The sequence below is a fragment of the Nocardia brasiliensis ATCC 700358 genome (assembly GCF_000250675.2).
GTDB lineage: Bacteria > Actinomycetota > Actinomycetes > Mycobacteriales > Mycobacteriaceae > Nocardia > Nocardia brasiliensis_B.
In genome coordinates this window covers 8782027-8839697 of the sequence record NC_018681.1, presented here as the reverse complement: position 1 = coordinate 8839697, position 57671 = coordinate 8782027, and the positions used below count along the sequence as shown (strand labels likewise).

Annotated in this window: 51 protein-coding genes (2 of these 51 only partly in view); 35 read left to right on the top strand and 16 right to left on the bottom strand. The window is 69.1% G+C overall.

The window, feature by feature from the left end; translation table 11 throughout:
- On the top strand, positions 1-708 hold the 3' end of the coding sequence (locus O3I_RS39570; protein WP_014988683.1) for an acyl-CoA dehydrogenase. 1119 nt of this gene lie to the left of the window's left edge; the window shows 708 of its 1827 coding nt (coding positions 1120-1827); its start codon lies beyond the left edge, outside the window; it ends in the stop codon at positions 706-708.
- A gap of 70 nt (positions 709-778) precedes the next feature.
- Here the strand turns inward: O3I_RS39570 and O3I_RS39565 are convergent, their stop codons facing one another.
- Positions 779-1648: a TetR/AcrR family transcriptional regulator gene (locus tag O3I_RS39565; RefSeq protein ID WP_202804908.1), complete on the bottom strand. Its 870-nt coding sequence runs from the start codon at positions 1646-1648 to the stop codon at positions 779-781.
- 75 nt (positions 1649-1723) lie between these two features.
- On the opposite strand from O3I_RS39565, the gene O3I_RS39560 reads away from it, so the two are divergent.
- The gene (locus tag O3I_RS39560; protein ID WP_014988681.1) at positions 1724-2968 is read left to right on the top strand and encodes an MFS transporter; all 1245 of its coding nucleotides are present in this window, start codon (positions 1724-1726) and stop codon (positions 2966-2968) included.
- 56 nt (positions 2969-3024) lie between these two features.
- Here O3I_RS39560 and ramB read toward each other — a convergent pair whose 3' ends face one another.
- Positions 3025-4431 (bottom strand): acetate metabolism transcriptional regulator RamB, encoded by a 1407-nt coding sequence (ramB, locus tag O3I_RS39555; RefSeq protein WP_014988680.1) that lies wholly within the window; start codon positions 4429-4431, stop codon positions 3025-3027.
- 93 nt (positions 4432-4524) lie between these two features.
- Between ramB and O3I_RS39550 the strand changes: the two genes are divergently transcribed.
- The 6 genes from O3I_RS39550 to O3I_RS39525 all read left to right on the top strand — a co-directional run bounded on the left by O3I_RS39550 (position 4525) and on the right by O3I_RS39525 (position 9820).
- Positions 4525-6036: an ATP-dependent DNA ligase gene (locus O3I_RS39550; protein ID WP_014988679.1), complete on the top strand. Its 1512-nt coding sequence runs from the start codon at positions 4525-4527 to the stop codon at positions 6034-6036.
- Between the two features lie 163 nt (positions 6037-6199).
- Positions 6200-7435 (top strand): lipase family protein, encoded by a 1236-nt coding sequence (locus tag O3I_RS39545; protein WP_014988678.1) that lies wholly within the window; start codon positions 6200-6202, stop codon positions 7433-7435.
- Positions 7436-7548: 113 nt separating this feature from the next.
- On the top strand, positions 7549-8859 hold the full coding sequence (locus O3I_RS39540; RefSeq protein ID WP_014988677.1) for an inorganic phosphate transporter: 1311 nt from the start codon (positions 7549-7551) through the stop codon (positions 8857-8859).
- 53 nt (positions 8860-8912) lie between these two features.
- Positions 8913-9155 (top strand): hypothetical protein, encoded by a 243-nt coding sequence (locus tag O3I_RS39535; RefSeq protein WP_228836497.1) that lies wholly within the window; start codon positions 8913-8915, stop codon positions 9153-9155.
- A 10-nt stretch (positions 9156-9165) separates the two neighbouring features.
- Positions 9166-9501: a DUF3349 domain-containing protein gene (locus O3I_RS39530; RefSeq protein WP_014988675.1), complete on the top strand. Its 336-nt coding sequence runs from the start codon at positions 9166-9168 to the stop codon at positions 9499-9501.
- A 13-nt stretch (positions 9502-9514) separates the two neighbouring features.
- Positions 9515-9820 carry a DUF3349 domain-containing protein gene (locus tag O3I_RS39525; RefSeq protein WP_014988674.1) on the top strand — a complete coding sequence of 102 codons (306 nt, stop codon included), beginning with the start codon at positions 9515-9517 and terminating at the stop codon, positions 9818-9820.
- 257 nt (positions 9821-10077) lie between these two features.
- Here the strand turns inward: O3I_RS39525 and O3I_RS39520 are convergent, their stop codons facing one another.
- Positions 10078-11106 carry an AraC family transcriptional regulator gene (locus tag O3I_RS39520; RefSeq protein WP_014988673.1) on the bottom strand — a complete coding sequence of 343 codons (1029 nt, stop codon included), beginning with the start codon at positions 11104-11106 and terminating at the stop codon, positions 10078-10080.
- A gap of 280 nt (positions 11107-11386) precedes the next feature.
- Between O3I_RS39520 and O3I_RS39515 the strand changes: the two genes are divergently transcribed.
- Entirely contained in the window at positions 11387-13435 is a 2049-nt protein-coding gene (locus O3I_RS39515) for a CocE/NonD family hydrolase (RefSeq protein ID WP_014988672.1), read from the top strand.
- A gap of 254 nt (positions 13436-13689) precedes the next feature.
- Here O3I_RS39515 and O3I_RS39510 read toward each other — a convergent pair whose 3' ends face one another.
- The 5 genes from O3I_RS39510 to O3I_RS39490 form a co-directional block, all read right to left on the bottom strand.
- Positions 13690-14514: a class II fructose-bisphosphate aldolase gene (locus O3I_RS39510; RefSeq protein ID WP_014988671.1), complete on the bottom strand. Its 825-nt coding sequence runs from the start codon at positions 14512-14514 to the stop codon at positions 13690-13692.
- Between the two features lie 37 nt (positions 14515-14551).
- Positions 14552-15505: a hexose kinase gene (locus O3I_RS39505; RefSeq protein ID WP_014988670.1), complete on the bottom strand. Its 954-nt coding sequence runs from the start codon at positions 15503-15505 to the stop codon at positions 14552-14554.
- A complete protein-coding gene (locus O3I_RS39500; RefSeq protein ID WP_014988669.1) occupies positions 15502-16662 on the bottom strand; it encodes an N-acetylglucosamine-6-phosphate deacetylase in 1161 nt (386 codons plus the stop codon). The genes O3I_RS39505 and O3I_RS39500 overlap by 4 nt, the downstream gene beginning before the upstream one ends.
- A 355-nt stretch (positions 16663-17017) precedes the next feature.
- On the bottom strand, positions 17018-18163 hold the full coding sequence (locus O3I_RS39495) for an ROK family protein (RefSeq protein ID WP_014988668.1): 1146 nt from the start codon (positions 18161-18163) through the stop codon (positions 17018-17020).
- Between the two features lie 82 nt (positions 18164-18245).
- Positions 18246-19160 (bottom strand): SIS domain-containing protein, encoded by a 915-nt coding sequence (locus O3I_RS39490; RefSeq protein ID WP_014988667.1) that lies wholly within the window; start codon positions 19158-19160, stop codon positions 18246-18248.
- A gap of 159 nt (positions 19161-19319) precedes the next feature.
- Here O3I_RS39490 and O3I_RS39485 point away from each other — a divergent pair, with 159 nt between their 5' ends.
- The 10 genes from O3I_RS39485 (at position 19320) to O3I_RS39440 (ending at position 31944) form a co-directional block, all read left to right on the top strand.
- Positions 19320-20570, top strand: a complete 1251-nt coding sequence (locus O3I_RS39485) for an extracellular solute-binding protein (RefSeq protein ID WP_041563164.1) — start codon at positions 19320-19322, stop codon at positions 20568-20570.
- Position 20571: 1 nt separating this feature from the next.
- Entirely contained in the window at positions 20572-21453 is an 882-nt protein-coding gene (locus tag O3I_RS39480) for a carbohydrate ABC transporter permease (protein ID WP_014988665.1), read from the top strand.
- Positions 21450-22361 carry a carbohydrate ABC transporter permease gene (locus O3I_RS39475; RefSeq protein WP_014988664.1) on the top strand — a complete coding sequence of 304 codons (912 nt, stop codon included), beginning with the start codon at positions 21450-21452 and terminating at the stop codon, positions 22359-22361. The genes O3I_RS39480 and O3I_RS39475 overlap by 4 nt, the downstream gene beginning before the upstream one ends.
- A 143-nt stretch (positions 22362-22504) precedes the next feature.
- On the top strand, positions 22505-23896 hold the full coding sequence (locus O3I_RS39470) for a lipase family protein (RefSeq protein WP_014988663.1): 1392 nt from the start codon (positions 22505-22507) through the stop codon (positions 23894-23896).
- Positions 23897-23961: 65 nt separating this feature from the next.
- On the top strand, positions 23962-24615 hold the full coding sequence (locus O3I_RS39465; protein ID WP_014988662.1) for a TetR/AcrR family transcriptional regulator: 654 nt from the start codon (positions 23962-23964) through the stop codon (positions 24613-24615).
- Positions 24616-24753: 138 nt separating this feature from the next.
- A complete protein-coding gene (locus O3I_RS39460) occupies positions 24754-26394 on the top strand; it encodes an AMP-binding protein (RefSeq protein ID WP_051067092.1) in 1641 nt (546 codons plus the stop codon).
- Between the two features lie 43 nt (positions 26395-26437).
- On the top strand, positions 26438-28522 hold the full coding sequence (locus O3I_RS39455; protein WP_167829204.1) for a CocE/NonD family hydrolase: 2085 nt from the start codon (positions 26438-26440) through the stop codon (positions 28520-28522).
- 179 nt (positions 28523-28701) lie between these two features.
- Complete coding sequence (locus O3I_RS39450; protein WP_014988659.1) at positions 28702-29493, top strand: DeoR/GlpR family DNA-binding transcription regulator; 792 nt, start codon at positions 28702-28704, stop codon at positions 29491-29493.
- Positions 29494-29659: 166 nt separating this feature from the next.
- Positions 29660-31201 (top strand): cytochrome P450, encoded by a 1542-nt coding sequence (locus tag O3I_RS39445; RefSeq protein ID WP_014988658.1) that lies wholly within the window; start codon positions 29660-29662, stop codon positions 31199-31201.
- 8 nt (positions 31202-31209) lie between these two features.
- Entirely contained in the window at positions 31210-31944 is a 735-nt protein-coding gene (locus tag O3I_RS39440; RefSeq protein ID WP_141691718.1) for a TetR/AcrR family transcriptional regulator, read from the top strand.
- Positions 31945-32028: 84 nt separating this feature from the next.
- Here the strand turns inward: O3I_RS39440 and arsM are convergent, their stop codons facing one another.
- The gene (gene arsM, locus O3I_RS39435; protein ID WP_014988656.1) at positions 32029-32829 is read right to left on the bottom strand and encodes an arsenite methyltransferase; all 801 of its coding nucleotides are present in this window, start codon (positions 32827-32829) and stop codon (positions 32029-32031) included.
- A 115-nt stretch (positions 32830-32944) separates the two neighbouring features.
- Between arsM and O3I_RS39430 the strand changes: the two genes are divergently transcribed.
- Positions 32945-33322 (top strand): ArsR/SmtB family transcription factor, encoded by a 378-nt coding sequence (locus tag O3I_RS39430; protein ID WP_014988655.1) that lies wholly within the window; start codon positions 32945-32947, stop codon positions 33320-33322.
- A gap of 215 nt (positions 33323-33537) precedes the next feature.
- Here the strand turns inward: O3I_RS39430 and pnuC are convergent, their stop codons facing one another.
- Positions 33538-34224: a nicotinamide riboside transporter PnuC gene (gene pnuC, locus O3I_RS39425; RefSeq protein WP_041564913.1), complete on the bottom strand. Its 687-nt coding sequence runs from the start codon at positions 34222-34224 to the stop codon at positions 33538-33540.
- 67 nt (positions 34225-34291) lie between these two features.
- Positions 34292-35644 carry a cytochrome P450 gene (locus O3I_RS39420; protein ID WP_014988653.1) on the bottom strand — a complete coding sequence of 451 codons (1353 nt, stop codon included), beginning with the start codon at positions 35642-35644 and terminating at the stop codon, positions 34292-34294.
- A 140-nt stretch (positions 35645-35784) separates the two neighbouring features.
- Between O3I_RS39420 and O3I_RS39415 the strand changes: the two genes are divergently transcribed.
- The 7 genes from O3I_RS39415 (at position 35785) to O3I_RS39385 (ending at position 42210) form a co-directional block, all read left to right on the top strand.
- On the top strand, positions 35785-37062 hold the full coding sequence (locus O3I_RS39415) for a glycosyltransferase (RefSeq protein WP_014988652.1): 1278 nt from the start codon (positions 35785-35787) through the stop codon (positions 37060-37062).
- Positions 37059-37820, top strand: coding sequence for an ABC transporter permease (locus O3I_RS39410; RefSeq protein WP_014988651.1), 762 nt, complete (start codon positions 37059-37061; stop codon positions 37818-37820). Before O3I_RS39415 ends, O3I_RS39410 begins: the two co-directional genes overlap by 4 nt.
- A gap of 73 nt (positions 37821-37893) precedes the next feature.
- The gene (locus tag O3I_RS39405; RefSeq protein WP_014988650.1) at positions 37894-38448 is read left to right on the top strand and encodes a cysteine hydrolase family protein; all 555 of its coding nucleotides are present in this window, start codon (positions 37894-37896) and stop codon (positions 38446-38448) included.
- A 160-nt stretch (positions 38449-38608) separates the two neighbouring features.
- On the top strand, positions 38609-39451 hold the full coding sequence (locus tag O3I_RS39400; protein WP_014988649.1) for an ABC transporter ATP-binding protein: 843 nt from the start codon (positions 38609-38611) through the stop codon (positions 39449-39451).
- 28 nt (positions 39452-39479) lie between these two features.
- Positions 39480-40226, top strand: a complete 747-nt coding sequence (locus O3I_RS39395; RefSeq protein ID WP_014988648.1) for an ABC transporter permease — start codon at positions 39480-39482, stop codon at positions 40224-40226.
- Entirely contained in the window at positions 40223-41020 is a 798-nt protein-coding gene (locus O3I_RS39390; protein ID WP_014988647.1) for an ABC transporter permease, read from the top strand. Before O3I_RS39395 ends, O3I_RS39390 begins: the two co-directional genes overlap by 4 nt.
- Positions 41021-41115: 95 nt before the next feature.
- Positions 41116-42210, top strand: coding sequence for an ABC transporter substrate-binding protein (locus tag O3I_RS39385; protein WP_014988646.1), 1095 nt, complete (start codon positions 41116-41118; stop codon positions 42208-42210).
- 10 nt (positions 42211-42220) lie between these two features.
- On the opposite strand, the gene O3I_RS39380 is transcribed toward O3I_RS39385, so the two are convergent.
- The gene (locus O3I_RS39380; RefSeq protein ID WP_014988645.1) at positions 42221-43255 is read right to left on the bottom strand and encodes an XdhC family protein; all 1035 of its coding nucleotides are present in this window, start codon (positions 43253-43255) and stop codon (positions 42221-42223) included.
- Between the two features lie 13 nt (positions 43256-43268).
- Positions 43269-43868 (bottom strand): nucleotidyltransferase family protein, encoded by a 600-nt coding sequence (locus tag O3I_RS39375; RefSeq protein ID WP_014988644.1) that lies wholly within the window; start codon positions 43866-43868, stop codon positions 43269-43271.
- 149 nt (positions 43869-44017) lie between these two features.
- Between O3I_RS39375 and uraD the strand changes: the two genes are divergently transcribed.
- From uraD to O3I_RS39355, 4 genes are read left to right on the top strand one after another with little or no spacing between them, the layout of a single operon-like run.
- Positions 44018-44521 carry a 2-oxo-4-hydroxy-4-carboxy-5-ureidoimidazoline decarboxylase gene (gene uraD, locus O3I_RS39370; RefSeq protein WP_014988643.1) on the top strand — a complete coding sequence of 168 codons (504 nt, stop codon included), beginning with the start codon at positions 44018-44020 and terminating at the stop codon, positions 44519-44521.
- Positions 44518-44835 (top strand): hydroxyisourate hydrolase, encoded by a 318-nt coding sequence (uraH, locus tag O3I_RS39365; RefSeq protein WP_014988642.1) that lies wholly within the window; start codon positions 44518-44520, stop codon positions 44833-44835. The genes uraD and uraH overlap by 4 nt, the downstream gene beginning before the upstream one ends.
- Before the next feature lie 7 nt (positions 44836-44842).
- A complete protein-coding gene (gene pucL / locus O3I_RS39360; RefSeq protein WP_014988641.1) occupies positions 44843-45745 on the top strand; it encodes a factor-independent urate hydroxylase in 903 nt (300 codons plus the stop codon).
- Positions 45733-47094: an 8-oxoguanine deaminase gene (locus tag O3I_RS39355; protein ID WP_014988640.1), complete on the top strand. Its 1362-nt coding sequence runs from the start codon at positions 45733-45735 to the stop codon at positions 47092-47094. Before pucL ends, O3I_RS39355 begins: the two co-directional genes overlap by 13 nt.
- Positions 47095-47102: 8 nt before the next feature.
- On the opposite strand, the gene O3I_RS39350 is transcribed toward O3I_RS39355, so the two are convergent.
- Positions 47103-47477 carry a hypothetical protein gene (locus tag O3I_RS39350; RefSeq protein WP_141691717.1) on the bottom strand — a complete coding sequence of 125 codons (375 nt, stop codon included), beginning with the start codon at positions 47475-47477 and terminating at the stop codon, positions 47103-47105.
- Positions 47478-47716: 239 nt separating this feature from the next.
- Here O3I_RS39350 and O3I_RS39345 point away from each other — a divergent pair, with 239 nt between their 5' ends.
- Positions 47717-50602 carry a tetratricopeptide repeat protein gene (locus O3I_RS39345; protein ID WP_014988638.1) on the top strand — a complete coding sequence of 962 codons (2886 nt, stop codon included), beginning with the start codon at positions 47717-47719 and terminating at the stop codon, positions 50600-50602.
- Positions 50603-50605: 3 nt separating this feature from the next.
- On the opposite strand, the gene O3I_RS43235 is transcribed toward O3I_RS39345, so the two are convergent.
- Complete coding sequence (locus tag O3I_RS43235) at positions 50606-51838, bottom strand: M20 family metallopeptidase (RefSeq protein WP_014988637.1); 1233 nt, start codon at positions 51836-51838, stop codon at positions 50606-50608.
- A complete protein-coding gene (locus tag O3I_RS39335) occupies positions 51831-52514 on the bottom strand; it encodes a 2OG-Fe dioxygenase family protein (protein ID WP_014988636.1) in 684 nt (227 codons plus the stop codon). The genes O3I_RS43235 and O3I_RS39335 overlap by 8 nt, the downstream gene beginning before the upstream one ends.
- 505 nt (positions 52515-53019) lie before the next feature.
- Here O3I_RS39335 and O3I_RS39330 point away from each other — a divergent pair.
- The 3 genes from O3I_RS39330 to O3I_RS39320 form a co-directional block, all read left to right on the top strand.
- The gene (locus O3I_RS39330; protein ID WP_014988635.1) at positions 53020-53874 is read left to right on the top strand and encodes an FAD binding domain-containing protein; all 855 of its coding nucleotides are present in this window, start codon (positions 53020-53022) and stop codon (positions 53872-53874) included.
- On the top strand, positions 53871-56882 hold the full coding sequence (locus O3I_RS39325; RefSeq protein ID WP_014988634.1) for a molybdopterin-dependent oxidoreductase: 3012 nt from the start codon (positions 53871-53873) through the stop codon (positions 56880-56882). Before O3I_RS39330 ends, O3I_RS39325 begins: the two co-directional genes overlap by 4 nt.
- Positions 56883-56995: 113 nt before the next feature.
- Positions 56996-57671, top strand: the 5' portion of a protein-coding gene (locus tag O3I_RS39320; RefSeq protein WP_014988633.1) for a DUF6986 family protein. 512 nt of this gene lie beyond the right edge of the window; only the first 676 of its 1188 coding nucleotides appear in the window; it begins with the start codon at positions 56996-56998; its stop codon lies beyond the right edge, outside the window.

Below are 57671 nucleotides of genomic sequence, written 5' to 3'. Positions count from 1 at the left end.
CATCAGAACGCCGATGTGGCCCAGCTGGTTTCGGGTGCGGACGCCGAATTGGCGCACCGGGTCGATGATCTGCTGCTGCCGATCGTCAAGGGTGTCGGTTCCGAGCGCGCCTACCAGTATCTGACCGAATCGCTGCAGACCTTCGGTGGCTCGGGTTTTCTCCAGGACTATCCGATCGAGCAGTACATCCGGGACGCGAAGATCGACTCGCTGTACGAGGGCACCACCGCCATCCAGGCGCAGGACTTCTTCTTCCGCAAGATCATTCGGGACAAGGGTGTGGCGATCGGTCACGTCACCGGTCAGATCGCGGCCTTCCTCGACACCAAGAGCGGGCGCTTCGACACCGAACGTGAGCTGCTGCGTACGGCTTTGGCGGACGTGCAGGCGATGGCGGCCACGCTCACCGGCTATCTGATGGCGGGACAGCAGGATCCGGCCGAGCTCTACAAGGTCGGCCTCGGCTCGGTGCGCTTCCTGCTCTCGGTCGGCGACCTGCTCATCGGCTGGCGGCTGCTGGTGCAGGCCGAGATCGCGGCGGCCGCGCTGGCCGCCGAGGCGTCGGCGAAGGATCGGCCGTTCTATACCGGAAAGGTCGGTGCGGCAAGCTTCTTCGCCAAGAACGTGCTTCCGCAGCTCACGGCGAACAAGGCGATCATCGCCGCGATCGACAACGACATCATGAAGCTGGACGAAGCGGCCTTCTAGGCCATCGTCGACCGGATCGGCCGCATGCCCGAAAGGGTATGCGGCCGATCGCTTTCGCCGGCGTTCGTGCTCAGTCGGCGAGCAACTTCAGCACGACGGGCCGCGACAGCGTGCCCGATACCCGGCGGGCGAGTTGGTTGGCGCTCGCACCCGTCGCGTGGGCGTCGCGGAGCGCGGCGGCCAGCTCGTCGCGCGCGGCTTCCGCGGCGGCTTGGGCGGCGCGCAGGCGTTGTGCGGCGCGGTCGACCGCGGCGTCGGGATCGAGGGTGGTGTCGGGATCGGGTTCGGGGGCATCGCCCCTTTCCTCGGTGGTCAACGCATTGACTGGTTCGGCGGCGGGCTCGCGCCGCTGATAGGCGCGCGGGAAGTTCTGCATCGCCGCGCGGGCGAACTCCTGCATGAACTCGCGGGTCGCGTCCCGGTCCTCGGCCGCGTCGCCGAGCAGCAGCCGGGTGGTCTGCGGCACCGCGAGACTCCAGTTGGACATGCCGCAGAGCGCGAGCAGCAGGTGCCCGGCGAAGCGGGCGTCGACGCCGAATTGGTCGATGGCCCTGTCGAATTTCTGCTCGTAGTGCTGGGCCCGCCACCCGTCGATGTCGTGCGCGTCCACCCCGCGGTGCAGGCCCTCCCAGAGCAGCAGGCGCAGCAGTTGCGGGTTGTGGTTGTGGTAGTCGAACAGCTTCGCGACGTAGCGGCCGGGGTCGGTCTCGGTCAACGGCTGGACCACGTCCAGGAATTCCCGCATCGTGTCGATCAGGATGACGTCGAACAGCTTGTCCTTGCTGCCGAACAGGCCGTAGATGCGTTCCTTGTTCACCCCGGCCGCCTCCGCGATGCGGTCGACCCGCGCCCCGGCCAGGCCGTATTCGGCGAATTCGTCGCGGGCGGCGCGCAGCAATGCCTGCTTGGTCGCGTCGCTGCGCTTCATCGTTGCCGTCATGGTACCGACTTTACCAGCCCATTAAACCAACTATTTGGTTGACATCGTGGCGGCCGCGGTCCTAATGTCGTCCGCATGGCAACGCAGACACTTCTCGCGGCCGGTGCCCCGGCCACCGCGCCCACCCGCAGCGCCCCATCGCGCGCTCACACGGCGCGCACCCTGCCTGTTTTCGTGCTGTCCGCCTTGCTCGCGACCGGACAGATGTATGTCCCGATTCCCCTGTTCACCGCTATGAAAGCGGACTGGAACGTCGGCTCGGGCGTGATGACCTGGATCATCAGCGCGTTCGCCTTCGGTTACGCGGGCGGGTTCGTGCTGTTCGGCCCGCTCTCGGATCGCTACGGCCACCGCAAGGTGCTGATGACCGGCATGCTCGTCGCCGCGGTGGTCACACTGTTGACCGGTTTGGCGTTCAGTGCGCCGGTGGCGGTCGCGCTGCGCGTCGTCCAGGGCCTGGTGGTCGGCTCGATTCCGCCCGCGATCATGGCCTATGTCGCCACCCGCATCACGCCCGCGCACCGCGCGGTGGTGACCATGTCCATCGCCACCTCGTTCCTGGCGGCGACCGTGATCGCGCAGATCGTCTCGCAGGCGGTGGTCGCCTCCTTCCCGTGGCGCTCCGTATTCATCGCCTCCGCAGTCGTTTTCGCGGTGCTCGCGGTCGCGTTGCGCAAGGTGATGCTCGAGGACGCCCCCACCGGGCGCGACCTGCCGCTGCGGCACAGCTACGCCGCGATCCCCGCGGTGTTCCGGCTGCTGCCCCTGGTCCCGATGCTGGTCGCGGGGGCGATGAGCATGGCGGTGATGGTCGGCATCTACACCGGACTCGAACTCACCGGCGTGGTCGAGAGTTCCGGTGAACTGCTCACGTTGCGGGCGGGCGCACTGCCGGTGATGCTGTTGCTGCCGTTGCTCGCGGTGCCGCTGGCGCGCCTGTCCAAGCACAGCCAGATCGTGCTCGGCGTGCTGGTCGCCGCCGCCGCGATGGTCGCGGCCACCTTCGAGGGCAGCCACCTCGCCGTGCTGACCGTGTTGCTCGCCGTGATGGTCGGCGGCCTCGGCGTGATCGCGCCGGCCGTCCTGCAGAGCGCGGGCGAACTCGGCGGCGAATCCCGGGCCGCCGCGATGTCGGTCGCCATGTTCAGCTTCTATGTCGGCGCCACGGTGGGGCCGCTGGTGGCCGCGGCCGCCGCGCCGCACGGGTTCGCCGCGCTGGCCTGGACGCTGGCCGCCCTGCTGGTCGCGGCGCTGGGCATGACGGTGATCGGCCTGCTGCTGCAGCGCCGCGTGCAGGCGAAGGCGGCGTTCCTCGCCTGATCGTCGAAAACACAAGGCCGGCATCGCGATCCAGCGGTGCCGGCCTTGTCGTGCGCCTACTTGAGCACGTAGGGCGAGACCGAGCTGCGGTGCTCGCTGATGTCGAGGACCTTGCCCAGCGGCGGGAACGCGCGCTGCGGGCAGTTGGTGCGATCGCAGACGCGACAGCCCGCGCCGATGGGGGTGGGCTGGACCTCGTCGAGATCGATGCCGTCGGCGTAGATCACCCGGCCCGCGTGGCGCAGTTCGCAGCCGAGACCGATGGCGAAGGTCTTGCTCGGCTGGCCGTAGCGGGTGGCGCGGCGCTCCACCGTGCGGGCCACCCACAGGTACTTGCGGCCGTCGGGCATCTGCGCGATCTGGGTCATGATCTTGCCGGGGTAGGCGAAGGTCTCGTAGACGTTCCAGAGCGGACAGGTGCCACCGCTGGCGGAAAAGTGGAAACCGGTGGCGGACTGGCGTTTCGACATGTTGCCCGCCCGATCGACCCGGACGAAGGAGAACGGCACCCCGCGCAGTTTCGGTCGTTGCAGGGTCGAGAGCCGGTGGCAGATGGTTTCGTAGCTCTGGGTGAAGAACGCGGACAGCCGCTCGATGTCGTACCGGAAATCCTCCGCGACCTCGTGAAAATGCGTGTACGGCAACACGGTTGCCGCGGCGAAATAGTTCGCCAGCCCGAGCATCGCCAGCTTCTTGGTGTCCTCGGAGGCGAAATTGCCTTCCTCGACCAGCTTTTCGAGCAGTCCACCGCATTCGAAATAGGCGAGCTCGGCGGCCAGTTTGAAGGTGCGCTGCCCGCCGGACAGGTGCGGCGCGATCTCCAGTCGCTGCGTCTGCTCGTCGTAGCGGTGCAGCACGCCCTCGCCGAGGTCGATCCGCTCGACGATCCGCACGTCGTGCGCGCGCAGGATCCGGGCCACCTCGCTGTGCACGTCGCCGCCGTGGAAGCGGATGCGCGCGGTGAGTTCCTCTGCGGCGGTATCCAATTCGTGGATGTAGTTCTGCCGCTGATAGAAGTAGTCGCGCACCTCCTCGTGCGGCTTGCTGATCGTCGCGCTGCCCGAGCCGTCGGCGAACCGGTCCTCGGTGGCGGCGGCCAGCTGGGCGGAGGTGTTGCGGTAGCGGTTGTGCATGTTGACCAGGGCGCGCGCCATGCTGGGATGCGCGGACACCATATCGGCGATCTCCTGGGTGTCGGCCTCGATGCCCAGCTCCTGGTCCATCACGACCTCCTGGAGTTCGGCGATGAGCCGGGTGTCGTCCTGGGAGGAGAAGAAGGTCGCGTCGACGCCGAACACCTCGCTGATCCGCAGCAGCACCGGCACGGTGAGCGGACGCACGTCGTGTTCGATCTGATTGAGGTAGCTGGCCGAGATCTCCAGCTTCTGGGCAAGCGAGACCTGGCTCAGTCCCCGTTCGGTGCGCAGCTGGCGTAGCCGCGCCCCGACGTAAGTCTTGGCCATTCGTCCAGTTTATGGCCGATTTCGCAACCCTGCCAATGGGGAATTAACAGCAGAGCTGAGCGATTTGTCACAGCGAGGCGCTACCGTCGTCGGGTGTTGTTCTCGCATGTCGTCCAGGCTTCGGAGACGGTTCGCGCGACCAGGTCACGGAAAACGAAGATCGCCGCCTTCGCCGAGTTGCTGACCGCCGCCGCGCCGGACGAACTCGCGCCCGTCGTCGCGTGGGTCTCCGGTGAGCTACGCCAGGGCCGTATCGGCACCGGCTGGCGCACCCTGGCCGGGCTGGACACGCCCCCGGCTCCCGTTGCGACGCTGACGGTTTCGGCCGTCGACACGGCGCTGAGCGAGGTGGCCGAGACCTCGGGCACCGGTTCCACCGCGCGCCGTAAGGAACTGCTGGTGGCGCTGTGGACCGCAGCGACGGCGGAGGAGCAGGCCTTTCTGCTGCGGCTGCTGACCGGTGAGCTGCGCCAGGGCGCGCTCGCCGCGATCGTCAGCGAGGCCGTCGCGGTGGCCGCGGCGGTGCCGGTGGAGCTGGTGCGGCGGGCCTACATGCTGTCGGGCCGGCTGCCGGTCACCGCGCTCGCCGCATTGACCGGCGGGGTGGCGGCGCTCCGCGAATTCCGCCTGGAGGTGGGCCGCCCGATCCAGCCGATGCTGGCCGCACCGGGGGCCTCGCTCGACGAGGCCCTGACCGAATTCGACGGCAAGGTGAGCGCCGAGATCAAGATGGACGGCGCGCGCATCCAGGTGCATCGCACTGGGCCGCGGGTGTGGGTGTTCACCAGGACGCTGCGGGATATCACGGCCGGGGTGCCGGAATTGGTGGACCTGGTCCGCGGACTCGACTGCGACAGCGTCGTGCTGGACGGCGAGACGCTGGCGCTCGACGATTCGGGCCGGCCCCGCCCGTTCCAGGAGACGATGAGCCGCTTCGCCGAAGTGAGTTCGACCCGGGAACTGCTGCTGCATCCGTATTTCTTCGACTGCCTGCACCTGGACGGTCAGGATCTGCTCGACGCGCCGCTGTCCGAGCGCCGCGCCGCGCTCACGAAAGTGGCCGGGGAACACAGCATTCCCGCGCTGCTCGAGCCGGACGCGGAGGCGGCCGCCGAGTACTTCGACGGCGCGCTCGCCGCGGGCCACGAGGGCGTGATGATCAAATCCCTGGCCGCGCCGTACGCGGCGGGGCGGCGGGGCCGCGCCTGGCAGAAGATCAAGCCGACGCACACCCTGGACCTGCTCGTGCTCGGCGCCGAATGGGGCTACGGCCGCCGCACCGGGTATCTGTCGAACCTGCACCTGGGCGCCCGCGATCCGCTCACCGGCGAACCGGTGATGGTCGGCAAGACCTTCAAGGGACTCACCGACGCGCTCTTGCAGTGGCAGACAGCGGAATTCCCGCGGCACGAGCGCACCCGCGACGAACACACCGTCTACCTGTATCCGGAACTGGTCGTGGAGATCGCCCTGGACGGGGTCCAGGTCAGTCCGCGCTACCCCGGCGGCGTGGCGCTGCGTTTCGCGCGGGTCGTCCGTTATCGGCCCGACAAAGAGGCCCGCGACGCCGACACCATCGACACCGTGCGCGCGCTGCTGCCCTGAACGGCAGTGCGCCTTCGGCGATTCGGCGCACAGCCGCGCCGACGCGATGCGAAGATGGCGCTGCCACTGCAAATAAGGGCTCCTCAGGGGCGTGGGGTGCGAGCCAGAATGCAGTGGGTTCGGCGGGATGCTGCTTCGGGATCGGGGATGACGGTTGGGTTCGATGGTGTGGCGGCTGCGCGCGCTGGCGCTGGCCGCGGTCGTGGCGGTGAGCGCGGTGCTCGGCACCCTCGCGCACGCGAATCCGATCGATGATCTGCTCTTTCCCTCCAAAGACATCGCCGAGGTCATGCCGACACCGCTGGGCGATCCGTTCTACGTCCCGCCGGCCGGCTTCGAATCCCGGGCTCCGGGCACGGTTCTCGCGTCCCGTCCCGGCGGCACCGGCGTCACGGGTGTCCCGTTGACCTCCACCGAGCTGCTGCTCCGGTCGAACGACGCGAAGGATCAGCCGGTGCCCGTGGTCGCCACCCTGCTGATGCCGACGACGCCGTGGACCGGTCCGGGCCCGCGGCCACTGGTCACGCTGAATCCGGCGATCGATTCGCTCGGGCACCAGTGCGCGCCGTCGTACGAGCTGCGGATGGTGTCGAGCAAGTTGTGGATGGCGCAGATCCCGCTGTCCAAAGGTTTCGCGGTGCTGGTGCCCGATCATCAGGGGCCGCGGCAGGCGTACGCGGCGGGTCTGATGGCCGGGCACGCGGTGCTCGACGCGATCCGCGCCGCGGTGCGCACCCCCGAACTCGGCCTGGAACCCGCCGCGCCGACCGCGATCACCGGCTACTCCGGCGGCGCCATCGCCTCCGCCTGGGCCGCTCAGCTGGCGCCGCGCTACGCGCCGGAGCTGAATCTCGTCGGTGTCGCGTTCGGCGGGGTGCCCGCCGATTTCGAGATGCTGATCCACACCATGAACGGGCGCGACGCCGCCTCCGGGGTCTTCCTCGCCGCGACGCTGGGCCTGGCGCGCGAGTATCCGGAGATGCTCGACCTGATGAACGACAACGGCTGGCGCCTGGCGCGGGTGGGCCGGGACTTCTGCATGGCCGCCGAAGAGTTCGTCGGCCTGGTCGCGCCGATTCCGGTGCAGGCGCTCACCGATGTGCCCGCGCCGACCGAGGTCCCCTTCATCCGCGAGATCTTGGCGCAGAACCGGCTCGGCGCGCTGCCACCGACCATTCCGGTGTTCATGTATCACGGCGGAAACGAATGGTGGGTGCCGCTGGCCGGTGCCGAGAACCTGTATCGGGACTGGTGCCGCGGCGGCACGCAGGTGGATTTCCAGGTATATCTCGGTGAACATTTCATCGTCAGCACCAGCGGTATTCCTGGTGCATATGCCTGGATCGAGGACCGCGTCGCGGGCAAGCCGATGGCGCCGGGGTGCACCCGATTCGGCTGATGGACGGGAGAATCCGAGCCGATAGAGGACAGGATCCAACTTAACGCACAGCCGACGCGCGGTTAACCGCAACCACCTGGCAATCCTATTGACCCGTACCGCACACTAGAGGCGTGACCGTCGAATTACTGGTTCTTCTGATCGTCATCGTCACAGCACTCGCATTCGATTTCACCAACGGGTTCCACGACACCGCGAATGCCATGGCGACCTCGATCGCCACCGGCGCATTGCGGCCACGCGTCGCGGTCGCCCTGTCGGCGGTGCTCAACCTGGTCGGGGCCTTCCTGTCCGTGGCGGTCGCCGCCACCGTGGCCAAGGGGATCGTCCGGCTCGATGCGGTGCAAGGCCACGACCTGCTCATCATCGTGTTCGCCGGCCTGGTCGGCGGCATCCTCTGGAACTTGATCACCTGGCTGTTCGGACTGCCGTCGAGTTCCTCGCACGCCTTGTTCGGCGGCCTGATCGGCGCCACCCTGGCCGCACTCGGCTGGAGCGGGGTGATCTGGGCGGCCGGCTCGGACGGCGTGCTGACCAAGATCATCCTGCCCGCCGTGCTCGCCCCGATCGTGGCGGCGCTGGTCTCGGCCCTGGGCACCTGGCTGGTGTACCGGATCACCAGGGGGTCCGATCCCGGCAAGGTGGAATCGGGCTTCCGCTGGGGCCAGATCGGCTCCGCCTCGCTGGTCTCGCTGGCGCACGGCACCAACGACGCGCAGAAGACGATGGGCGTGATCTTCCTCGCGCTGGTGGCGCACGGCACGCTCACCAAGAACGACGAGATGCCGCTGTGGGTGATGGCCGCGTGCGCGATCGCCATCGCGCTGGGCACCTACCTCGGTGGCTGGCGGATCATCCGGACGCTCGGCAAGGGCCTGGTGGAGATCGAATCCCCGCAGGGGCTGGCGGCCGAAACGGCCTCGGCGGCCATCATTCTCAGTTCGGCCCACTTCGGGCTGCCGCTGTCGACCACGCAGACCGCGACCGGCTCGATCCTGGGCACCGGCCTCGGCAAGGGCGCCGAGGTGCGCTGGGGCGTGATGGGTCGCATGGTGGTCGCCTGGCTGCTCACGCTGCCGCTCGCCGGGGTCGCCGGCGCGCTGTGCTGGGCCATCGCGCATGTCATCGGTGGGCTGCCGGGCGTGCTGGTGGTGTTCGCGATCCTGCTCGGGCTGTCGACCCTGATCTACCTGCGGTCGCGCCGGGACCCGGTGGACACCACCAACGTCAACGAGTGGCCGGGCGACACGCCGGGCGGGGCGGGCGATCTCGGGGAGGTTGCGAAACTGGGCGCCGCCGCGCCGCAGGCGCCGGAAACACCGCAGGCGCCGGAGGCAGAGCGTGCGGCGAGCGCGCCGCAGCCGCCCGCCCGGGACGGGCAGCAGGCCGAGCCCGGTACGCCGAACCGGTCGGCTCAGGTCTAGGAGGACGCGACGTGCATACGCTCATCACGAATCTGAACTCGCTGTGGAAGGTCATGCTGGCCGGGCTGGTGCTCGGCGCGGGGCTGCCCCTGGTGTTCGCGATCGGGGTACGGTTCTGGTCGGCGGCCGAGACCGTGACCGCCGATGGTCGTGTGACCCAACGCAATTACCCCGCGCTCGCGGTTGCGTTAGTGTGTTTCGGGCTGATCATCGCGGCGATCGTCACCGGGATCCTCTATACGGCAAAGGCTTTCATCGCCGCCAGGTTCGGTATTCACCTGTTCGGACAGTCCTGAAGGGCGGAACGTGACCGATCAAGCCAAACCCGCGGAACTCCGGCCGAATCTGCTCGGCCGGGTGATCGGCTGGCTGCGCGCCGGCTACCCGCAGGGGATTCCGCACTCCGACTACGTCGCGCTGTTCGCCGTATTGCACCGGCACCTCACCGATTTCGAGGTGGTCGCGATCGCCGAGGAACTGGCCGCCTCGAACCCGGACAGCGAGATCACGCGCGCGGAGATCGAGGACGCCATCGCCCGCGTCGCCAAGGAACAGCCGGCCGACGTCGACGTGGCGCGCGTCGCGTCGCACCTCGCGGCCGGTGGCTGGCCGCTCGCCGACCCGCCGTCCGACTCGGACTGAGCGAGCAGCGTTCATGCCACCCTTCCTGAACGCCATCATCGACTGGCTGCGGGCCGGATATCCGGACGGTGTCCCGGAATCCGACTACATCCCGCTGCTCGCCCTGCTGCGCCGCCGCCTCTCCGAGGACGAGGTGCGCCAGATCGCCGCCGAACTGGCCGGGTCCGGGGACCTGCCCGCGGACAAGACCGATATCCAGGTGATGATCACCAAGGTCACCAACGAGATGCCCTCGGCGGCCGACGTCGCGCGGGTGCAGACGCGGCTGGCGGCGCACGCCTGGCCGCAGGACGGCTCCGCGTCGGTCGACGGCCGCTGAGCTGCCCTGCGGTACAGCGGCTTTCGCCGCCTGCGGGGGCTGCGTGCGTGCGCTGTTCCGGGCAGTCTCGGCCCGCCATATGTGTGCTCCACAGCCGATTCCCAGCTGCGCCGGGGCGACCCTCGAGGTGTGCCGGTCAAGCTGAGTCGGCCGGAACTCCAAGCCTTCCGGCAACACCTGGTGGGCCTACTGCCCTGGCACACCAGCCCGCCGGCCGGCGGCGCTCGTCCCCTCGCCCGCGCCGCCGGCCGCGCACTTCACCGATCGGGTCGTACACGCTCGCGGGCCGCGGTCCGGATGCGCTGGGGCGTGGTGCCGTACCAGCGACGCACGACGCGGGTCAGCGCGGATTGCTCGCGCAGCCCGACCAGCGCGGTGATGCGGCCCATGGGCAGGTCGGTTTCGCACAGCAGCCGGTAGGTCGCGTCGCGCCGGGCGGTGTCGAGCACCGCGGTGAACGTGGTTCCCTCCGCGGCCAACGCGCGTTGCAGGCTGCGCTCGCCGATGGTCAGCATGTCCGCGACCGTGGCGATATCGGCGGTGGCTGCGACGAGGGCGCGGTCGACGGCCAGGCGGACCCGAGCGGTCATGGTCTGATCGAGTTCGGAGTAATTGCGGGCGAGGTAGTCCATCGCGAGCTTGTGCAGCATAGGGTCGCGTCCGACCAGGGGGCGCACGAGCAACTCCGCTGGGAACCGGAACAGCGTCGTCGGCATGTCGAATCGCACCTCGGCGCCGAAGAATTCGAGGTAGCGCGAGAGCGGCGCGCGCTGGGGGTGCGGCAGATGGACCGCCCGCAGCCCGTATTCGCCGCCGACACCGTGCTGTACATACCGGTGCACCAGTCCGGCCCCGTGGTCGATGCCCTGCACGAACGACGTCACCTCGGCCATGTCTCGGTAGTGCAGGGCGAGCATGCCGCGCTGCTGCTCCGGGTCCGGGCACAGCTGGATCGAGAGCCCGGCGTGCTGGATGAACAGGTACCGCTGCAGGCAGGCCAGGGCCGCGCCCACGGTGTCGGCATTGAGCAGTGCGACCGCAAGGGGGCCGAGCACATCGAGGTCCTGATCGGCGGCCAGGCGCAGACCGAAATCGGGACAAGCCAATTCGGTGGCCGCGAGCTCCAGTGCCCAGGCCATGGATTCGGCGGTCAGGATCGCGTCGTCGGAATCGGGGGCCTCCGGCGCGATACCCAGACGACGCAGCAGCGCGGTGCCGTCGCCGCCGAGTTCGTCGACCAGCCGGCGATAGCCGCGTAAGCCGGCCGCCCGCGCCATGATCGCCATCTGCTTCCTCCACCGTCCGGCCGCAAATCTGTCCAGCCGGTTCGCAGAGTAGCGAGCGGCCCCGCCCGGCGACAAGACGCCCGCGCGTTGTCTGGGTTGCCTGACTTGCTCTCCACCAGGGGAAATGCCTGCGTCCTCGATGGACGCCCAAGGTGGCTGTCGCCCTCGGGTAAAACGATGTCGCCTAGGGACGAGTCGTGGTTACCGGCCGGTAGCAACAATCTGGCCCATGGAACGAATGAGAGACGGGACACACCGGAAGCGGTTTGTGATGCGGGGTATGGCGGCGGTGGCGGTGGCCTTAGCGGGCGCACCGTTCCTGACGCCGACCGCCTTCGGTGAGCCGGTCGGGGGCTTCACCGGAATCGACGGTGGTGCGCACGCCGCGCAATGGACCGCGGCGGTGGACGGGCCACAGCCGTACAACGGGATCGTCCCCGACCTCGCGGTGCCGATCACCATGAGCGACGGCAAGGTGCTCAAGGCCGACATCATTCATCCGGCGCGCGACGGCCGCCTCGCCGACGGCCGCCGACCGGTGATTTTGCAGATGCAGGGCTACGGCAAACTACCGCTCCTGATCGGGCAGGCGGTGCTGGCCTCGGCGGACGGGCTGGGCATCAAGAAGCCGCTGGAGGATTGGATCGCCTCGATCAATCTGCCCGGCGTCGGTATCGACGGACTGTTCGATATGACCCGCCAGCTCGACGGCGGCGCACTGGAGACCGCCGCGCAGGATTGGGCGCTGACCGAAGCCGGATACACCCTGGTGCAGGTCGACATGCGCGGTACCGGCACCTCCGAGGGCTCCTGGCAGGTCTTCGGCGAACGGGAAAAGCAGGATTCCGCGGAGGTGATCGACTGGATCACCCGGCAGTCCTGGAGCGACGGCAATGTGGGCACCATGGGGGTCTCGTTCACCGGGATATCCGCGATCGAGGCCACCGATCGGCGTCCGCCCGGGCTGAAGGCGGTGTTCGCCTACGAACCCAGCGCCGACATCTTCACCGATATCGCCGGTCCGGGCGGCGCAGTGGGCGTCGGCTTCCTGGTGCCGTGGCTGGTGGGCGTCAACGCGCTCAAGATGATTCCCGACGTCACCGCGCTCGCCGTCGGAAAGTTCGATCCCGCACAGCAATTGCAGTGGTTGAAGGACCGCATCGCCGACCCGCTGACCCTGGTCGACATGGTGGCCAACGGTTACACGGCGTTGACGCCGGACCAGCTCACCCCGCGGACCCGTGAGCTGGTGGACCCGAATTCGCCGTTCCGGCAGGGGCTGAAGGCCAAGGTCGACAATATCCAGGTGCCGCTGTTCATGGTGGGTGCGTGGTTCGACATCTTCGGCACCACACCGACCGATACGTTCAATAAGATCCCGCTGTCCACGGAGCAGAAGAAGCTGATCATGGGCGACGGCTACCACATCGGTTCCGGGGTGGGCGGATTCGGGCATCCCGGCATGCCGCCGCGGCTGGATGTGTTGCAGCGCGCCTGGTTCGATCACTGGCTGCGCGGCATCGACAACGGCATAGAGGAATACGCGCCGATTGTGGTCAAGCAGCAGGGCGGGGGCTGGACGGACCTGTCGGAATTCCCACGCACCGAGGCGACCTTTCGGCGGGTGTACCTCAACGACCTGCCCTCGGGTACCGCCGCGGCCTCGGTCTACGACGGCGGTCTCGCGGAAAGCCCGCGGCAGGGGGCGATCCGCGACCTGACGGTGGCGCCGGGCCTGTTGAGCCTGTGCGGCCGGGACACCGCCCGGATCACCGCGGGAGCCACCGCGATCCTGGATGTCTGCGGCAACGACTCGCGCGTGTGGGAGCACGACGGTCTGAGTTTCACCAGCAGCCCGGTCGCCGAGACGACCACCATCTCGGGCCCGATCAGCGTGCACCTCAACGTGACCCACGAGGCGGCCGACGGCTACTGGGTGACGACGATCAACGATGTGGCGCCCGACGGCACGTCCCGGGAGATCGCCACCGGGCAGCTGGTCTCCTCGCTGCGCCAGATCGACGAGGCCGCCAGCAAGAAGTCCGCGAACGGTGACTACACCGCGCCGCAGTACTTCCTGGATCTGGACCGGCGGCAGCCGACCGTGCCAGGGGAGCCGGTCGCGCTGGATGTCGCCGTGACGCCGATCGATGCGGTATTGCAGCCCGGACACCGGTTGCGGGTGGACGTGTACGCCAGCAACTTCCCGAAGGGTCTGCCGCCTGCCCCCTTCCTGTTCGATTCGGGCCTCCGTCCGCAGCATCTGCGCCTCGACCCGGAGGCCCCGAGCTGGGTCAATATCGCGCTGACCGCCCCGATACCCGACTAGGGCGGGTCGTATGGGTTCCTAACGGAATCTCAGGTGCGTCAGGGGAAGCGTTCAGGTGGGCAGGGCAGTGTGGATGGTGTTGGTGGATCGGCTGCCCCGATGCACCCCTCCCCAGCGGCCGGCGGCGGTATTCCTGCCGCCGTCGGCCGCCCTCTCCTCGAGGACCGAGCTTCGGTGGACCGCATGGGAACGGTTCACCCTTCCCAGCGGTCGGCGGCGTGGAAGTCGGCGCCGCCGACTGCGCCTTTTCCGGGTCAGGCCAAGAGCTGAAGAAAGCGCGTGACTTCGTGCTGCACCGCCGCGCGTCCCGGGCCCAGGTATTTGCGCGGATCGGACAGGGCGGGGTCGGCCGCCAAAGCGGTGCGGACCGCCTCGGTCATCAGGACATTCAGCCGGGTCGCGATGTTGACCTTGGTGATGCCGTGCTCGACCGCCGCGCGCAGCCCGTCGTCGGAGACGCCGGAGGAGCCGTGCAGGACCAGGGGGACCGGAACCTTGGCGGCGAGGCGGGCGATCAATTCGTTGTCGAGGGTCGCGGTGCGGGTGTGCATGGCGTGTGACGAGCCCACCGCGACGGCCAGCGCGTCGACGCCGGTGGCGGCGACGAACTCGACGGCCTCGTCCGGATCGGTGCGGACACCGGGGGCGTGCGCACCGTCCTTCCCGCCGACCTCGCCGAGTTCGGCCTCGACGTGCACGCCGCGCTCGTGGCACCAGCGGGTGATCTCGGCGGTAGTCGCCACGTTGGCGGCGTAGTCCAGGGTGGAACCGTCGTACATCACCGAGCCGACGCCGAGTTCGACCGCGGCCCGTACCAATGCCGGATCGGTCGCGTGGTCGAGGTGCACCGCGATGGCGGCGCTGCTGTCGGCCGCGACCCGCAGACAGGCGAGGGCCAGCGGTGCGAGGCCGCCGTGATAGCTCGCCGTGTTCTCCGAAAGCTGGAGCACCACAGGTCGTTTCGCCGCTTCCGCGGCCGCCGCGATGGCCTCGGCGTGCTCCAGCACGATCACGTTGAACGCCCCGAGCCCGCCGGGCGCGGCGGTGGTGACCAACTCGGAAACAGGCGTCAGCGGCATCGGTATCTCTTTCTGCGGGCTCAGCCCGCCGCGGCGGTTACGCCGTCGGCTCCTGGGCGGTGGGTAGGTCGAGCCGGGTGACTCGGACGGTCGGGGCGATGCGGGTGCGCAGGCAGCGATCGATCTCGCCGGCCACCGGGATGACCACGGCGGCGGCCGAGGTGGCTACCGCGTCGGTGAGAATGGTCGGCCAGTCGGGGACCTCGTCGGCGGTGAGCGCGGCGATCACCGCGGCGGTGGCGGAATCGCCCGCGCCCGTGGGATTTCCGGCCAGCGGCTCCGGCAGCGCGGCGAACCAGGCGCCCTCGGCGGTGACCGCGACCATGCCGTCGGCGCCGCGGGTGGCGATCACCGCGCGCACCCCGCTCTCGATCAGCGGGTACGCGGCGGTGACGACCTCTTCGGCGGTGGCCGGCTTGACGCCGGTGAGCCGGTGCAGTTCGTCGCCGTTGGGCATCAGCACGACGCCGGGGACCTGGGCGGCCAGGCGCAACGCCTCGCCGTCCACATCGCAGATGGTCGGCACGTCGGCGGCGATGGCGCCGCGGGCGATCTCGGCGGGCAGCGTCGGCGCGATACCGCCGGGCAGCGAGCCGGAGATGACCAGGCCGTCGATATCGGGCAGCATGCCGGTGACCCGGACCGCGAGTTGTTCGGCCGCGTGCGGGTTGGAGACCCGGGCGCCGGGCTCCCACAGGGCGGTGGCGGTGCCGTCCTCGGATTCGCTGATCACCACGGTGCGCCGGACCCAGGGCAGCGCGTGCACGAAATCGACCGGCATCTCCAGCTCGGCGGCGGCCGCGAACGCGTGATCGGCGAAACCGGTTGCCCGCGCGTACTTCCCGAGCTGGTTGAGCACCCGGGTGACGTTGATGCCCTTGCCGCCGATGCGTTGCTCGACGGAGCGGACCCGGTGCGCTTGGCCGCGTTCGAAGTGCTCGACCCGGTAGGTCATGTCGTAAGCGGGGTTCATGGTCACGGTAAGGATCACGACAACCACTGTCCTCGCCTGAGCACCCGATGCAAATGGAGATTGTCACCGACTATCAACAGGTCGGCGAAATATCCCGCGCGCAGGTCACCGACGTCGGCGAGGCCGAGCGCCGCGGCGGGCGTCGCGGTGGCGGCGCGGACCGCGGCGTCGAGCGGCACCCCGGATTCGCGAACCGCCCGCGCGACACAGTCGAGCAGCGTGCTGATGCCGCCCGCCAGCGAACCGTTCGCGATGCGGGCCACGCCCTGGCGCACGGTGACCGACTGCGGGCCGAGCTGGTACTCGCCGTCCGAGAGTCCCGCCGCCTGCATCGCGTCGGTGATCAGCGCGACCCGGGTGGGCGCGGTCGCGAAGACCAGCGCGGCGAACCCGGGATCGACGTGCACACCGTCACCGATCAGCTCGACGATGGCGTGCCCGGCCGCAGCCGCCACGAGACCCGCCCCGACCGGTCCCGGTGTGCGATGGTGCAGCGGCGGCATGCCGTTCGCCAGGTGGGTCACCACGCTGCCGAAGCCGGTGGGCCGCAAGGCCTTCAGGAACGACGAGAAGTCGGCGTTGCTGTGGCCGAGCGCGACCACCACGCCGTGCTCGGTGAGCCGCTGCGCGACCGCGTCGTACCCGGAACGTTCCGGTGCGAGCGTCATCATCCGCAGCGCGCCGCCGCCGGCCCGCAGCAGCTGGTCGGTCAGCTCGAGGTCGGGGTCGCGCAGGAACCGCGGATCCTGCGCCCCGCAGCGGGCCTCGGACAGGAACGGGCCCTCGGCGTGGATGCCGCCGAGCACGCCGTCCTCGGCCAGTCCGCGCAGCATCGCGGTCTGCGCCACCATGTCGGCGGCGGCCGCGGTGACGATGCTCGCGACCACGGTCGTGGACCCGCTCGCGTGGTGGAAGGCCGCGGCGGCCCGCGCCTCGGCGGGGTCGACGGAGTCGAACCGATGCCCGAGCCCGCCGTGATTGTGGATGTCGATCAGTCCGGGCAGCAGCGTGCCCGCGAACTCCGGCTCCGCCGACCCCGGATGTGCCGCAACCCATTCCGCATAGGGCACGACCGCACTGATCCGATCGCCGACGATCGAGACGACACCGTCGTCCCACTGGGCGGACGCGCACACCACGCGCCCGCGAATGGCCAATTCGGTACCCGGACTCATAGGAACACCCTATTGGCGCGCCCGCCACGCCCCGCTCGTCCGCGACAGCCTGCAGTCACCACCCCGGTAACAACCCGATCGCGGGGTGCAACGACGGTCAGCGGTCGATCCCGATGGGTGCGAGCCGCGGGCGTGCGGCGACCTTCGGCAGGTATCGCTCGTGCTGTCGGGCGGTCGTGGGGCGCCAGTGGTCCATTCCATGGTCGGTCCGGCGCTTGGGGCCCGTCAATCTGGGGCGGGTACCCAGTTGGGTGGGTGGTGGCAGCGGACGTACCCGGGACCCGATAGCGCTGCGCCGGGCGGGCGATGCGGCGTGGGCTCGGGGCTGGGCGTGTCGGGGTGGCGACCACTGGCCTCATGCCAGCGAACCTTGCCGGGCGAACAACGCGGCACCCATCAGCCCGGCGCGGGCGCCGTATTCGCCGAGCACGACGTGCGGTGCGGGTACCAGGCGGAGGCGGTCGGCGATGGCTTGGTGCAGCGGGTCGGTGAGGGCCGCGCCCGCACCGGCGAGGCCGCCGCCGAGGATGATCAGCTCCGGGCAGGCCGCGTGCACGATGCCGATCAGTCCGTCGGCCAGCGCGTCCACCGCGTCCACGAGCACGGCCTTGGCATCGGGGTCGGTGTCGACCAGCGCGAAAACCTCTGCCGCGCCCTTGATCTCGCGACCGGTGCGGCGGGTGTAGGCGCGGGCGATCGACGCGCCGGAGGCCACGGTCTCCACGCAGCCGGTGTTGCCGCACGGGCAGGGCAGCCCGTCCGGGCGCACCGGGATATGCCCGTATTCGCCGACCTGGCCGTAGCTGCTGCGCACCAGGTGCCCGCCGACGGACAGCGTGCCGGAGATGCCGGTGCCCAGGATGACGACGCAGACGTTGTCGTGCCCGCGACCCGCGCCGAAGCGCCATTCGGCCCAACCCGCCACGGCGACATCGTGTTCGATGAGCACGGGGATGCCCCAGCGGTCGCGGAACCGGTCGCCGATGTGCACGTCCCGCCAGCCGACATTGCTGCTGAACACCGCGATCGAGCGGACGGAATCGACGATCCCGGGCAGGACCACGGCCGCGCGGCCGACCCGATCCCGGTGGGCCGCGGTCAGTTCGGCCAGCAGTTGATCGCCGAGCGCGCCCATCGCCTCGAACGCCGCCTCGCCCTGCGGCGTGGCCACGGTCGCGACGGCGAGCACTTCGCCTGCGCGGTCGGTGATTTCGCCTTTGATCGTGGTGCCGCCGACGTCCAGCCCGAGGACCAGTGCGTCGTCGGGCAACGGGGCAGGCCGCGCGGGTGCGGCGGTCTGCCCCGTCGACGGGCCACCAGGACGAGCCGTCGCGGTCGGCCCGGCAGCGCCGATCGCGGGCCTGGCGGCACCGGCCGAGGGCGTCGTGCTGTGCGCAGCGGCGCCCGCGCCCACCTCGGCCGCGGTAGCGGCCTGGTCGGGCGATCCGGCCGCGGCGCGGCCGGGCCGGTCTGTGCTCTTCGGGTCGTGCTCGGCTGACATGCTTCGCACAGTAGTTCCCGGTGCCGGTGGTGGCGTCGATACCGACGCCGCGGTCTGCTCGGGGCTCACCGAACCGGATCCCTCACTGGTCCAGGACGACCGAGCGGTTGAGGCCACGCGGGTGGTCGGGGTCGAGCCCGAGGTCGGCCGCGCGCAGGATGCACAGCTGGTGCACGCGAACCAGATCGGCCATCGGATCGATGTCGCGGTGCTCGAAATGCGCACCGGTGCTCGCGATATCGGCGGCGAAGTTCGGCACCAGCGGGCCGAACGCCCAGACCGCGCGACCGGGCGCGGAGATGGCGATCGGGCCGTGCCGGTACTCGGTGGACAGGTAGGACTCGGTCCAGGACTGGCAGGATTCGCGCAGCTTGAGGCCGGATTCCTCGGCGATGGCGGCGGCGAAGCCCATGCCGACGAAGCTGATCTGCTCGGCGTGGCGAACCTGCGCCAGCGACACCGTCGGGTCCTCGGCGAGCACGGCCCTGGCCTGGGCGATTACGGGGGCGAGGTCTTCGCCGAAGTGCCAGCGCAGGATGGCCAGCGTGGTGGTGGCGAAGCGGGTCTGCACCACCGATTCCTCGTCGACCTCGTCGATCAGGATCGGGTCGCCCAGCTCGAGCACCGGGGTGTCCGGGCTGGAGCAGATGACGGTGCGGGGAACGTCCGCGGGCAGCTCGCGCATCGCGTTGACCACTTCGGTGGTGGTGCCGGAGCGGCAGATCACCAGATAGCGGTCGTACTCGCGGCCGGAGCGGACCTCGCTGGCGGGCCAGGCGTCGGTCAGACCGTGGCCGGCGCGCTCGCGCAGGGCCGCGATCGCTTTGGACATGAACAGGGATGTGCCGCAACCGATCACGGCGACTCGCTCGCCCTTTTGGGGGAGGATCTCGCGGTGTTCGGCGGCGATCGTTTCGGCGCGCGCCCAGTCGTCAGGCTGGGTGGCGACCTCTTTGGCCAGGTGGGTGGCGGGCGTGGGTTCGGCTGAGATCGACACAACAACAGAATCCGCCCGGTGATCGTTCATGTCAACTTAACGAGCGAATCGGTCACATATGATCAAGATGGGGTCTAGATTGAGTGTCGGGTCGATCAGGTCGATCCCATCATCGGCTGTCCAGTGGCGCCGGATGTGCAAATTTGAAAGGTTCTACTCGTGAAAAGACCACTCCACGGCGTGCTCGCGGGGGTCGCGATGGTCACCGGCCTGGCGCTGGCGATCTCGTCCTGTGGGTTCGGCTCGAAAGATTCCGCCGACTCCGACACCACGATCAACTTCTTAGCTCCGGCCTACAGCGATGGGGCCAACGGTACGAAGGCGCTGTGGGACGGCATCATCGGGGACTTCCAGAAGCAGAATCCCGATATCAAGGTGAATCTGCAGATGGAGTCCTGGAACTCGATCAACGACGTGGTGCGCACCAAGTTGCAGTCGGAGTCGACCACGCCGGACATCCTGAACATCGACGCGTACTCCAGCTTCGCCAGCGACGGCATGCTCTACCCCGCTTCCGAAGTCGTCTCCCCGCAGGTACTTTCGGATATTCAGCCCGGTTTCGCGAAGAACGCCTCGCTCAACGGGACGCAGTACGCGCTGCCGCTGTTCGCCTCCACCCGCACGCTGTTCTACAACACCGACCTGTTCACCAAGGCGGGCATCGCCACGCCGCCCAAGACCTGGGCCGAACTGACCGACGCGGCCAAGAAGATCCAGGCCCTCGGCGGCGGAGTGTCCGGTTACGGCCTGCCGCTGGGCAGCGAGGAAGCGCAGGGCGAGACCTCCATCTGGACCTTCGGCGCGGGCGGCACCTGGTCCGACGGTGACAAGGTCACCGTCGACACCCCGGCCAACCTCGAGGGTGTGCGCGCCATGCGCGAGATCGCCGATGCCGGTGTCACCCAGCCGAATCCGGGTGCGACCGACCGCAAGGACGTGATCAACGCGTTCATCCAGGGCAAGATCGGCATGATCGAGGGCCTGCCGCCGACCATCGGCCAGATCGCCTCGAAGAACCCGAGCCTGAAGTACGCGACCGCGCCGTCGCCGACCAAGTCCGGCACGCCCGTGACCCTCGGCGTGGCCGACCACCTGATGGCGTTCAAGAAGGACGGCAAGAAGGCGGCGAACATCAAGAAGTTCCTCGACTTCTTCTACGGCGCCGATGTCTACGCGAAGTTCGTCTCGACCGAGGGCTTCATCCCGATCACCAACACCGCGGCCGCCAAGCTCGCCTCGGACCCGGTGACCAAGGCGTTCGGCTCGACCCTCGCGGTGGCCCAGTTCTACCCGAGCAACAACCCGAAATGGGCTGCGGCGCAGGGCGCTATCCGGCAGCAGATGGGCACCATCGCGCAGGGCACCGACCCGGCCCAGGTGTTGCAGCGCATCCAGGAAGCCGCGAAGTAGCGTGCGGCGGAAAGGAACTCTGGCGGCGATACCGTGGATCGGACCCTCGCTGGTCCTGATCGCGGCTATCGTCGCCTTCCCCGCCTGCTACATGGTGTGGACCAGTACCAGGGATCTGAGCGCCTACGGCCAGGATCGCGGCGCGGCCGGCCTGGAGAACTTCCGCACCCTGTTCGGGATCTCCGAGCTCGGCTCGGTACTGCTGCACACGGTGCTCTGGGTCGTCGCCGTCGTCCTGATCACGCTGGTGATCTCGGCGGGGCTGGCCCAGTTCCTGAGCAAGGACTTCCCCGGCCGCACCGCGGTGCGGATGGCGGTGCTGGTGCCGTGGGCCGCGTCCGTGGTGATGACGACGACGATCTTCTACTACATGCTCGATCCCGACGTCGGCATCGCGAACCGGTTCCTGGTCGATATCGGCCTGCTGGATCGCGGCTACGGCTTCACCAAGCAGCCGACGCCCGCGTTCCTGGTCGCGATCGGCGTGGCGGTGTTCGTCTCGATCCCGTTCACCACCTACACGATTCTGGCCGGGCTGCAGTCGATTCCGGCCGAGATCAGTGAGGCGGGCCGGGTCGACGGCGCGGGCGCGTGGCAGCGCTACCGGTATCTCATTCTGCCGCAGCTGCGTCCGGCGATCGCCGTCGCGACCATCATCAACATCATCAACTCGTTCAACTCGTTGCCGATCCTGCAGGTGATCACCGGCAGTATCGCGGGCTTCCAGGCGGACACCACAACCACGTTGATGTTCAAGCTGATTCGGCAGAATCAGCAGGTCGACACGGCAGCGGCGATGAGCGTGCTGAATTTCGTCCTGATCATCGTGATCATCGCGATCTACGTGAAGGTGATCCGGCCTACCCAGGAGGTGGACGGATGACCGCCGACGCCGAGGTGACGCAGATCGAAAAGGTCACGGGCGCAGTCGCGGTGGCCGAACCGGCCGCGCGGCCCAAGGTCCGGGCGAAGCGACGCCGGTGGGAACTGACCGCGGTCGGCGTGGTGATCGCGGCGCTGTTCCTGCTGCCGTTCATCGTGATGGTGCTCGGCTCGTTGAAGAATCGCGCCGAAATCCTGCGCATCCCACCGACCTACCTGCCCGAGTCGTGGCATCCGGACAACTACGCCACCATGTGGGACACGCCGGAGACGCCGCTGCCGTACAACATGATGAGCACCGTCATCATCTCGGTGTTCGCCACGGTGCTGGTGCTGCTGGTGGCCGTCCCGGCCGCGTATTACACGGCGCGGCACAAGTTTCCGGGTCGCGCGGTGTTCCTCGGCCTGGTGCTGGTGACCCAGATGTTGCAGCCGACGGTGCTGGTGACCGGTCTGATCCGGGAATTCTTCGCCGTCGGCATCAACGACACCTTCCTGGCGATGATCCTGGTGAACGCCGCGTTCAACCTCTCGTTCGCGGTCTGGATCCTGCACAGCTTCTTCGCCGCCATCCCGGTGGAGATCGAGGAGGCCGCGCAACTGGACGGGCTGAGCCGCTGGCAGACCCTGGTCCGGGTGAGCCTGCCGCTGGTGTGGCCCGGCATCGTCACCGCGACGATCTTCGTCGTGGTCTCCTGCTGGAACGAATTCGCCGCCAGCCTGGTGGTGCTGACCACGCCGGAGAACCAGCCGCTCTCGGTCGCGCTGACCAAGTTCGTCGGTCAGTACGACACGTCCTGGCAATACGTCTTCGCTATTTCCACCGTGGGTATTATCCCGGTCGTCATCCTGTTCGCGCTGATCGAAAAGCGCCTGGTGGCCGGTCTTACGGCGGGCAGCGTCAAGTAGTCCGACGCGGCGGGTGGTGCGCTGGGCCACCCGCCGTTGTCGTGCCGTGAACCGGACCACTGTCTGAGTCTGGACTTCTTGCCCGTTATCTGAAAATATCTCTGACCAATATGGGTCACGGTTGATAACGGGAAGGCACTTCGATGAGCGTGCGCAATGGTGGGCGCGTTGTCGTCCTCGGCGTCATCGCGCTGATGGCGGTATGGCTGGGGCTGGGTTCGGGGCAGGCGGTGCCGGGGGCGGACGTGCGGGTCGAGCCCGCGCCGGCGCTCACCCTCCCGCCGGAACTGGACGACTTCTATCGACCGCCGGCCGGCGACGTGGCGGCCGCGCAGCCCGGGGAGATCCTGCGCGCGCGGGCGATCTATCCCGCGTTCATGGGCATCCTGCAGCTGAATGTCGATGCGTGGCAGCTGCTTTACCGCACCACGAACAGCCACGGCGCACCGATCGCGACGGTCACCACGATCCTGAAACCGCGGGGCCCCGCCCCGGCCGGTGGCTCGAAGCTGCTGTCCTATCAGATCGCCGAGGACAGCGTCGCGCAGTACTGCGCGCCCTCGTATGTGGCCCAATCCGGCGCCATCCCGGTCGATTACGTGAACGCGGCGGAGACGCTCATCCCGATCGCCGCCGGGCTCGGGCAGGGGTGGACGATCGCGATGCCCGACTATCAGGGTCCGAATTCGGCCTACGGCGCGTCCCGGATGAATGCCCAGGCGACGCTCGACGGTATCCGCGCGGCGGAGAATTTCGCACCCGCGCAGTTGAGCGGGCCGGAAACGCCGGTCGCGCTGTGGGGCTACTCCGGCGGCACGATTCCCTCGGCCTTCGTGCCGGAGATCAAGGAAAGCTATGCACCGGAACTCAATATCGTCGGCATTGCCGCCGGCGGTGTCGCGGCAGGCGACTATGCCGGGGTGGTACGCCACAACAACGGCGGCGTCTACGCTGGGTTGATCTCGGCTGCGATCGTCGGCATATCCACCGAATACCCGGAAATGCAACGGGTGATGCGGGAACGCGTCGATCTGCTCGGGCAATTCGTGATGGCGTCCAAGAAGGTGCTGTGCCATCCGCAGGGTGCCGCGCTGTTCCCCGGGTTCAACTATTTCGGCACATTTCAGGGCGGAGATCCGTTGACGCTGCCCGAGATTCGGGAAGCCATTGCGGACAATTCCCTCGGGCAACAGACGCCGACCGTGCCGATCTACTTCTATCACGCGCAGAACGACGAGCTCATTCCGATCGCGGGTACCGATGCCACCGTGCAGAAATACTGTGCGGACGGCGCGCCAAGCGTGACCTATGTCCGGGAATTCGCGGCCGAGCACATCTCCGGCGTGCTTTCGCATCTGCCCGGCGCGTTCTATTGGCTGAAGGATCGGCTCGACGGCGTGGCCGCGCCGCCGGGCTGCTCGATCACCAGCCCGGTCAGCACCATCCCCGAACCGCAGTTCGGCCAGGCCCTGTCGGAGATTCTGCCGCCCATGGCGCAGGCGCTCGTCGGCCACGCGATCGGCGCGCACAAGTAGGCCGGGACCGGCGCGGACCGTTGTCCGCGCCGGGATCACCGGCGGTGAACGGGTAGCATCGAACGGTGGCACGGCGGGAAGAGGAAGCGAAGGACGGTCGCAGCTACGGCGGGCTGTCACGGGAACAACGGGTGGCCCAACGGCAGACCCGATTGATCGATGCCGCCCTGGAATTATTCGGAACACAGGGTTACGCGGCCACTTCCATCGAGCGCCTCTGCGCGGTCGCCAACGTTTCCACGCGCAGTTTCTACGAGGACATGGGCAGCCGCGAGGCCTTGCTGATCGCCCTGGTCAATCGAATCACTTCGCGTGCGGTGGAGCGGGCCTTGGAATCGCTGGCGAAAACCGAGAACGAACCGCTCTCGACCAGGGTGGTCGAGGGTTTCCGCGCTTATCTCGCCGTGACCTGTGCGGATCAGCGTTCGGCCCGGGTCTGCTATGTCGAAGTGGTCGGGGTGAGCCCGGCGGTGGAGGAATGGCGGACCGAACAGCGGCGCCTGCTGTCGGCATTGCTGGTCAGCGAAGCCGAACGCGGTGTCGAACGCGGCGAGGCCAAGCCGCGGCGCTTCGACCTTTTCGGGCTCGCGGTGATCGGCGCCGTGAACTCGCTGGCCCAGGAATTGGTGCACAGTACCAAGCCGGATTCGGTGGTCACACTCGATGAAATCTGCGATGAGATCGCGTATCTCGTGCACGCGGGGCTCGTCTACACCTGAGTTGAATTCAGTGCAATCGACGCCTGGAACGATTGCGGGTTTCATCTGAAAAGATGTCTTGCCGAAAATGACTGAATCTCCTACAGTCAATGCGAGCCTCTCGGTCGAGAGGAAGACAATTCTCTGGACGGAGTGTTCATGTCCGCCATCGGAAATGCCGCACGCGCACTGCTGGTCAATCTGCATTCGGTGGGTGTGTTGCAACGCGCGGGGATGATCGATCTGCTGGCGCCGATCGGTGTGCTGCGCGCGTCGCGAGCGGTGCGGCAGTACGGCGGCATCGCCGGGCCGGTGCGGATATCGGCGCGTCGGGAACCCGACCGGGTCGCGTTGATCGACGAGCTGGGCCCGCTCACCTACCGGGAGTTGGAAGCGCGCAGCAACGCGCTGGCGCGCGGGTTCGCCGCGCTCGGGCTCGGACCGGGCGACACGGTGGCGGCGCTGAGCCGGGACCGGCGGGAGCTGGTGGACACCATGCTCGCCGCGGCCAAAATCGGTGCCGGGCTGGTGCTGCTGAACACCGGATTCGCCGGTCCGCAACTGGCCGACGTCGCGGCCCGCGAGGGCGTGAATGCCATTGTCTACGATGCCGAATTCGCCGACCTGCTCGCGGTGCTGCCCGCCGAGGTGCACCGGGTCCTCGCGGTGCACGAAGGTACTGCGGCGGGGGTCGCGACAGTCGACGCATTGATCGGGGCCAACGACACCGCCGAACTGCCGCCACCGCCGCGCCAAGGCGGCTTCGTGCTGCTCACCGGCGGCACCACCGGCACGCCGAAGGGGGTGCCGCGCCGGATCCGGTCGCCGCTCGCGGCGGCCGCGCTGCTGGAGCGAATCCCGTTGCGCCGCAACCAGACCCTGGTACTGGCCGCGCCGCTGTTCCACGGCACCGCGCTGAACCAGTTCATTCTCGCGTTGTCGCTGGCCTCGACGGTGGTGCTGCGCAGGCGATTCGACGCGACGGCCACGCTGGCCGCCGTCGCCGACCATCGGGCGCAGGTGCTGGTACTGGTGCCGACCATGCTGCGCCGGCTCCTCGACCTCGGCCCCGAAGCGCTGGCGCGGTACGACACCAGCAGTCTGCGTATCGTTTTCAGCGCCGGCTCGGCCCTGCCCGCCGCGCTCGGCGACGCGGCCGCCGCCGCGTTCGGCGACGTGCTCTACAACTTCTACGGCTCGACCGAGGTGGGCGTCGCCGCCATCGCCACGCCCGAGGACTGGCGGGCGGCGTCCGGGACGGTGGGTAAACCGCCGACCGCCTGCACGGTGCGGCTCTACGACGAAGACGGCCGGGTGGTCACCGAGCCGGGCCGGCGCGGCACCATCTACGTGCGGAGCATGCTGTCCTTCAGCGGCTACTCCGGCGGCGGCAACAAGGACATCGTCGACGGCCTGCTGTCCTCCGGCGATGTGGGGCACTGGGATTCGGGTGGACGGCTGTTCATCGACGGCCGCGACGACGACATGATCGTCTCCGGCGGCGAGAACGTCTTTCCCGGCGAGGTCGAGGAGCTGCTCTACGCACATCCCGCGATCGCCGAGGCCGCCATCGTCGCCGTGCCCGACGACGAATTCGGCCAGCGGCTGGCGGCTTTCGTGGTGCGCCACCCCGGGCCGGAACTGGACGCGGACGCGGTCCGCTCGTACGTGAAGGCGAACCTGGCCCGGTTCAAGGTGCCGCGTGACGTCACGTTCGTCGGCGAACTGCCGCGCACCAGCACCGGGAAGCTGCTGCGCAGAGACCTGGCCGGACCGGTGGTCCAGCCGAAATCATCGTGAGCGGGCGTTGATCCGCTTCGTATCGAGTAGGTGATCAATGAAGATGACCGTCCGACGGACCACGACGAATCTGCTTCGACTCGCGACCGCGGCGGGGGTGCTGATCGCGTCCGCGACGCTGCCGATGGCCGCGCCGTTCGCGTCCGCCGCCCCACCATCGGTCGCCGACTTCCCGAAAGCGAACGCTCGCACCGGGTTACCCGACGGGTGGCAGCCGGGGCCGGAGCGCTACGGCGTCGGTGAGCACAAGAACGTCGAACTGCCGATGGCCGACGGCGTCATACTGCGTGCCGACGTCCGCTACCCGACGGATGCGTCGGGCGCGCCCGCGGCCGGGCCCTTCCCGATCGTGTTGACCCAGTCGGCCTACGGGAAGGACAGCGCCGGGCTCATGCGGTTGCTGTCCTACGAGGGACTCGGTCCGCTCCTGGAGCACGCGCTGCCGAGCGTCATCGACGTCGCGAAGCAGATCAGCGATGCCGCGGGCTATGGCGACTACTTCGTCAAACGGGGCTACATCAGTGTGGTCGTCGATATCCGCGGCACCGGTTCGTCCAACGGTCAGTGGAGCATCCTGCAACCGCAAGAGCGCGAAGACGCCAAGCGCGTGATCCAGTGGGCGGCAGGGCTGCCCGGCTCGACCGGCGAGGTCGGGCTGTGGGGACTGTCCTATCTCGGGATGAGCGAACTGTTCGCGGCCGGTGTGCTGGAACCGGATTCGCCGGTCAAGGCGATGTTCCCGCTGATGGCGGGCAATCACGCGTTCCAGGATCTGCTCGGGCACGACGGTTTCTACAACATCGCGTTCCTCGCCTCGATGCTGCAATTCCCGATCACCCTGCTGCCGCAGCTCGATCCGATCCTCGGGTTGTATCGCGAGCCCGGCAAGATGGCCAGCGTTTTCGTCGACCACTTGCTCGCGCACTTCCGTGCCGAGGGCACCTGGCCGTCGGTGCTCAACGCGCTGGTCGACGGGGACCGGGCCTACAACGGCCCGTATTGGGAGGACCGGGCGATAGACAACGTGCTGGATCGGATCGGGTCCAACGGGATTCCGACCTACTTGGTCGGCGGGCAGTACGACCTGCTGCAGGACGGCACGCCCCGGACCTTCGCCGGATTGCAGAACGCCTACGCGGGCCGCGCGCACCACGGCCCGATGCCCGCCGACGCGCCGTCCAGCGGCCGTTTCCAAATGCTCACCGGCCCTTGGTTTCACGTCCAGCCGGGCGTGCAGCGCAATGCGGACATCGATATGCACGCCATCCAGCTGGCCTGGTTCGACCGGTGGCTGAAGGACGAGCACAACGGCATCGATGAGACCGCGACGCCGCTGCACGCGATCGACATCAACGGCAACGTGATCGAGAGCGCCACCTATCCGGTGCGCGAAACGCCCACGCAGCACCTCTATCTGGCAGCGGGCGGTCGTCTGACACCGGAACGTCCTGCGGCCCAAGCGGGTTCGGATCGGGTGAACTTCAGCCCGGTCAATGGCGGCACCATCTGCAATGCCTCGTTCTCCCGCAACTTCTCCGGCGTCTACGAGCTGCTGACCACGTTGGCCGGGATCGACGATCCGTGCGCGCAATTCCCCGCCCACCCGGATATCCCAGGGCTGCTGGACAATCCGCAGTACGAGACCGAGCCGTTCGCCGAACCCACCGTGCTCGCCGGGCCGATCGGCGCCACGCTCTTCGCCACCTCGAACACGCCCGCCTCGGCGTTCAGCGTGACCGTGCAGGACATCGCGCCGGACGGCACCGTCTTCGCGCTCACCGACGGCCAACTGGCCGGGAACTTCCGGGCGCTGGACGAGGACCGTACCTGGCGGACCGCGGACGGCAGCGTGCTGGGCGCGTTCCATCCCGGTACCCGGGAGTCGCTGCTGCCGGTGGTGCCGGGCGAGGTGACCGAGTACAACGTGAAGGTGCGCCCGGCCTTCCACGTGTTCCAGCCCGGCCATCGGTTGCAGGTGACGATCGCCACCGGTGACGCACCGACGCACATCTTCAATCCGAAGGACTACCCGGCGCTGCTCGGCGGTGTGTACGACCTCCAGCGCACCGAGCACGCCGCGTCCTTCCTCACGTTGCCACTGGCCGGGGTGTCACAGCTGCGGCGCTGAGCAATCGATGCGGCGGGCGCTGAGCAATCGATGCGGCGTGCGCTGAGCAATCGGTGCGGCGGGCGCTGAGTGATCGGCTTGGCATCACCGCGCCGGAATCTCTACGGTCGGCGGGGTGCCTGTGATCAGATTGTCCGCGTGCCAAGTGAAACTGCAGGTCGCGTGCGAGGCGGTGTGAGATGACGGGACCGACCGACCGCCCGCAGCGGTGGAACCGCCTGCTCGAACTGCTCGCCGAATCCGGGCGGCTCTCGGTGGAGGAGGCCGCCGAGCGACTCGGCGTGTCCTCGGCGACCGTGCGCCGCGACTTCACCGCGCTGGCCGAGCAACAGCTGGCCACCAGGACGCACGGCGGTGTGGTCGCGACCTCGGTGGCCTACGACCTGCCCGCCCGCTACCGCCAGACCGGCGGCGAGGCCAAACAGCGTATCGCCGAACACGCTGCGTCCCTGGTGGATCCGCGTGCGGTGATCGCGATGAACGGCGGCACCACGACTACCGCGGTGGCGCGGGCCCTGGCCGGGCGCACCGATCTGGGCATCACCGGTGACGAGCAGCTGACCATCGTCACCAACGCGCTCAATATCGCGGGCGAGATGGTGCTGCGCCCGCATATGCGCACGGTCGTGCTCGGCGGCGTCGCCCGCCGCGAGTCCTACGAACTGCATGGGCCCCTCGCCGAACGCGCGCTCGCCGAACTGCGGCTGGACGAGCTGATCCTCGGGGTCAACGCGATCTCCGCGGAGGGCGGCGCCCAATGTCGGCATATCGATGAGGCAGGCGTGACCACCGAGATGGTGCGCCGTTCCCGCCACGTCATGGTGGTGGCCACCGCGGACAAATTGGAACGCACCGCGCTGGCCCGGATCTGCAGCATCGAGCAGGTGCAGGTGCTGGTCACCGATACTGACGCCGATCCGATGGCGGTCGCGGCGATCCGCTCGGCGGGAGTGCGCGTCGACGTGGTGTGACCCCTTCGCTCCCTGACGGACAGCCCGGTGCGCTCTGCGTACCGGGCTGTTCACTTGCCCCGGGTGCCTGGTGCGCGATTGTTGCCGATGCCCGTTGACTGGGTCGCTGTGTCTCACTACTGTGAGTGGGACAGCACGTCCCACGTGAGTGGTAGGGGAGCCCGCTATGGCCGAGGTCGAGACCGTCGATTCCGTCGCAGACAAGACGCTGCACCCGCCCCGCTGGGCACCGACCTTCATCCGGTGGCACCAGACACGAATCAGCTGGCGCGAGTCGATCAAGCTGTCGCTGGGGATCCTGCCGCGGGTGCGCGACCATACGGTGCTCGACTACGTCACCGCGTTTCCGGGTGAAGACGACGTGATCGTCGCACGGGTGCCCTTCAAGAAGTTCGTCGTGGTGCGCAGCCCGGAACTGGCGCGCCACGTCCTGGTGTCGAACCAGAGCAACTACACCAAGAGCCCCGACTACGACATGCTCGCGGTGGCGTTCGGCCGCGGACTGGTCACCGATCTGAACGACGCACTGTGGCAACGGAATCGACGGCTGGTGCAGCCGATCTTCGCCAAGCGCAACGTCGACGGCTTCGCGCCGGTGATGGTCGAGGCCGCAGCCGACGCGGTGGCCAGGATCCGGGGTCTGGCGCAGGGCGACGGCAGCGTCGACGTCAACGCCGAAATGAACCGGCTCACTTTGGATATCACGTCGCGCACGATGTTCGGCACCGACATCACCGGGCCGATGTCCGAGGTCACGCTGTACCGGTTGCTGCGGTTCTTCGGCCGCGGCTTCATGACCAACGCCAGCTATCCGATCCATTCCGTCGGGACCTGGCTGCACCGGCACGGCAGGCACCGCAACGAGGCCGGGAACTCCCGGCTGCCGATGCGGATCATGCGGGCGGTGGGCTGGGTGATCGAGCCGCGCAGTATGCGCGATCTGCGCCACGCCGAGCAGGTCGTCGACGGTTTGATCGCCGACCACCGCAACGGCCGGATCGACCGCAAGGACAACCTGCTCGCCGCGCTGATCGACGCCGCCGATCCGGAAACCGGCTACAAGTATTCCGATCAGGAGATCCACGACGAGCTGATGACGTTCATCGGCGCGGGTATGGAGACCACCGCGACCGCGCTGAGCTGGGTGTGGCAGCTGCTGTCCGAACATCCCGAGGCCAGAGCCCGGCTGCGCGACGAGGTCACCGCGGTGCTGGGTGGACGCCCGGCGACCGCGGCCGACCTGGACCGGCTGCCGTGGACCCAGGCCGTCGTCGCCGAGACCATGCGACTGCTGCCGCCCGTGGTCGGCCTGGCACGCACCGCGAAAGAGCAGGATGTGCTGGGCGGCTATCTGATCAAGCCCGGTACCACGGTGATCACCCTGATCCACGGCGCGCACCACAGCACCCGGGTGTGGGACCGGCCGGACGAATTCGACCCGAGCCGGTACCTGCCGGAAAACGTGGACCGCGAACACAAACGGGCGACCATGCCGTTCGGTGCGGGCAAACGGATGTGTGTCGCTTCGGGTTTCGCGAATATGGAGGCCGCGCTCGTGGTCGCCACCTTCGCTCAGCACCTGGAGTTCGACGCGGTATCGGACAAACGGATCCGGCGCCAGATCTCGTTCACCGGTGGGCCTGACGGTCCGCTGCCCATGCGTCCGCGGTTCCTGCCGGAACTGGAGCGGGCGGACACCGCCGTATAGTCGGACTGGTGAAACCGCCCGCCAGCATGCGTACCCATCGCAGGCGCGGGGGCGGACAGCGCTGGCGGGAGCACAACTCGAATCGCCAGGCACAGATCCTCGAGGCGGCCGTGGCGCTGATCGAGGACAACGATCCACACGTCGAAGTTTCCATCCAGCAGATCGCCGAGCGCGCCGGTCTGGCCCGCTCGGTGGTCTACCGGCAGTTCGACAACCGGGACGATCTGGACTCCCGGGTGCGCGAGTACATCCTCGAGAAATACGTGGCCGAGGTCGAGGCGGTGCTCGTGCTCGACCCGGCCAAAACGCTCGAGCAGATCATCTTCGAGGCGATGCGCACCGTGGTGCACTGGGCGGCGGCGCATCCGAAGCTCTATCAGTACGGCCAGAGCGGGTCCGTGCACGGGCACGCGGCGGGCGAGACCAGCCTCACCATCGGCAGGCACCGGGTCGCGGAAACGCTGTGGGAGAAGTTCGCCGCGGGCAGCGCGCTGCTCGGCATCGAGGTCGCCGAGTATCGGCCGGTGGTGTACGGGGTGGTCGGGCTGGTCGAGGGCATGGTCACCCAGTACATCGGCACGCCGGCCGCCGAACGCCCCGACCAGGAGACCATCGCCCGGCTGCTCACCGCGTCGGCCTGGCATCTCTACGCGGGCCACGCCGCCGACCGCGGATACCACTTCGAGCGCACCGCCACCATCTCCGAAACCTTCGCGGTCATTCTCGCCGCCGGCGCGGACTGAAACCAGCCGCACCCCTTCTGCTTTCCCGCACCCGCAACACCCGGCGGAATCGGTGCGGGAAGCGGGAAAGGGTGCGGCTGTGGCTCACTGGCAGCAGCTCGACGCGCAGCACGACGCGGCGGCGGGCTCGGTCGCCGGTTTGACGGCCTTGATGATCGCCGAGTGCATGCCGTCGGCCACCTCGTGGGTGGCGGTCAGCTCGATCTCGGTGAAACCTGCCGCGCCCAAGTGGTTTCGGTATTCGGTGAACGACAGCGCGCCCGCGATGCAGCCGACATAGTCGCCACGTTCGGCCCGCTGCGCGGCGGTCAGCTCGTCCGCCGCCACGACGTCGGCGATGCCGATCCGCCCGCCCGCGGTGAGCACGCGCGCCATCTCGGCGAATACCGCGGGCTTGTCCACCGACAGGTTGATCACGCAATTGGAGATCACCACGTCGATGCTGTTGGCGGGCAAGGGGATTGCCTCGATGTGTCCCTTCAGGAATTCCACGTTCGAGACCTCGGCCTGCGCGGCGTTGGCCAGCGCGAGCGCCAGCATCTCCTCGGTCATGTCCAGGCCGTAGGCCTTGCCGGTGGGGCCGACCCGGCGGGCGGAGAGCAGTACATCGATGCCGCCGCCGGAGCCCAGGTCCAGCACCCGTTCGCCCGCACGGAGTTCGGCGACCGCGGTGGGGTTGCCGCAGCCCAGCGAGGCGGCCGCGGCCTGAACGGGGAGCTGGTCCCGGTCGGTCGCGCCGTACAGGCTCGCACCGAAGTGCTGGTCGACGGCGATCGGGTCGGCGCCGCAACAGTCCTCGGCCGTCCCGCCGGTGGTCACCGTCTGTGCGGCCTGGGCGTAGCGGGCGCGCACGGTCTCCCGGAGTTCATTGCGCTGATCGGTCATGACATCACTTCCTGACTGGTCGAACCTGAGCCGAGGGCAGGCCTTCGACCGGGTTGTATCGATAACTGTCGATACAACATTGCGCCGTTGAATAGAACTCTGTCAATATAGATGTGTGTCGAAACAGGACCTGCCGGTGTACGCCCCCACCGATTGCTGCGCCTCGCTGACCTCGCCGCTGAGTCAGGAGACCGCGGTCGAGCTGGCCGGGGTGTTCAAAGCGCTGGCCGACCCGGTCCGGTTGCGCCTGCTCTCCCTGATCGCGACCCGAGGGGGCGAGGAAGTCTGCGTCTGTGAACTCACGCCGCAGTTCGACCTGTCCCAGCCCACCATCTCCCACCACTTGAAGGTGCTGCGCGCAGCGGGCCTGATCGACTGCGAGCGCCGCGGTACCTGGGTGTATTACTGGGTGATTCCCGCAGCGCTGCATCGACTTTCCGGCGTCTTGCGCCTTGCCGACGACGTTCACGCCCGGGTACCGGCGCGCCCTTAGCTGGACCCGCGGCGGAATTCGTCAGGCGTGGGTCGGCGGTGAACCGAAGGCCGCGAACAGTTCCGAGCCGGAGAAACGCGGCCGAGAGCCCGACGTCACCGCCAGCACCCAGCGCTGTCGCACCGTCATCTTCATGGCGAAAGTCCTCCTCCGAAAGGGGTTCGCCAGTACCTACCGGCGCCGCCGCGCCGATTCATCGCCAGGAGGAGAGGTTTTCAGCGCGCCGATGTCGCGGGTACGGCCGCGGGTGCGGTGGTGGGGCGCATGCTGCGCATCCAGACGACGAAACCCCAGGCGACGAAGCCCGCGTAGACGAAGTACAGGGTGGCCGAGGGGTAGTAGCCCGCTTTCACCAGCAGCGGGATGCCGACGATGTCGACGGCGATCCAGATCAGCCAGAACTCGGCGAGACCGCGGGCCATGCCGTAGGTGGCCAGCACCGACCCGGTGAAGATCCACGCCTCCGCCCACGGACCGTAGGAGCCGATCGCGGCGAACAGTTGCGCGAACGCGGCGGTGCCCACGAGCATCGCCGCCACCAGGACCAGGCGTTCCCGGTTGCCCGCCCAGCGCGGGTCGACGCCGCGGTGCTCCAGGCCGGTCTCGATCTTGGCGTGCCGATACCAGCTCCACCAGCCGTACACGCTGACCGCGATGAACATCAGCTGCCGCCCCGCCTGCCCCGCCATGTTCAGGTGCTGCGGGGTGTTGAAGACCCCGCCGACGAACACGGTGAACAGCAGCGTGTTCCCCGCGATGCCGATCGGCCACGCCCATACCCGCCGCCGCATCCCGCCGATCGCGGAGGCGAGGCCGAAGCCGTTGCCGATCACTTCGCGCCAGAGGATCTCCGAGCCGGCGATGTGCAGCTTGGCGTCGAGCAACGTGAGGAGCGGGTTCACCTGTCGTACAACCAGCGCGACGACCGATCCCATCCACGGCCCGGATATCGGCTCGCGCGGATTCGAATCACCGCCGGGGTCCGCGCGCGTGCAGGGTGACCGGGAGCGCCGACGGGGAGAGCACGAAATCGTTGTTCGACGCGCGCACCCGGTACTTCGGGTCCGGCTCGGGCCGCCAGCGGGCGAGCAGCGCCGCCGAGGCCAAGGTGATCTCCAGCAACGCGAAGTGGTCGCCGAGGCAGCGCCGCCTGCCGACGCCGAAGGACAGATTGGCCTTCTTGTCGATATCGCCGGCGCGCTCGGGCGACCAGCGGTCGGGATCGAAGGCGTCCGGGTCGGCGAAATAGCGGCTGTCGTGCTGAACCATGTAGGGGCTGAACATGATTGCCGCGCCGTCGGGGATGGTGAGCCCGCCGATGGTGATGTCGCCGTCGGCGGTGCCCGCGCTGATCCACGGACCCCAGAACCGGAGTACCTCTGCCACAACCTGTTTCAGGTACGGCAGCGCGTTGATGTGTTCGGCGCGCACCGGACCGGCGCCCACCACGGCGTCGAGTTCGGCGTACAGGCGCTCGGCGATCTCGGGCCGGTGCATCACCTCGTGCCACAGCCACCCGGTCAACGATGCCATCGAGCCGACGCCACCGGCCAGCATCAGGATCGCCTCGTCGATGATGTGCTCGTCGGACAGTCGCGCGCCGGTCTCGCTGTCGGTGTGCCGGATCAGCGCCGACACCACATCGTGGAAATCCTCGTCGCGGCGGCGGTATTCGGCCACCACCTCGCCGATCGCGCCACGCAGGTGCCGGGATTTGCGCCGCCACCGCCAGTTCGCGAGCAGGCGGAGCCGGCGCAGCTGCGGCGGCAGCGCGGTGCGCAGGATGACCTGGCTGAGCAGCCACGGCACGTTGTCCCGGATCTCGCGGCGCGCGGCGTCGCTGAATTCGGCGGTGAACAGGGTCGAGGACACGGTGTCCAGCACGAGGCCGTGCGCCTCTTTCATCAGGTTCACCCGCCCGCCCGCGGGCAGCCCGGCCGACCACCGCTCGGCGATATCGGCGGCCGCCCGCGTGTACTCGGCGAGCCTGCTCTGCCGCAGTGCGGGCGCGATCATGCGGCGGCGCAGCTTGTGCTCCGCGCCGCGCAGCACGTTCACCGAGCCGCCCGCGATGTCCTTGATCGCCTCGCGCAGGTCTTCCCGATTCAGTTCGCCGTCGCCGAGCCCGGCTTCGCGGACCAGGTCCGGCGTGGTCAGCAGATAACCGGTCTGATTGCCGAAGTAGATGCGCACGATCGGCCCGAGCGCGGGCAGTGACGTGACGAAACCCGGCGCGTCCCGCAACGCCCGCAGGCCGTGCCCGACCAGCGGGAGGCGGCCGGGTGCGGTGGGTACTTCCGCCAGCGAACGCGGTAGCACCATTTCAGGTGGGTAGTCCGTCGGCTCGGCAGTGTGCACAATTGCACGGTACCTACGCGAACGCTCCGCTGTAGAGCCCACAGTTCTCTGCGGTAGAGCCCATTGTCCTCTCGACTGCCCATCGCACGAGGAAAGAAGCGCCCTTGAGAATCGCGATCCCACTGACCGGAACCCGTGGTGACGTCCAGCCGGTGGTGGCCCTCGGGCTCGAATTGCGCCGGCGCGGCCACGACGTACTGCTCGGTGCGCCGCCCAACCTGGTCGAGTTCGTCACCGACGCCGGGCTCGCCGCGGTGCCGTGCGGTCCGGATGTGCAGCAGCTCTACAGCTCGGACGCGGGCCAGCGGGCGCTGGCCGCGGGTAACACGCTGCGGCTCATGCAGTTGGTGGCCAAGCAGATGTCCGGCTACGCCCAGCAGATGAACCAGGAGGTCATCGACGTCTGCGCGGGCGCGAACCTGATCGTCGCGAGCACCGTCACCGAGGACCGGGCGAGTTCGGTCGCCGAGGCGATGGGGGTGCCGCTGGTGAGCCTGCACTACTTCCCGTGCCGCAGTACCAGCGTGTATCCGTTCCCGGGTGCGCTTCCGCCGCACTGGAATCCGCCCGCGCTGGTCAACCGGGCCACCTGGGCGCTGGCCGAGAATCTGCGGCGGGTGGTGTTCATGCGCTACCTCAACGACCTGCGCACGACCTTGGGGCTGCCCAAGTCGCGGGCCAGTACGGCCGCGGTGCTGGACCGCGCGCAGGTTCCCGAGATCCAGATCTACGACCCCGCGCTGGTGCCGGGTCTGCCACAGGAATGGGGCGCGCGCAGGCCGTTCACCGGCTTCCTGACCCTCGACGAGGCGACCAGGGCCGCGGTCGGCGACCTGGCGGGCGATCACGCGAGCATCCTGTCCTGGATCGAGGCGGGCGAGGCGCCGGTGTTCTTCGGGTTCGGCAGCATGCCGATCCGGGACACCGCCGCCGTGCTCGCCATGGCCACCGAGGTCGCCGCCCGGCTCGGCGTGCGCGCGCTGGTGAGCGCGGGCTGGAGCGACCTCGATGTCGCGGCCGCGCAAGCCGGACCGGAGGTGAAGGTGGTCGGCCCGTTCGCGCACGACGTGGTCTTCCCGCACTGTGCCGCGGCCGTGCATCACGGCGGCATCGGCACGCTGTTCGAGAGCTTGCGCGCGGGCCTGCCGACCCTGGTGTGCTCGGTGTCGTTCGAGCAGCCGATGTGGGGCGGCCAGGTCGAACGGCTCGGTGTCGGTGCGCATCTGAAGTTCACCCAGCTCACCACGGACCGCCTCGAACAAGGCGTGGCCGCGCTGCTCACTCCCGACCGCCGTTCCCGGGCAAAGGAATTCGCGCGGACCCTGCGCACCGAGGGGGCGAGCGCCTACGCCGCGGACCTGGTCGAGGCTGCCGCCCGGTGACGAACCACGTGCTGGCGGACACCGTCGTCATGTTCCGGCGCTGTGCCAGGCACACCCTGCGCAGCCGGGACACGCTGGTGATCTCGATGCTCATGCCGGTGCTCGTCATGCTGCTGTTCACCTATGTCTTCGGCGGGGCGATCGATGTCGGCGGCCCCTACCTCGACTACGTGGTGCCGGGAATCATGCTGCTGTGCACCGGATTCGGCTCTTCGATCACGGCGACGAGCGTGTCCACCGATATGACGCGGGGCAGCATCGACCGCTTTCGCACGCTGCCGATGTTCCGGCAGGCGGTGCTCGCCGGACACGTCGCGGAGAGCGTGGTCCGGAATCTGGCGGCCATCGCGATCGCGGTGGGCGTGGCGCTCGTCCTCGGCTATCGACCGCAGGCGGGGCCCGGCGGCTGGCTCGCGGCGCTAGGCGTGATCACTTTGTTCGTGCTGGCGATCTCCTGGATCGCGGTGGCGCTCGGGCTGGTCGCCAAGAATCCCGAGGCGGCGGGCGGGCTCACCTACGCGATCATGTTCATCCCCTACATCAGCAGCGCGTTCGTACAGACCGCGACGATGCCGCACTGGCTGCGCGGTTTCGCCGAGTACCAGCCGGCGACGCCGGTGCTGGAAACCGTGCGCGGACTGCTGAACGCCACCGGCGCCGGGCACCACGCGGTGCTCGCCGTCGCCTGGTGCCTGGGGCTGGCCGCGTTCGGATTCGGCTGGGCCGGTGTGGTGTTCGGGCGGTTGTCCCGGCACTGAACCCGGATTGTCGGTGGTCCGGGCTAACCTGAGCGTCGTTGCCAGCGCACTTGCTCGACCCATGGAGGACCAGATGACCGTGCTGCCGGATCGGCCGAACACCGCCCTGCTGGTGATCGACGTGCAGAACGGCGTGGTGGCCGAGGCGTACCGGCGCGAGGCCGTCCTCGCCAACATCGGCACGGTGATCGGCAAGGCCCGCGCCGCCGGCGTGCCGGTCGTGTGGATCCAGCACAGCTCCGATGACCTGGTGCCGGGCACCGAGGCCTGGGAATACGTACCGGAACTGGTCCGGGAAGAGTCGGAAGCCTTGGTGCACAAGCGTTTCGGTGACTCGTTCGAGGAGACCGAGCTGGCGGATGTGCTGGCGCGGGCCGGGGTCGGCAAGCTGGTGGTGACCGGTGCGGAGACCGACGCCTGCGTGCGCTCCACCATCCACGGCGCGTTCACCCGCGGCTACGACGTGACCCTGGTCGGCGACGGCCACACCACCTTCGACAAGAGCGAGTGGGGCGCGCCCGCCCCCGAGGCGGTCATCGCGCACACCAATCTGTACTGGCAGTACCAGCGGGCGCCGGGGCGTACGGCCGCGGTCACCAGCGCCGACGAAACGGCCTTCGAGGGCTGAGCGGCCACGGCCGAGCATCGGAAAAATTCGGGTCCGGCCCCGGCTGCGCGTAACGATTGCGAAATCTGGGGTCGCGATTCGCAATGTCCGTGCAACGGGCTCCTTCTAGGGTGACCTTCATGAGGGAGCGCAGTACACGAAACATGGGCGGGGCCGGGTCATGACCACCGCGAACGAAACCACCGGGGGCACCGGTATCCACATCAGCGGGTTGACCAAGACCTTCCGGGTGGGGCGCAAGACCGTGCAGGCGCTGGACGCGGTGGATCTGCACACCGAACAGGGGACCTTTCTGTCGTTGCTCGGCCCCTCGGGCTGTGGCAAGTCGACGGTGCTGCGCATCCTGGCCGGCCTGGAGACGCCGACCGCGGGCAAGACGCTGATCGACGGCCAGACGCCCGCCGAACTGGTGGGCAGGCACGAGCTCGGCATCGCCTTCCAGGATTCGGCCCTGCTGCCGTGGCGTTCGGTGGAGTCGAATATCAAGCTGCCCCTGCAGGTCGCGGGCCTGCAGCCGGACCCGGGCCTGATCGCCGACCTGATCCAGCTGGTGGGGCTGGACGGGTTCGAGAAGGCCAAGCCCGCCCAGCTGTCCGGCGGTATGCGCCAACGTGTTTCGATCGCCCGAGCGCTGGTGGTGAAGCCGACCGTGCTGCTGCTGGACGAGCCGTTCGGCGCGCTGGACGATATGACCAGGCAGCGACTCAACCTGGAACTGCTGCGGATCTGGACGGAGAAGCCGGCGACCACGCTGATGGTCACGCACGGCATCGCCGAGGCGGTGTTCCTCTCCGATGTGGTCGCGGTGATGAGCCCGCGGCCGGGCCGGGTGCTGGAACTGGTGGAGATCGATCTGCCGCGCCCGCGCACCCCGGAGATGATGCGCACCCCCGAATTCCACCGGCTGCACGACTACCTGTCCGAGCTGCTGTTCGGGAAGTCCGGGACGGGCGGGGCGCTCGGCAGCGCGGCCGGAGCCGCGAGCACCGGCGGTGGCGCGTGAACGCCCGGCGAGCGCGGGGAGAGCGGGCATGAAACGGATCGGTGGCCTGCTCGGCGTCGTCGGGCTGATCGGCGTGTGGTGGCTGCTCGCGGCGCTCGGCGTCGCGGGCGGCACGGTGCCGAGTCCGTGGACGGTGGTGCACGCCATGTACACCGACGGCTGGGGACTGTACGGACCCAACTTCCGGATCACCGCGCTCGGCGCGTTGCAGGGTTTCGTGTGGGGCAACGGGCTCGCCATCGCGCTGGCCGTGCTGATCATGCTGATCCCGCAGATCGAATCGCTGGCCACCCAGCTGGCGATCCTGAGCTACTGCACCCCGCTGCTCGCGCTGGGCCCGATCATCCTGGTGGTGTTCGGCGGGCGCACACCGACGGTGTTCCTCGCGGCGATGTACTGCTTCTTCACCACCATGGTCGGCACCGTGACCGGCCTGCGTTCCGCCGATCGGACCAGCCTGGATCTGGTGCGCGCGTACGGCGGCGGCCGCTGGCAGCAGCTGTATCGCGTGCAGTTGATCTCGGCGCTGCCGAGCACCTTCGCGGCGTTGAAGATCGCCGCGCCCTCGGCGGTGCTCGGCGCGATCATCGGTGAGTATCTCGGCGGTGTCGACAGCGGCATCGGCGTCGCGCTGACCGCCGCGCAGACCGCCTACAACGTGCCGCGCACCTGGGGCATGGCGCTGGCCGCGGCCGCGCTGGCCGGGCTCGGCTACGCGGTGGTCGCGCTCGGCGCGCGGCTGGTCGCCCCGTGGACTGCGCAGGAGGCGCGATGAAAGTACTGCTGCGGCTCGGGCGGTTCCTGTTCCCGCTGGTCACCTCGTTGGTCCTGATGCTGCTGATCTGGTACGTCTTCCTGAAGGCGTTCCCGCAGGTCGGCCCGCGCGTGGGGAAGTCGCCCGAAGACATCTGGCGCTATCTGGTGACCTCGCCGGGCGCGAGCAGCGCCCGCGCGACGATCCTGGACGACCTGCAGATCACGCTGCGCGACGCGGCGATCGGCTTCGGCTTCGGCATGCTGGCCGCGGTGGTGGTGGCCGCGCTGTTCGTGTCGTTCGCGGCGGTGGAGCAGACCTTCCTGCCGGTGGCGATGATCCTGCGCTCGGTACCGCTGGTGGTGCTCGCGCCGATCATCGTGCTGGTGTTCGGGCGCGGGCTCGGCGGGGTCACCGTGCTCACCGCCATCGTGGTGTTCTTCCCGGCGCTGGTGATGATCATGGCGGGCCTGCGCAACGCCCCGCGCCAAGCGCTGGATCTGGTCGCCGCCTACGGCGGGTCCAAGTGGACCGGTCTGCGGCTGGTCGCGGTGCCCGCCGCGCTGCCCTCGGTGTTCGCGGCGGCCCGCATCTCGGTGCCGGGCGCACTGATCGGCGCGCTGCTCGGCGAATGGCTCGGCAGCGGAACGGGGTTGGGCGCCAGCCTGATCCGGGCCATTCCGACCTTCCAGTACAACCAGCTGTGGGCCTCGATCGTGATCGTCACGATCGTCTCGGTGGTGCTGTACGCCATCGTCGGCGTGATCGAGAATCTCGTGCTCGCCCGCTTCGGTGCCGACGCGGGACGATCCTGAACGACCGGTTCGCTGAACGAGACAAAATTCCCGAAATTCCGTGCTCGGAACGTCAAAGCAAAGAAAATGAAACGCGATCGACCTAGATTCACCGCATGACACCCGCACAGCGTTCCTCGTTCGGGCCGGCACTGAATCGACGGTCTCTGCTCCGCTACTCCGCGCTGGCCGGCGCCGCACTCGGCGGCGCGGGCCTGCTCACCGCCTGTGGCGACAATGCCGCGGACCCGTCGGGCGGTTCCACCCCGGACGGCTCCAAATACGGCACGGTGGCGGTGCAGCTGTCCTGGCTGAAGAACATCGAGTTCGCCGGCGAATACTTCGCCGACTCGAAGGGCTACTTCAAGGAGGCGGGCTTCGGTTCGGTCAACCTGATCGCCGGCGGCGCGGCGAGCACCTCGGTCGAGGCCGGACTCGACACCGGCAAGATCTGGCTCGGCCTGTCCGCGCCGCAGACCACCGCCAAGGCGGTCCTGGAGGGGTTGCCCGCGAAGATCATCGCGACCACCTACCAGAAGAACCCGTTCGCGATCGTGAGTTCGGCGGCCAAGCCGATCAAGACGCCCGCGGATATGAAGGGGCGCAAGATCGGCGTGCAGGACACCAACCAGCTGATCTTCAACGCGCTGCTGACCGCCAACGGCCTGAAGCCCGGCGATGTCACCATCGTGCCCGCGCAGTTCGATCCGACGCCGCTGGCCAACGGCGAGGTCGACGGCTGGGTCAGCTACGTGACCAACGAGCCGATCACGTTGACCGCCAAGGGATTCGCGAACACGCACTTCTTGTTCGCCGACTACAACCTGCCGCTGGTGGCCGAGACGCTCACGGTCAAGCAGGCGACCATCGACAAGGAGCGCGACAAGCTCAAGGCGTTCTTGGTCGCCGAGATCAAAGGCTGGAGGGACGCGGTGGCCAACCCGGCCGAATCGGCCCGGCTCGCGGTCGAGGTGTACGGCAAGGATCAGAAGCTCGACCTCGACGAGCAGACGAAAGAGGCAGTGGCACAGAACGATCTGGTCGTTTCGGCCGATACGGCGGCCAACGGCCTGCTGAGCATGACCGACAAGTTGATCGAGCAGAACATCGCCGCGTTGCGGCTCGCCGACCTCGATATCAAGGCCGACCAGCTGTTCGATCTGTCCGTGCTGCGCGAGGTCTTCGCGGAGAATCCCGGCTTGAAGGGCTGAGCGGCCCGGGCTAACTACCCAGCCCCACCGCGGTTTTCAGCGGTGGGGACTGGCTAGGGGAGTGCAGCGAATGCCGCCCCGTCTGTTCGGTTCTGGCGGCGAGTAGTTCGGCGGCGATGGCGACGGCGATCTCGGGCGCGGTGCGCGCCCCGACGTCGAGTCCGGCCGGAGAATGCAGACGGGCGAGCGTTGCTTCGTCGAAGCCGCCCGCCCGCAGGTCTTCCATGCGTCGCGTGTGCACGGTGCGCGAACCCATCGCACCGAGGTAGCCGAGCTGGGGTAGTCGCAGCGCGACGGTCAGCAACGGGATCTCGAACTTCGGATCGTGCGAGGTGACGACAATGCCGGTGTCGCCGTCGATTTCGCCTGCCGCCGCCAGCGTGTTCAGGTACCGGTGCGGCCAGTCCACGACGACCTCGGCGCCCGGGAACTTCTCCGGCTGCGCGAAGGTCTCCCGCGAATCGCAGATGGTGACGCGGTAGCCGAGGAACTTGGCCTGCACGGTCAGCGCCGCGGCAAAAGAGTTGGCGCCGAAGATGATCAGGCGCGGCGGCGGCGCGAACGAGGAGACGAACACGTCCGAATCCGGCAGCGCCAGCAGTTCGGTGTTGTGTCGTTTGTCGGTGACCAGATGCTGCCCGATGAGATCGGCGTCGGAGTTCCACACCACGGTGAAGACGGTGATCCGCCGGTGCGCCCGGATCTCGGCGGCGACGAGCGGGAACTCCGGAAAGTCCCTGCGCGAGAACGGTTCAGTGAACACGTCCATCATGCCGTCGCGGTCCGCACCGCCCGCGATGCCGGTAGCCACGCCGTAGCGGTGCATCGCACGGCGGCCGGTGCGGGCTGCCTGTAACACCGCCTCGTAGGCGATCTCCTCCAGGCCGCCGTCGGTCACCGCGCCGTAGACGCCGCCCTCCGGATCGACCAGCATCGCCGAACCGATCGGCAACGGGGCAGAACCCATCGTGCGCACGATGGTGGCCAGTCCTCCGGTCCGCCCGGAATGCCACACCCGCAGTAGGTCATCGACGATGTCCCGCATGAGCTCGCTCCGATCACCGTGCGGACGAGGCCGGGTAGTCATGATCGACGCCCGTCGCCAAATCGTCGCACGTGACGCACACCATATCTGCCCGGCCCGCCAAATAGGTGCGCGCGCCCGAATCTCCTACGGCCTCCTGACATATCGAGGTCCAGTGGTTGTGTGCGAGCACAACGGGATGCCCCGGTGTGTTGTGGAACACAGCGCGGGCGAGGCCGCTCGGCGCAGCGAAGGCCGCGGCGGTGACCCGGGCGATCACCGCCGCACCGACATCGGGGGTATCCACCGGCATGATCGCGGCGTAGCGCGCCGGGGTGCGCGCGGCGGCGATCAGGCCGGCCCGGACCGAGGCGCCGAGCCCGGTGGCCCAGTCCGCCGCCCAGACGGTGACGACATCGGCGGGCAGGTGCACGGCCGCCGGATCGGGACCGGTGGCGCCGAGGACGACGATCACCGGATCGCAGCCGCCGTCGCGGAGCGCGGCCACCGCGCCGCGCAGCCAGGCGCCACCCTCGGCCAGCGCTTTCGGCTTGCCGTAGCGCGTTCCGGCTCCCGCGGCGAGCACGATGCCCGCGCAGGCGGGCGCGGGAACCGGACGATCGGGTAGAGCCATGCCACGACGGTATCTCGGAACCGTCGCCCGCGCGTGCCGCAACAGCGCTGCTCGGAGGCGGGAACGTCCGGTTTCCGCGCGGCGACACGCCGGTCGTCCGGTGCCGCTTTCCGGTGGCGGCCGGGCGGGTCGTATTCGATGCTGGTCCGATGACAGACGACGCGGACGGCCTCGCCCGATTCGACGCCATGCCGCAGGACGCGGCCATCGAGGCGTTGCTTGCCTGTTGCTCGTCGCCGCAGTGGGCGCGCGCGTTGGCCGCCGGACGGCCATACTCGAGTGTCGGCGCCGTGCTCGATGCCGCCGACAGCGTGCTCGCCGGACTGCCCGAAACCGAGATCGATCGGGCGCTCGCCGGGCATCCGCGGATCGGTGAGCGGGCGCATTCGGCGGCTTCGGCGCGGGAGCAGGCCGGGGTGGCCGACGCACCGGACGAGGTGCACACGGCGCTCGCGGCGGGTAACCGGGCCTACGAGCAGCGGTTCGGTTACCGGTACCTGGTGTGCGCGAGCGGGAGCACCGGCGGCGAGCTGCTCGCGCTGCTGCAAGACCGGCTGCACAACGATGCCGAAACCGAAAGGCGGGTCATGCGAACAGAATTGGCGAAGATCAATCGGCTCCGGTTGCGCGGGCTGCTCACGGCGGCGGCATGAGCACGCTGAGTACCCACGTCCTGGACGCGGTGCGCGGCACGCCCGCGGCCGGTGTCACGGTGACCCTGTACGGCGCTGCCGGGCAACTGGATTCGGGCAGCACCGATGCCGACGGCCGGATCGCCGGATTGGGTGGCGATCTGGCGGCGGGGACCTATCGGCTGGTCTTCGATACCGGCGCCTATTTCGCCACCCAGCAGGTCGAGACGTTCTATCCCGAGGTCTGCGTGAGCTTCGCCGTCACCGTGCCACGGCACTATCACGTTTCGTTGTTGTTGTCGCCGTTCGCCTTTTCCACCTATCGAGGGAGCTGAATCCAGCATGGAGTTGACCGGGCCGATCGCGCTCACCGACCACCGATACGGCAAAGCCGAGAACCGCGTGGTGCGGATCCGGCGGGAGACGGCGCGGCACGAGATCCGCGATGTGAACGTGTCCACCGTGCTGCGCGGCGACTTCGCCGACGCCTACGCGGGTGACCAGCGCAAGGTGCTGCCCACCGACACGCAGAAGCAGACCGCGTTCGCCTACGCGAAACAGCCTGGCTTACAGACGATCGAGGACTACGGGCTGGCACTGGCCGGTCATTTCGTCGACGATATCGAGCCGGTGTCCAGCGCCCGGATCGAGATCGACGAGTACGCCTGGCAGCGGGTGACGGTCGACGGTCGTGAACACGAGCACACCTGGGTACGGCAGGGCCCGGAGGTGCGCACTGCGGCGATCACGGTGGCGGGCACCGGTGCCGACCGGCAGGCGTGGGTGATCGGCGGGGTGAAGGACCTGACCATCCTCAAGTCGACCGGGTCCGAGTTCGCCGATTTCCTCAGCGACGAGTTCACTGTGCTGGCCCCGACCCACGATCGGATGCTGGCCACCACCCTCGTCGTCGCCTGGCGCTTCGCGGCGACCACCGGCATCGCCTGGGACGACGTGTACGCGGGCATTCGCGCGCGGCTGGTCGAAACCTTCGCGACCCACCATTCGAAGGCGTTGCAGCAGACCCTGTTCGAGATGGGCAAGGCCGCGCTACAGGCGTATCCGGTGCTCGCCGAGATCCGGCTCGCCGCGCCGAACAAGCACCACTTCGACTATGACCTGGCGCGTTTCGGCATCGAGAACAACGGCGAGGTCTACTACGCGGCGGACCGGCCGTACGGCCTGATCCACGCGACCCTGCAGCGCGCCGACGCACCGGAGGCAGGTCCCGCATGGCTGCCGTGACCGTCATCGAGAACTGTGCCGTCGCCACCGTCGACCCGGCGGGCACCGAATACCGCCGCGGTCATGTGGTGTTGCGCGGCAACCGGATCGAAGCGGTCGGCCCGGGCGCGGCGCCGCCGGTGGACGATGCGGCACACCGCATCGACGGCCGAGGCTGCCTGCTCACCCCCGGTCTGGTGAATACCCACCACCATCTCTATCAATGGATCACCCGCGGTCTGGCCGCGGACAACACGCTGTTCGAGTGGCTCACCACGCTCTACCCCATCTGGGCCGGGATCGACGAGGACGCGGTGCGGGTGGCGGCGACCGGCGGGCTGGCGGCGTTGGCGCGCACCGGATGCACCACCAGCACCGACCATCACTACGTCTTCCCGCGCGAGGGCGGCGACGTGCTGGGCGCGGAGATCGCGGCGGCCGCCGACGTCGGCCTGCGGTTCCACCCGTGCCGCGGCTCGATGGATCTGGGGCAGAGCGCGGGCGGTCTGCCGCCGGATCACGTGGTGCAGACGCTCGACACCATCCTGGCCGACAGCGCGGACGCCGTTGCCCGCCACCATGATCCGTCTTTCGACTCGATGCTGCGCATCGCGCTCGCTCCTTGCTCGCCGTTCTCGGTGAGTTCCGACCTGCTGCGGGAATCCGCCGTGCTGGCGCGCGAGCTGGGTGTGCGGTTGCACACGCACGTCGCCGAGACGATCGATGAGCAGGACTATTGCGCGCAGACATTCGGCTGTACGCCCGCCGAGTACATGGCGCAGCTCGGCTGGGTCGGCTCGGACGTGTGGTGGGCGCACGCCATCCATCTGGACGACACCGCCATCGCCACCATGGCGAAAACCGGTACCGGCGTGGCCCATTGCCCGACCTCGAACGCGCGCATCGGCGCGGGCGTGGCGCGCACCGCCGATCTGGTGCGGGCGGGTGTGCCGGTCGGCCTCGGCGTGGACGGCGCGGCGAGCAACGAGGCGAGCTCGATGGTCGAGGAACCGCGCAACGCACTCTTCTACGCGCGAAACCGCGGCGGCCCGCGCGCCATGACGACCCGAACAGCGTTGGCGCTGGCCACGATCGGCGGCGCCCGCGTGCTCGGCCGGGCCGCCGAGATCGGCTCGATCGAGCCCGGCAAACTCGCCGACCTCGCCCTGTGGCGGCTCGACACCCCCGCACACGCGGGCATCGACGACCCGGTGACCGCCCTCGTGCTCGGCGCGGCGCCACCCCTCGCGGCGCTGCTGGTGAACGGCCGCGAGGTCGTGCGCGACGGCCGGCTGGTCACGGTCGACGAGGACGCCGTCGGCGCGGCGGTCGCCGCCGCGCAGGCCGCGCTGGTCGCGAAGGCTGGGTAGCGCACCGCCTAGGCGGCGAACGAGGTGGCGCCGTGCGCCAGCGCCGCAGCGGAGTTGTGCCGATCGGCCGGCGGCTGCGGTGGCGACCCGTCCGGCGCGCGCAACGCGAGCAGGCTCATCACGTCGTGCAGGGTCATGCCGAGTTCCGTGGCGTGCAGGTGGGCGATCTCGGCGTCCAGTGGCCCGCCCGCGTGCGAGCGGCCGAGCACGATCATCTCGGCCAGCGCCATGCCGGTCACGGCCTGGTCGCGGCTGAGTCGTCGCTTGGTCGGGAGAAAAGACAGCACCCAGGTGCCGCGGTCCGCCTCGGGCAGATCGACCCGGAAGGCGGCCTCGTGCACCACGTCGCTCGTGATCAACCATGCGGTGGCGGTAATCGACATTGTGCGAACCCCTTTCAGCTGCGGCGCAGTCGGCAGATCGGCCGCGGACTGGTTCCAGGGTGTCAGTTCGGTTCGGCGCGGCGCGATCCCAGCGCCGCCGGCATTTTGCCGGTCCGGCGCAGCGCACTTGACCTGGGAAAACTGCACTGCTACCAAGGAATTAATCACAATCAGCGTCCCGATTCTCCGGTCGAGGGCCCGTCCCGCGCCGGACACATCGCGCGCGGAGAGGTGGCGGGATGTACAGATCCGGCCGATCCGACCGCTGGCGCCCCGGCGGCAACCTCACCGCGGAACAGCGCCGACGCCTGCGCGATCGGTTCGCCGAGCTCGGCCTGACCGATCTGCAACTGCTCGAGCCGCTGGCCGCGGAACTGCGGCAGCGCGGCTACCGGCCGCGCGCGGCCTGGCGCTACGCGAACGGGCTCACCCAGGCCGCGGTGGCCGAACGCTACAACGAGGTCACCGACAGCGCGCGGGCGGCGATGAAGGCCAGCCGGATCTCCGAATTCGAGGCGTGGCCGTTCGGCGGAAACGACGCCGAGGCCGCGGACGAGCACCACCGGCCGAGCGGTGCGCGCCCCACCGTCCGGGTGCTGAAAAACCTTGCCGCCGTGTACGGAACCGTATGGGATCAGCTGGTCGACCTCGCCGACCTGGCCTATATGCCGCACGGCGAGCGGATGGAGTACCACGAGGCGGTCGCGCGGCGCTCGATCGGCAGGCAGCCGGTGCGCGCGGGCCGGGACCTGCCCGCCGAGGTCCCGCACTTCACCGGCCGCGCTGAGCCGAAAACGCAACTGTACGAACGTTTTACCGAACATCTGCGCTCCGGCGCCGCGGCGGTGCACGTGATCGTCGGTCTCACGGGCATCGGTAAGACGGCGCTGGCCAGGTACGCGGTCGCGGTGTTCGGCAAGCACTATCCCGACGGCACCCTCTGGGTCGACCTGCACGGCTACACGCTCGGACGGGAGCCGCGCGAACCGGCGGATGTGCTGGAGCAACTGCTGTTACAGATCGGAGTCGCCCGCGAGACGATCGAGACCGATCTGGCCGGGCGGGCCGACCGCTGGCGCACCACGATGCGGCAGCGGCGCATGCTCATCGTGTTCGACAACGCCCTGGACAGCAACCAGGTGAAGCAACTGCTGCCGCAGGCGCCCGGCTGCTTCGTGCTGATCACCAGCCGGAGCAAGTTCACCGGCCTGGTCGAGGCGGCGCCACTGCGGCTGGACGTGCTGGAATGGGCGGAGGCGGAAGAACTTCTGGTGAAGCTGGGCAATCTGCGGCCCGGCTACGACCAGGACGCGGTACGGCAGATCCTGCGGACGGCGGGACGGCTGCCGCTGGCCATCCGGCTGATCGGCGGCCAGATCGCGCATCACGGGGAGGAGATGCTCGCCGACAGCGCCGCCGAGATCGCACAGCTGACCGCGCGGATCAAGCGCGCGCCGGCCGACCGGACGAACGGTTCGGCGGCCGAACACCTGCTGGATCGCTTCACCGCGGAAGACGAATCGCTGCGAGCCGCCTTCGAGATGTCGTATCGGCGGCTGCCGGACCCGGGACAGCAGCGCGCGGTCCGGCTGCTGGGCTGGTTTCCGGGGCCGGAGATCACCGCGGAGGCGATGGCGACCATGGCGGGCTTGCCGTTGCGCGACGGAAAGATGTTGGTGCGCAGCCTGTTCGAGGCGGGCTTTCTCGACCCGTCGACGGGCGGTCCCGGTGGGCAGCGGTACCGGATGCACGACCTGAGCCGGCTGTGTGCCCGCCTGCACGCCGAGCGCGAGGACACGGCTGTGGAGTACGCGGCGGTGCTCGACCGGTTGGTCGCCGCCGGGCTGGCGGTGGCCCGCCGGGCCAGCGCCCATCAGCTCTTCGATCCCGCGGGCAGCGAACACCTGTCGAACCCGTCCGCGGACGCCGCGCGGGCCAGGGCCTGGCTGAATCGGGAGCTGGAGCTATTGCTCGGCTGTCTGCGCGAGACCGAACCGACCTCGGCGGCAGCGGAATTGGCCACCCGGCTGGCCTCGCACCTGTCCGGGACCGGGCACTGGTCGCTGGCGCTGCGGTTGTACGAGCGGGCACTGTCGATCGCCACCGAACTCGACGACCGGCGCGCCCAAGCCTGGGCGCTGGTGGGCAAGGGCCGGATGGACCGGCTGATCGGGCACCACGAACAAGCTTGCGCCGGCTTCCGATCGGCGCGCGAGATCGCCGTCGCGCTGGTCGACCGGCAATGCCACGCCGCCGTGCTCTGCGAGCTGGGGCAGACGGCGCGGGTCACCGGTGATCACGGCGCGGCGCGGCGCTACTTCACCGAGGCGCTGGGGATCGCGCGCGACATCGAGGCCAGGGCGACCGAGTGCGACGCCCTGGACGGCCTCGCGTACGTCGAGCGCGCGTCGTCGAATTACCGTGGTGCCTGGGGTTGTTCGGCGCAGGCGCTGGCCATCGCCGAGGCGATCGGCGACCCGGTGCGGATCGGCACCGCGCAGTGGGGATTCGCGGAGGTGATCCGGCGGCTCGGCGATGCGGAGGGCGCCGCGCTGCGGTACACCGCGGCCCTCGAGATCGCACGGGACCTCAATCACCAGAAACTGGAGGGCGATGCGCTGCGCGGGCTCGGTCATATCGAAGCGCTCTTCGGCGACCACGACACCGCCCGGCGCAGCTTCGACGATGCGCTCGAGATCGCCCGGCGGATCAACGATCGCTACGGCGAGGGCTGGACGCTGTGGGGGCTCGGCAATGTCGCGCGGCGCGCCGGGGAGTTCGAGGCGGCGCGCGGTGTGTTCCAGCAGGCGTACGACATCGCGGTGGAGATCAACGATCCGCTCGGACAGGTGGATGCGCTGCGCGGCCTGGGGCACATCGAGCGGTATTTCGGCCGATTCGACGGCGCGCGAGCGTATTACACCGAGTCGATGGGTGTCGCGCAGCGCATCGGCGACCCGCTCGGCCGGGCCGACGCGTTGCGCAGCCTGGCCGGCGTCGCGTCCGACACCGGCGCGCAGGAACGGGCCGAGGCCCTGCTCGCCGAGGCGCTCGCGCTCTACGACGGCATCGGCGTACAGCTCGCGGCGAACGTGCGGGCCGAGTTGCGCACCGGTGGCCGGTGACCGTCAGCCACAGCGGCGGGCCGCCAGCAACGCCAAAGTATCGGCGCAGGCGCGCATTTCGCTGATCAGGACGTGATGCTCGGTATCCGGGGCCGCGCCGCGCGGTCCGAACAGGCAGCACTCGATGCCCGCGCGGCTCAGGTGCGTGGTGTCGTTGCCGCAGTAGGAGTAGGGCAGCGCGAGGCCACGCTCCTCGACCCGGAAGTCCGACACCCGGGGGAGCAGTTCGGCGATATCGCGGACCACGGCGCAGTCGGCGGGCCGGTCCATCGGCGGCATGTCGGTGCCGCCGACCCGATAGCGCGGATCCACCGGATGCTCCAGGGTGATTCGCGCTTCGGGGAAGGCGTCCCGCGCCCGGTCCAGCGCCATGTCGACGGCCTTGCCGACCTGCTCCGGCTCGAACGGCGGCGGATACCGCAGATCGATGAGCGCGGTGGCCTTGTCCGCGCAGTAGCTCACCCCGGACGGATCGTGCTCCTCGCCGCGTCCGGCGAGCAGGCTGGCCACCTGAAGCCTGGGCAGCGGCGGGAATTCGGGATTGCCCAGCGCGAGGTCGGCGGTGTCGAGCAGGTCGAGGGTGCGCCGCAGGATCGCAATGGCGTCGACGCCCTCGTGTGGTCTGCTGGTGTGCGCGGTGCGGCCGCGCACCACGACGGCGAACTTGCGGACCCCCGCGGTCCGGGTGATCACCCGGCGCACCGAATAGGGTTCGGGCACCACGGCGGCGTCGGCGGTGAGCCCGCTGCGCAGTGCGTGCCTGGTGCCGGTGCCGCCTTGCAACTCGCCGGCGACGAACTCGAGCAGTAGCGGGCGGCGCAGGGCAATACCGCTGCGGCGCACCATGATCGCGGCGCCGAGGATGGCGGCGAGGCCGCTCTTCATGTTGTGCAGCCCCGCGCCGTACAGCCGGTCGCCGTCGCGGCGCGCGGTGAATGGGGTCCGCGGTTGGTCGTGACCCAGCGGATCCATGTCGAGGTGCCCGTTGAGCAGCAGCGCGGGTGTCCCGGTTTCCGGGCCGAGCCGGGCGATCGTCTGTAACCGCCCGGGTTGCACCTCTTGGTGGTAGGCGTGAATATCGTTGCGGAACAAAGTGTTCCGGACATGCACCGCCAGCGGCGTCTCTTGCCCGGTGAACGAGGGAATGGCGGTGAGCTCGGCGGCCAGCCGCAGTAACTCGGCCTCGGGGAGCAGGCGGGGCAGCTGGTCGAGGAAGATCGTCGTCGAACTAGGCACGCTGCCGGAATCCGATCAGCAGGACGTCGCGTAATCCGGCGCCCGCGGCGGGATCGGTCACGGTGATCGGCGAGGTGTAGTGCAGCACCCGCTCATCGTCGAAAACATAAGAGTCGAGCGGATCTTCGAGCACGAAGCTGCGCAACCCGCGGTCCGGATCGTAACGGTCGTAGATGGCGGAGACGCCGCCGCTGATATTGGTGCGCTGGATCAGATGCGCGGAACCCGCGATCAGGCCGTCGCGGTGCTTCCCCTCCGGCGCCGGATCTCCCGGCGCGATCAGGCGCATGTAGTGGGCGTCGACCAGGCAGTCCGGGGTGACCGCGGCGTCGAGCACCCCGTGCGCGGTGAGCAGCCGGGCGACCGCGGCCGCGATCTGCGTGGTCGGCTCGGTCGCTGGATGCTCCGGCGGAATCAGCTTGAAGCGGCGGGCGATGCCGCCCGCCACCGGATTGACCTGTTCGGATTGCACATACGGTGGCGGCCGATCGATCGCGGTGAGGGCGGCGGGGCCGTCCGCGGCCAGGCGGGCCAGGTCGAGCTGGAAGCACTGGTAGGCGCGCCGCCGATACTGCTCGCCGGCGGGCAGCCAGTGGTCGAGTTCGGTGTAGTCCCGGAACGTGCGCCGCAGGACGTGCAGATCGGGGCCGGTGAGCGGGAAATCGGCCGCGGTCATCAGCCAGGAGGACGGAGGGTCCGCGTCGGGCGGCAGCTCTTGGTCGGCAGACGCCGTCCGCTGATCGGTGTTTATCGGTGGCCCTTCCGCGTCAGGACATGGCGGGCCACAGCAGGGCTGCGGGCCGCGCATATCGGTGAGGGATGGCTCGCCGCCGGCGTGGGAAATATCACATCGAGCGAGCCGCGATGGACATTAATCACGCGGCTGCCCGGTGTCGAGTGTGCACCGGGCACGAACTTGCGTGTCGAGGCCGCCGGCACCGTGGCGTGCTGAGTAAGTCCAGTTCAAGGTATATGCGGGATACTGGAACAGTGCCGCCTCTGACTGGACGGAGGCGGACCGGGTGCAGGCCGGACGGTGTGGGGGCCGGTCGCGTGAGCCGTGGCGGGTCGCCGCGGATCAACGGGGTAACGGCCGGGCAATCCGGCGCGGAGATTGCGCAACATCGTGGCAACTCCGCGCTTCTAGGGTTGGCGGTAGCGGCAGTGGAGCGAGGTGAGACGTGGACCTGGACACGATCCGGGAAGTAGTGGTGGCGCGGGAACGGGCGGACCTGGGGACGCTGAGTACCTCGTGTGCGGTGCTGGCGGGCGGGACCTTCCTGTTCGCCGAACCACAAGACCGGCTCGACCGGCTGGTCGACATCACGGCGCTCGGCTGGCCCGCGATGACCGTCGTGCCGGAGGGGTTGGAGATCGCGGCGACCTGCACGCTGGCGGAATTGGCCGGTGCCGGACCGGGGCGTGAACTAGGCGTGCCGGTGTTCCGCGAGGACTGGCCGGGGACAAGGCTTTTCGCGCAAGGGTGCCGGGCTTTGCTGGCATCGCACAAGATTTGGCGGACCGCGACCGTCGGGGGAAATATTTGTTTGTCGCTGCCTGCCGGTGGCGTGCTCGCGGCCCTCACCGCGCTCGACGGCGTGGCATTGCTGTGGGGGCCGGGCGGGGTGGACCGGCGGATTCCCTTGCGGGAGTTCGTGCTCGGCCCCGAGCGCAACGTGCTGTTGCCCGGTGAGGTATTGCGGTCGGTAACGGTTCCGGTGGCAAGTTTGCGGGCACACACCAGTTTCCGGAAGATCGCGCTCGCGCCGCTGGGGCGTTCCGGTGCGGTAGTGATGGGGCGGCGTGATCCGGACGGCCGGTGCGCGATCACCCTGAGCGCCGCCACCGTCCGGCCGATCGTGCTGGACTTCGGTGACGTGCCCAGCGCGGCCGAGGTCGACGCACTGGTCGCGGGACTCGATCCGGTGCTCTGGTTCGACGACCCGCACGGTGCGCCTGATTGGCGGGCGCACGTCACCGGCCTGCTCGCCCGCGAGGTCGCCGCCGAGTTGCAGCGCGCGCAAGGCCCGCTATGAGACTCGAAATCGACGGCAGGGCGGTCGAAGTCGACCCGCGCCCGGGTCAATGCCTGCGCACTCTGCTTCGCGAACAAGGCACCCTCGCCGTCAAGAAGGGCTGTGACACAGGCGATTGCGGCGCCTGCACGGTCCAGCTCGACGGTCTGCCCGTGCACTCCTGCCTCATCCCGGCCCACCGCGCCGCCGACCGCACGGTCACCACCGCCGCCGGTCTCGGTACCACGGCCGACCCCCACCCGGTCCAGCGCCGCTTCGTCGAGCACGCCGCCTTCCAATGCGGATTCTGCACCGCGGGCATGGTCGTGACGGCCGCGGGCCTCGGGCTCGCCGGAGCCGCACCGTGCGGCAGCCCCACTGCCCTCCCGAGTGCGCGGTCTGCCGCGGCCGATACCGAGCCGGATGGCAACGAGTGGCCGGAAGCGGGCTCCTCCACCACGACCGAACCTGCCGCTGACCCGGACCGTCCCGCACGCACCAGTGCCGAGATCGCCGAGCTGATGAAGGGAAACCTGTGCCGCTGCACGGGGTACCGCGCCATCGCCGACGCCCTCATCGGTTCCCCGGCAGTCCAGGCCGACATCTCCGAAGCCCGGCCGCATGTCGCTGCCGTTGGCGCACAACATGATTCGGTGCCACGGGAGGTGACTCCCGAGCGGACGCCCGGTGACCTGCCCGGGGGCGGGTGGGTGGGGCGTGGGGTCGGTGCGCCCGCCGGTCCGCGGATCGTGCGCGGGGGCGAGCCGTTCACGTTCGATATCGCACCCGGCGGTGCCGAGGTGAGTGGGGCCGACGCGTCGAGTCGGAATTCGACTGGTGCGGGCGCGATTTCGCCGCCGAGTGCGCCGTTGCACCTCGCGGTGCTGCCGAGTCCGCACGCGCACGCGCGCATTCTCTCCATCGAGACGGCCGCTGCCGAGGCGGTGCCCGGGGTGCGGGCGGTGCTCACCTATGCGGACGCACCGGAGGTGGCGTTCTCCACGGCCCGGCACGAGTTGCGGGCCGACGATCCAGATGACACGTATGTGCTCGACCGGACGGTGCGGTTCGTGGGGCAGCGGGTGGCGGCGGTGGTCGCGGACAGTCTCGCGGCCGCACGCGCGGGCTGCCGGGCACTGGAGGTGACGTACGAGGTGCTCCCCGCGGTGTTCGATCCGGCCGTCGCGATGCAGCCCGACGCACCGAAACTGCATGCGGAGAAGCCGGATTCGGCACGTATCGCGGACCCGCGACGCAATCTGATCGCCGAGGTGCACGGCGAGGTCGGCGATACCGCGGCGGGGCTCGCGGCGGCGGCGAAAGTGGTCAGCGGCGTATGGCATTCGCCGCGCGGGCAGCACGTGCACCTGGAAACCCACGGCGGTGTCGGCTGGCTCGACGCCGACGGCAGGCTGGTCGTCCGGTGCAGCACCCAGGTGCCGTTCCTGGTGCGCGACGAGCTGTGCCAGCTCTTCGGCCTGCGCAAGGACCGGGTGCGGGTGTTCGCCACCCGGGTCGGCGGCGGCTTCGGCGCGAAGCAGGAAATGCTCGCCGAGGATCTGATCGCGTTGGCGGTGCTGCGCACCGGCCGCCCGGTGCAGTACGAATTCACTCGCGGCGACGAATTCACCGCCGCCACCTGCCGCCACCCGATGCGGGTCGCGGTCACCGCGGGCGCCGACGCCGACGGCGTGCTCACTGCCCTGGTGGTGGACGTCCTCGCCGATGGCGGCGCGTACGGCAATCACAGTGCGGGCGTGATGTTCCACGGCGTCGGCGAATCGATCGAGGTCTACCGTTGCGCCAACAAGCGGGTGGACGCACAAGCCGTGTACACCAACAACATTCCGTCCGGCGCCTTCCGCGGCTATGGGCTGGGCCAGGTGATCTTCGGGATCGAGTCCGCGCTCGACGACTTGGCGCGTGCCCTCGGCATCGACCCGTTCGAGTTCCGCCGGCGCAATGTGGTGCGGCCGGGCGACGCGTTCGTCGGCGCCGAGGTGGACGAGAGTGACCTGACGTTCGGCAGCTACGGTCTCGATCAGTGCATCGATCTGGCCGAGCGAGCATTGTTGCGTGGCAACGGCGTTGCCGCGCCGGACCCGAGCTGGCGGGTCGGCACCGGCATGGCGGTGTCGATGATCGCGACCATTCCGCCGCGCGGCCACCGCTCCGATGCGACGGCCACCCTGCTGCCGGACGGCAGCTACGAGATCCGGGTCGGCACCGCGGAATTCGGCAACGGCACCAGCACGGTGCACGCGCAACTCGCGGCGACCGCGCTGGCGACCTCGGTGTCGCGCATCGTGCTCCGGCAATCCGACACCGACCTGATCGGCCACGACACCGGCGCGTTCGGCTCCACCGGCATCGTGGTCGCGGGCAAGGCGACCTATGCCGCGGCAGCGGAGCTGCGCAGGCTGCTGCTCGGGCGGGCGGCGAAGCTGGCCGGGCTGCCCGAACACGACTGCGTGCTGGAGTCCGCGGGTGTCCGGTGCGGCGACCAGTTCTTCGACCCGGCGGCACTGCTGGCCGACGGCCCGTTGACCGCGCACGGGGAGCATGCGGGCAGCCCCCGTTCGGTGAGCTTCAATGTGCACGCCTTCCGGGTCGCGGTGCGGCCGGACACGGGCGCGATCCGCATCCTGCAGTCCGTCCAGGCCGCCGACGCGGGGACCGTGCTCAATCCGGTGCAGTGCCGCGGTCAGGTCGAGGGTGGTGTGGTGCAGGCGCTCGGCACCGCGCTGTACGAGGACATGCGCAGCGTGCAGGGACTGGTCACCACGCAGTCGCTGCGGCACTATCGCATCCCGCAGTTCGCGGACGTGCCGCGGACCGAGGTGTATTTCGCCGATACCGCCGATGCGCTGGGCCCGCTGGGCGCGAAGTCGATGAGCGAGTCCCCGTACAACCCGGTCGCCCCGGCGCTGGCGAACGCGATACGCGATGCTGTCGGGGTGCGGCCGGACCGGCTGCCGATGACCGCCGACCGTATCTGGCGGGCCATGCAGGAAGGAGAACCACGGTGACACGCGGCGCGAGTATCAGGCCCGGAGGCGGCAGCGAGCGTAACCACGGAGGGACAGCGAGGGCCGCATATCGAGCGCAGCTGCCGGAAAATGTCCGAGCGCGGGTCGATTCGATGCTCGACACCGTCGATACCGAGTTGCGTACGCGCTATCCGGGACCGGATGGACGGTCGCAGCCGATCCATGTCGCGTATGTCCCCGCGGACCGGATCGCCGAGGACACACCCGGTGTGTGGGGCGCGGCGGCCGTCGCACTGCTGGACGAGCACGCCGCCCTGCTGACCGAGCTGGACGCGACCGGCTCGCTGCCCGACGTGCGCAAGCGGCTCGAGCAGGACCCGATCCAGGATCTGCGCATCGATTTCGAGGACGGCTACGGGTTCCGCGCCGACGACGAAGAGGACAAGGCGGCACAGGAGGCGGGCGCGGTGCTGGCCGCCTGGGCGCAGCGGCCGGATCGCCCGCGTAGCTTCGGCATCCGGACGAAGGGCCTCGCCGCGACGGAGCGCGGCCGCACGCTGCGCACGCTCGAGCTGGTGCTGGCCGCGATGGGCGAGGTGCCTGCGGGTTTCGTGTTCACCGTGCCCAAGATCCGTGCGGCGGAACAGGTTCGGGCGCTGGTCGCGCTGTGCGCGGGCTTGGAGAGCGGTTACGGCCTCGCCGCGGGGGCACTGCGGTTCGAATTGCAGATCGAGAGCCCGCAGGCGATCATCGCCGCCGACGGCACCGCGCCCATCGCCCGGATGCTCGGCCTGGCGGAAGGGCGATGCAGCGCACTGCATTTCGGTA

What these genes read in the sequence shown, in the direction of transcription:
- O3I_RS39565 (WP_202804908.1), bottom strand. Translation starts at nt 1,648, where the DNA reads ATGACGGCAACGATGAAGCGCAGCGACGCGACCAAGCAGGCATTGCTG.
- O3I_RS39560 (WP_014988681.1), top strand. Translation starts at nt 1,724, where the DNA reads ATGGCAACGCAGACACTTCTCGCGGCCGGTGCCCCGGCCACCGCGCCC.
- ramB (WP_014988680.1), bottom strand. Translation starts at nt 4,431, where the DNA reads ATGGCCAAGACTTACGTCGGGGCGCGGCTACGCCAGCTGCGCACCGAA.
- O3I_RS39545 (WP_014988678.1), top strand. Translation starts at nt 6,200, where the DNA reads ATGGTGTGGCGGCTGCGCGCGCTGGCGCTGGCCGCGGTCGTGGCGGTG.
- O3I_RS39535 (WP_228836497.1), top strand. Translation starts at nt 8,913, where the DNA reads ATGCTGGCCGGGCTGGTGCTCGGCGCGGGGCTGCCCCTGGTGTTCGCG.
- O3I_RS39525 (WP_014988674.1), top strand. Translation starts at nt 9,515, where the DNA reads ATGCCACCCTTCCTGAACGCCATCATCGACTGGCTGCGGGCCGGATAT.
- O3I_RS39520 (WP_014988673.1), bottom strand. Translation starts at nt 11,106, where the DNA reads ATGGCGATCATGGCGCGGGCGGCCGGCTTACGCGGCTATCGCCGGCTG.
- O3I_RS39515 (WP_014988672.1), top strand. Translation starts at nt 11,387, where the DNA reads ATGGCGGCGGTGGCGGTGGCCTTAGCGGGCGCACCGTTCCTGACGCCG.
- O3I_RS39510 (WP_014988671.1), bottom strand. Translation starts at nt 14,514, where the DNA reads ATGCCGCTGACGCCTGTTTCCGAGTTGGTCACCACCGCCGCGCCCGGC.
- O3I_RS39500 (WP_014988669.1), bottom strand. Translation starts at nt 16,662, where the DNA reads ATGAGTCCGGGTACCGAATTGGCCATTCGCGGGCGCGTGGTGTGCGCG.
- O3I_RS39495 (WP_014988668.1), bottom strand. Translation starts at nt 18,163, where the DNA reads ATGTCAGCCGAGCACGACCCGAAGAGCACAGACCGGCCCGGCCGCGCC.
- O3I_RS39475 (WP_014988664.1), top strand. Translation starts at nt 21,450, where the DNA reads ATGACCGCCGACGCCGAGGTGACGCAGATCGAAAAGGTCACGGGCGCA.
- O3I_RS39470 (WP_014988663.1), top strand. Translation starts at nt 22,505, where the DNA reads ATGAGCGTGCGCAATGGTGGGCGCGTTGTCGTCCTCGGCGTCATCGCG.
- O3I_RS39460 (WP_051067092.1), top strand. Translation starts at nt 24,754, where the DNA reads ATGTCCGCCATCGGAAATGCCGCACGCGCACTGCTGGTCAATCTGCAT.
- O3I_RS39455 (WP_167829204.1), top strand. Translation starts at nt 26,438, where the DNA reads ATGACCGTCCGACGGACCACGACGAATCTGCTTCGACTCGCGACCGCG.
- O3I_RS39450 (WP_014988659.1), top strand. Translation starts at nt 28,702, where the DNA reads ATGACGGGACCGACCGACCGCCCGCAGCGGTGGAACCGCCTGCTCGAA.
- O3I_RS39445 (WP_014988658.1), top strand. Translation starts at nt 29,660, where the DNA reads ATGGCCGAGGTCGAGACCGTCGATTCCGTCGCAGACAAGACGCTGCAC.
- arsM (WP_014988656.1), bottom strand. Translation starts at nt 32,829, where the DNA reads ATGACCGATCAGCGCAATGAACTCCGGGAGACCGTGCGCGCCCGCTAC.
- O3I_RS39420 (WP_014988653.1), bottom strand. Translation starts at nt 35,644, where the DNA reads ATGGTGCTACCGCGTTCGCTGGCGGAAGTACCCACCGCACCCGGCCGC.
- O3I_RS39405 (WP_014988650.1), top strand. Translation starts at nt 37,894, where the DNA reads ATGACCGTGCTGCCGGATCGGCCGAACACCGCCCTGCTGGTGATCGAC.
- O3I_RS39400 (WP_014988649.1), top strand. Translation starts at nt 38,609, where the DNA reads ATGACCACCGCGAACGAAACCACCGGGGGCACCGGTATCCACATCAGC.
- O3I_RS39395 (WP_014988648.1), top strand. Translation starts at nt 39,480, where the DNA reads ATGAAACGGATCGGTGGCCTGCTCGGCGTCGTCGGGCTGATCGGCGTG.
- O3I_RS39390 (WP_014988647.1), top strand. Translation starts at nt 40,223, where the DNA reads ATGAAAGTACTGCTGCGGCTCGGGCGGTTCCTGTTCCCGCTGGTCACC.
- O3I_RS39385 (WP_014988646.1), top strand. Translation starts at nt 41,116, where the DNA reads ATGACACCCGCACAGCGTTCCTCGTTCGGGCCGGCACTGAATCGACGG.
- O3I_RS39380 (WP_014988645.1), bottom strand. Translation starts at nt 43,255, where the DNA reads ATGCGGGACATCGTCGATGACCTACTGCGGGTGTGGCATTCCGGGCGG.
- O3I_RS39375 (WP_014988644.1), bottom strand. Translation starts at nt 43,868, where the DNA reads ATGGCTCTACCCGATCGTCCGGTTCCCGCGCCCGCCTGCGCGGGCATC.
- uraD (WP_014988643.1), top strand. Translation starts at nt 44,018, where the DNA reads ATGACAGACGACGCGGACGGCCTCGCCCGATTCGACGCCATGCCGCAG.
- uraH (WP_014988642.1), top strand. Translation starts at nt 44,518, where the DNA reads ATGAGCACGCTGAGTACCCACGTCCTGGACGCGGTGCGCGGCACGCCC.
- pucL (WP_014988641.1), top strand. Translation starts at nt 44,843, where the DNA reads ATGGAGTTGACCGGGCCGATCGCGCTCACCGACCACCGATACGGCAAA.
- O3I_RS39355 (WP_014988640.1), top strand. Translation starts at nt 45,733, where the DNA reads ATGGCTGCCGTGACCGTCATCGAGAACTGTGCCGTCGCCACCGTCGAC.
- O3I_RS39350 (WP_141691717.1), bottom strand. Translation starts at nt 47,477, where the DNA reads ATGTCGATTACCGCCACCGCATGGTTGATCACGAGCGACGTGGTGCAC.
- O3I_RS39345 (WP_014988638.1), top strand. Translation starts at nt 47,717, where the DNA reads ATGTACAGATCCGGCCGATCCGACCGCTGGCGCCCCGGCGGCAACCTC.
- O3I_RS39335 (WP_014988636.1), bottom strand. Translation starts at nt 52,514, where the DNA reads ATGACCGCGGCCGATTTCCCGCTCACCGGCCCCGATCTGCACGTCCTG.
- O3I_RS39325 (WP_014988634.1), top strand. Translation starts at nt 53,871, where the DNA reads ATGAGACTCGAAATCGACGGCAGGGCGGTCGAAGTCGACCCGCGCCCG.